The following is a 55481-nucleotide window of genomic DNA, read 5'->3' as shown; positions in this document are numbered from 1 at the left end:
TCAAAGGCGAGTGGTTGGCCCAGGAATTCAATCGATGCTTGCGCAGGCACGCCGGGCTGAGCAGCTGGCTCTGCGGAAGCGGCACCTTCGCCGGCGATCCCGGGATCACCGCCATCGCTGCTTGCCGGGCTGATCTGAGCCTCCACGCCCGCATTCACGTCAAGGTTGGGAACCGGCTCCGTGCTTGTACTCCCCTCGCAGGGGATGGCGGGCTCAAGGCCAGCAACATCCGCAAAGCTGAGCACCAGCTCTGTCGAAGGTTCCTCAACCTCCTGCGGCTCCGCCTCCAGGGTGATCTCCGCAAAGGAAAATCCCGGCGCCACCTGCACCGATGCAACGCTAGGTGTTGCTACTGATGCAGACGTCGAATCGGTTGTGGAGGCCGAATCCACCGCTGAGGCCACCACTGGAGCTGCCTCCTCGGAAGCCACTGCCCCTGCAGCCGGCGCAGAAGCAAAGGCACCAGCAGCAGGATCCACGGCCCCCTCTGGAGACCCTCCATCAATCACAGCAACGGCGGGGCCAGGAGCAGCAGCAGGAACGGCCGTGGCATGCAGGTGGTCGTGCCACCAACCTTTCAGTGAGGCATCGCCGGCAGTGAGCTCCTGCATCAGTGGCGAGAGAGCCTCGACGCCATGGCGGTGCACCCAGCGCAGCGACAGCCAGGCCACTGCTCCCTCATCCCTGCGGTCGAGGGCACCCTTCAGGACCAGGCGCTCGGAGAGCCGTTTCTGCTGGGGTCGGGGCAGCACGGGCGCAGGCAGGGAAGGGGACGGGGTCACAGCGGGGCTCAGCTGAGTTTGCGATCCAGCAGCGGCCGGATCAGAAGGAACAATCCGATGGCCAGCAGAGCCAGCACGCCCAGACAGGTGGCACCGTTGAGCTCCCCGTAAGGAGCGATCAGCACCACGTCGCCGAGGGAGGGGTGGCCGGCATAGGCCGCACGAATGGGTTCAATCGCGAAGGTAAGGGGATTCAGGGCGGCAAGCCAGCCCAGCCAGGTGGGCATGAAGGAAATCGGGGCCAGGGCCGTGCTGGCGAACAGCAGGGGCAGGTTGGCCACGAAGATCACCGCGATCAGCTCGATGTGGCCGGGCAGCGCGAAAGCCAGCCCCAGACTCATGGCCGTGACGGCGAACACCAGCAGCACCAGGGTGACCAGCACCAGCGCCAGCCCGGCGGTGCCGGGCCAGCCATAACCGAGCAAGGCTGCGGTGCCCATGATCGCCAGGCTCTGAACCAGGCTCAGGCTGGTGATGTAGAGCACCGAGGCCAGCACGATCGAGCTACGGGAGCGCAGCGGTGCCACCAGCAGCCGGTTGAGGAAGCCGAATTCCCGATCGAACATCACCGGCAGGCCGGCATTGAGAGCGGCGCTGAACGCCGTGAACACGATCACCCCCGCACCGAGAAAGCGTCCGTAGCTCATGCCATCGGGCAGCAGACCTTCCGGCGCCTTGGCGAAGAGGGCCCCAAACAGCACCAGCCAGATGAGCGGCTGCAGCACGCCGGCCACCAGCGTGGTGGGCCGTCGGGCCAGTTGGAGGAACAGCCTGCGGGTGAGCGCCAGGGTTTCCTGCGTCACGTCGGCCAGGGCGGAACGGTTGGCCGCCGGTAGGGCCGGCAGGGGCGGCTGGGTGGGGAGGGTGGAGGCGCTGGTCATGGCCGAAGGGTGTCGGAGGGTGGGACGAGGGGGTGGCGGGTCAGCGCATGGCCTGTTTGCGCTCGGCTTTGGCATCCCTGCTGCCGGCGACCGCCAGCTCTGCGTCCATCAGGGTGCGGCCGGTGGCCTGCAGATACACATCATCAAGACTGGCCTGGCTCTGGGCCAGCGAGAAGACGGGCAGTTCGGCGGCCTCCAGCTGGCGGCGCAACTGCTCGATCACGGCCTGGTGTTCCACCACCAGGTTCAGCGAGTGGCCCTGGGCCCGGTTCACCACCACCTGCCGCACGCCGGGACAGGCCTGAAGCAGCTCACTGACGTGGCCGGCTTCGTTCTCGTCGCTGAATTCACGCACGCGCAGGGTGACCCGGTCGCCGCCCAGGGCCTCCTTGAGCGAGCTGGGGCTGCCTTCGGCGATCACGCGGCCGCCGTCGATGATGGCGAGACGATCGGCGAGCGCATCCACTTCCTCCAGGTAGTGGCTGCTCAGCAGCACGGTGGTGCCGGCCTGACGCAGCTCACGCAGCACCTGCCAGATGGCAGCGCGGCTTTCGATGTCAAGGCCCACCGTGGGTTCGTCGAGCACGAGCAGCTCGGGGCTGTGCAGCAGGCCGCAGGCCAGATCGAGGCGTCGACGCATCCCGCCGGAGTAGGAGCCGCAGCGCCGGTCGATCCAGTCGCCCATGCCCATGCGCTCCACCAGTTCCTCGATGCGAGGAGCGAGCAGGCGGGCGGGCTGGTGGTAAAGCGCCCCCTGCAGCTGGAGCAGCTCCCGGCCGGTGAGGATCTTGTCAATCGCCACCTCCTGGGCCACGTAGCCCAGCAGTTCCCGCACCTGGCGCGGTTCCTTGAGCGCGTCGTGGCCCGCCACGATCACCCTGCCGCTGTCGGGGGCCAGCAGGGTGCACAGAATGCGCAGGGCGGTGGTCTTGCCGGCTCCGTTCGGACCGAGCAAGCCGTAGAGGCACCCCCGCGGCACACTCAGATCGAGCGACTGGAGGGCCTCCACCGGGCCATAGCGTTTGGTGAGTTGCTGCAGCTCAATCACCGCGTCTGGCACCGCTGAGCAGGCTTGCGCCCGTTGGAAAGGAGAACCAATCTAGAAAGGAGCCCCATCAAGCGGCTCTGGTGAGGATCAGCGGCTGCCTACAACATTCAGGAGCGGAAAGCCGCTCAGCTGGGGAAATCCCAGGGGTGCGAACCCGCTCAGGCCGTTGAACACAGGCAGCCCGTCCATACCGGTCGCCCAGCCGATCAGGTCACCGGCCTGATGAGAGAAGGCAGCCGCAGCCGGTAGCCGGCAGATCAGCAGCAGCAGGCAGATCCCGAACAAGTAAAGGATCGACCAACGGAACAGGCCCTTGGCCCGCACGGGGTCGTCGGGTGAGGCCGCCAGGGACCGGCCCATCTGCAACAGGCGGCTGTTGAAGGGCAGCAGCAGCAGGCCATAGAGCAGCCCTCCACTGGGCAGGGCCACGACGCCGAGGGCACTCACCAGCACCGTGGCGCGGGCGTAGTGCACGATCGCTTCAGCGGTGACCTGGGAGCCCTTGACCACCGGCAGCATCGGGATGCCCACCGAGCGGTAGTCCTCGCGCAGCAGCAGGGCCAGGGCCCAGAAATGCGCGGGGGTCCAGAGCATCACCAGGCTGAACAGCCACCAGCTGCTCAGGCCCAGGTGGCCGGTGGCGGCCGCGGCGCCCACCAGGGGAGGGATGGCCCCGGCCACGCCGCCGATCACGATGTTCTGGGAGGTGCGCGGCTTGAGCAGGGCTGTATAGAGCAGCACATAGCTGCAGAGACCCAGCAGGGAGAGCCCGGCGGCCAGGCAGTTCACGCCGCTCACCAGCAGGGCGGCCGCCACGCACGTGAGCGAGACAGCCACCGAGAAGGCAGTGGCGGGAGAGAGGCGGCCGGAGGGCAGGGCCCGGCCGCTGGTCCGGACCATGCGGCCATCGAGGTCCTGCTCCCAGAGGCAATTGAGAACGCCGGCAGCGGCAGCGGCCAGGGCACCACCGCCCAGCGTGCAGGCCAGGCGCGGGGCCGGCAGCGGCCAACCTTCCGACAGGGCCATGCCGCCGAGGGTTGTGGCCAGCAGCAGCGGGATCAGCCGCGGCTTGGCGATCTCCAGCCAGGCCGGCAGTTTGACCTTGGCGCGGGAGGGAACGGCCTCGCTGCGGGGGAGCGTGGGGGAGGCGCCGCTCCCTGCGGTGGCGCTAACCATGACAACTCTCCAGGGTGGAAGAACGAAGCGGTTGGACCGCCGCAGGCTGGGCTGGGGCCAGGCTCCAGTTGCGCACCGCCAGGGCAGTGAGCAGACCCAGCAGCAGGGCGGCCGTGATCTGGTGCCCGACCGTGATGAGCGGGACGGCCAGCGACAGACGCAGGGTGAGCACCCCGAGCATCACCTGCACAACGACAAGCAGAACCCCACCGAGGGCAAAGGGCCAGCTGCGCCGGCGGGTGGCAGGCGTGAGCAGGGTGACGCTGCAGCAAAGCACCACCACCAGTGCCACCGGCGCCGCCAGCTGGCGGTGGGTGGCCAGGAGGCTGCAGGCTTCGCCGCTGCTGAGGCAACGGCCTGAGGCCCACTGGGTGGCCATGAGCGCTCCGGAAATCGCCTGAGCAAACACCGCCAGAGCGGCCATCGCCGTGGCCGCACCTGCAGCGCGGACGAAGAGGAGAGCAGGAGGGGTGACGGCTGTGCCGACCGTGGTGGTGTTGGCCCCCGGGAAGGAGGGCTGGGGGATCAGGCCCTGGTGGACGCCGCTGAGCAGGGCCACCAGCACCAGGGCGGTGCCGAGATGGGCCGTCACCACATCGAATCGAAGCAACTGGGTGACGGTGAGGGCGCCCAGCAGGCCCTGAACGGCAACCAGCAGCAGCGCGGCGCCGCTGGCCCAGGGAAGCCACACCGGCAGCGCCAGGCGCCGCAACACGCTCCAGCCGGCGAGCACCAGCAGAGCCATCCCCACCAGAAAGGCATCAAGGCGGTGAAACCACTCCAGAAACACCTGGAGGTTCATGCGTCCGCCCGGCAGAAAGCTGCCATAACAAAGTGGCCAGTCAGGGCAGGCCAAACCGGCCTCCATCACCCTGGTGGCGCCTCCGATCGCCACCAGGGCCACCAGGGCCACCACCAGGTGAGAAGTGAGAAAGAGCAAACTTCGCCTCATGGCGATCAAGTTAGCCATCACTTCTGAAGCTTCGAGACCCGGTGTGGTGGAGTCGCAACAGTGGGGGTCTGTGTTGAATTCCTGACGCCTCATTGCGTTTGTTTCGCTGTTCTCACGTTGGCCAAGCGCCCCTGTGGCGGCTCCCCATAGGGTGGTGAAAGCCTGGCTTGCTCCGTGCCGATTCCTTCAACCATCGTCACCCTGGTGGTGGGGATGCTGCTTGTCCTCGTTGGCCTCTGGGTTGGTCAGAACGTCAACCTGCTGCCGGTTGCCGCCAGCTCCAACGCCCCCCTCTACGACCAGCTCTTCACCGTGCTGTTCGTGATTGGAACCATACTTTTCCTCGGTATTCTCGGACTACTTCTGTATAGCTTGATTCGTTTTCGCCGCAAGGACGGCGATCTCGGCGATGGGGTCGCGGTGGAAGGAAATCTCCAGCTTGAGATCTTCTGGACGGCCGTTCCCGCCGTGGTGGTCCTGTTTGTGGGCATCTACAGCTACGACATCTATGACCGCATGGGCGGGATGATTCCTCTCAGCGACCCCCACGCCATGCACAGCGGCATGGCGATGCAAACCGCCTCGCCTGCCTCCAGCGATCCGATGCCACCGGGCATGGTGATGGCGGCGAACCTGCCTTCTGCGGCAGAAGGCGTGGAGGCTCGCACCTGGGGCGGCATCGGTGGTTCGCCCGGCAGCAGCAGCGGCGCCTTGCCCGTTGACGTCACCGCCCTTCAGTTCGCCTTTCTATTCCACTATCCCCAGGGTGATTTCATCAGCGGAGAGCTGCATGTGAAAGAGGGGCAACAGGTGGAGTTACGCATGGAGGCCCGTGATGTGATCCATGCCTTCTGGGTCCCGGAATTCCGCCTCAAGCAGGACGTGATTCCAGGCCAACCCACGATCCTCACCTTCACGCCTACCCGCGCCGGCAGCTATCCGATCGTGTGCGCCGAGTTGTGCGGCCCTTATCACGGCGGCATGCGCTCCACCGTGGTGGTGCATGAGCCCGATGCCTTCGACGCCTGGCTGGATCAGAACCGTCCTGCCACCGTGGCCAGTGCCGTGCCGGGGCCATCAGCGACCGGTTGAGCGCTTGGCGCCACCCCGGTTCCGTCCCCACGCTTACGGCTCCTCCCTTTCCCTGCTGACGCTCACTCCCCCTCCTTTCTGGCTTCCCCTCAGCTCACCCGTCTTCCGCTTCCCCTCCACGCGCTCCCCCGTCCGATGACCCTGGCCCTGCCGCCCACCACCAGCTCAGCTCCGCCGAGCCTCCAGCCCGAGGGTTGGCTTCGGTATCTGAGTTTCAGCCTGGATCACAAGGTGATCGGTCTCCAGTACCTGGTCACAGGATTCCTCTTCTATTTCATCGGCGGCGCCTTGGCCGGCATGATCCGCATTGAGCTGGTCAGTCCGATGTCGGACTTTCTGCAGCGGGACACTTACAACGAGGTGCTCACCCTGCACGGCACGGTGATGATCTTCCTCTGGATCGTGCCTGTCGTGAACGGGGCCTTCGGCAATTACCTCATCCCCTTTTATGTGGGCGCCAGGGACATGGCCTTCCCTCGGCTCAACGCGGTGGCCTTCTGGTTGATCCCCCCCGCGGGCATCCTGCTGATCGCCAGCTACTTCATTGCCGGCGCCTCCCAATCAGGTTGGACGGCTTATCCACCCCTGAGCCTCACCACTCCGGCAGCCGGGCAGGTGGTGTGGATTCTGAGTGTGCTGTTGCTGGGGGGCAGCTCAATCTTCGGCGGCATCAACTTCATTGCCACCGTGCTGAAGATGCGCCGGCCAGGCCTGAAGATGATGCAGCTGCCGATGTACTGCTGGGCCATGCTCGGCACCAGCTTTCTGGTGGTGCTGGCCACGCCGGTGCTGGCCGGAACCTTGGTGCTCCTCAGCTTCGACATCCTCGCTCACACTGGCTTCTTCAATCCCGCCCTGGGCGGCAATGCGGTGGTGTACCAGCATCTCTTCTGGTTCTATTCACACCCGGCCGTTTACATCATGGTGCTGCCGGCTTTTGGCCTGGTCAGTGAGATTCTGCCGGTTCATGCCCGCAAGCCCCTGTTCGGCTACACCACCATGGTGTATTCGATCCTCGGCATCGTGTTTCTTGGGCTGATCGTGTGGGCTCACCACATGTTCACCAGTGCAACACCGCCCTGGATGCGCCTGTTCTTCACGATCGCCACGGCCTTCATCGCCGTGCCAACCGGCATCAAATTCTTCAACTGGCTGGCCACCCTGTGGGGCGGCAAGATCGCCCTCAACAGCGCCATGCTGTTCTCCTGTGCCTTCATCGTTCACTTCGTGTTCGGGGGCATCACCGGGGTGGCCCTGGCCCAGGTTCCCTTTGATATCCACGTCCACGACACCTACTTCGTGGTGGCCCACTTCCATTACATCGTCTATGGCGGCACGGTGTTCGTGGTGTTTGCCTCTCTTTACCACTGGTATCCGAAGTTCACTGGCCGCATGCTCAATGAAGATCTGGGCCGGCTGCATTTCCTGCTCACCTTCGTGGGCTTCAACCTCTGTTTTGCGCCCCAGCACTGGCTGGGCCTGAACGGCATGCCCCGCCGGGTCGCTGAATACGACCCCCAGTTCACCCTCGTGAATCAGATCAGCAGTGTGGGGGCTCTGCTGATGGCGATCAGCACCCTGCCCCTGCTGATCAACGTGATCTGGAGCGCCTTCCGTGGTCCCGTGGCCGGCGACAACCCCTGGAACGCACTCACCCCCGAGTGGCTCACCAGCTCGCCGCCGCCGGTGGAGAACTGGAAGGGTCCGGCCCCCCTTGTCACCCACCCCTACGGCTATGGCGTTCCCGAAGGGCAGATTGATCTCAAGGGAGCGTCCGGCAGGGAACTCTGGACCTCAGGCAGCTGATGGATGACCAGTTCACGCTTCTGCCGCACAGGACCGGCCCGCCATCCTCCGGCTCACGTTCATCCCGGTCACCGGTGGCTGTAGCCCTCACCGACCAGCTGCCTTTGATCCCCAGCCCGCCTCCGCTTCACTGATCTCCAGCTGCTCATCTCCGTTTTTCCCCTCCCATCCGTTCAGGCCACCGCCCCCACGCCTTTTCCCCGATGACCATCCTCTCCCCCAGCACCGATTCGCTGCCGGCCGTTGCTGGAGCTGCAGCACCGGTTCTTGAAGAGGGGCACGGCGATTACCGCATGTTCGGGCTGGCCACCTTCCTGCTGGCCGATGGCATGACCTTCGCCGGCTTCTTCGCCGCTTATCTCACCTTTCGGGCTGTCAATCCGCTGCCGGCCGGTGCGGTGTATGAGCTGGAGCTGATCCTGCCCACGATCAACACCGCCCTGCTGGTGCTGAGCAGCTTCACCTTCCACCGCGCGGCCTCCGAGCTGAAGCAGGAGCGTATGGGCCGCTGCCGCTGGTGGCTGCTGGTGACGGCGAGCCTGGGCTTCGCCTTTCTCGGCGGGCAGATGGTGGAGTATTTCTCCCTGCCTTTCGGCCTCACCGACAACCTCTACGCCAGCACCTTCTACGCGCTCACCGGGTTTCACGGCCTGCACGTGTGTCTGGGGGCCCTGATGATCATGATTGTTTGGTGGCAGGCGCGGCAGCCCGGCCGCTTCACCCCCAGCGAGCACTTCGGCCTGGCGGCTGCGGAGCTCTACTGGCATTTCGTCGACGTGATCTGGTTGATTCTCTTCGGAATTCTCTATCTGCTGTAATCGGCCCTTGCCGGATCACCAATCCAATCGGCAGAATTGTTGTCTGTCAGGCCCGTTCATCTTGAACTATCAAGTCACGCCGAGCCTCAGCTCCAACGGCAGACCCCCCATGCTGGTTGGCGATGCTCTGCTCGAGAAGGCCCGTTCGCTCAGCAGCCGCTCCGAAGACGAGATCGCCCGTGGCTGCGGCTATGTCTCCCCTGCCGGGCGTTTGCTGAAGAAGAGCTTCTACAAGGCCCTGGTGGATGCGAAGGGCTACAGAATGTCCAGTGATTCCGCTGCCCAGGCGGCCGCCAGAGGGCGACAGGCCGAGTTCCGCACCCGCGTGCATGGCAACGGCAACCTGCTGATCGGCAACGCCTACACCCGCCGCATGGGGCTCACCCCAGGGCAGGAATTCAGGATCCAGATCCATCAGGAAACCGGCTCCATCTGGCTGCTGCCACTGCAGGAGGAGGCCTCGGCCTGAGCCGGGCGCTTGGCTTCAGGATTCCTGACCGTCTGCAGGCCTGCCATCGGCAGGCTTTCCGTCTGCGGGATGGCCATCCGCAGGCTGGGCGTGAAAGCTGGTGCTGAAGCCGATCAGATCGATGCCGCTGAACAGGAAGCTCACTCCCACCAGCACACCGATCACCGACAGCTGATTCCAGAACTTCATCGTCAGGATCAGCACGCCGAGCAGCAGGGTGACGGCCCCATTGGCCAGGCCCCAACCCCAGCCGCGGGCAGCCCGGTGCGCCAGTGCCACCAGGATCGCCACCAGGCCTTCGATCACGAACACCACGCCGATCGCCAGCGCAAAGGCCGCCACCTGGGCGGCGGCACTGGGAAAACCGGCGCGGAACTGCAGGATCATCCAGGCGCCCGTCACCACGAACAGGGTGGACACCACCAGCCGCCAGAAGGTGTGCGAGCGGCTCAGGTGTGGCGACCGGGCCAGGTTGTCGATCCAGCTCACGATTCCCCCCACCAGGAAGGCCACCGCCACGATCGCGGTGACCCACAAGGAGGCCACCACTGGAAAGATCAGCGCCAGCACCCCCAGCACGATCATCAGCACCCCTTCCGCCAGCGTGAAGCTGCGCAGCGCGGCGATGCGGCGGGGGTCGAACCGGGGCGTCAGGCCCCCAGGCGCTTCAGCAGCGGCTGTGTCTTGAGGCGCCATGGCTCGCAAGGGCGTGCGGGGAGAACCGAGCCGCCGCCCTCGGCGCGGTCTCTTCAACCCTAGGCCGGGTTCCCAGGGCAGGCCGCGGCGGGGGAGCCCGATGAAGGCGGTGGCGGAGTCAGCCCCAGCCGTGCTGCGCCAGCCAGTCGCGCTCCAGCTGAGGGCTGTGGTCAGCCGTGGCGGCGGGGGACGCTGCGCCGGCCGCCAGCAGCCGCTCGGTGTACTTGGCGAGCAGGTCGGCTTCCAGGTTCACCCGGTCCCCCACCCGCCGAAGCTTCAAGGTGGTGACCTCCCAGGTGTGGGGAATCACCGCCATCCAGAAGCGTTCCCCCTGGGGGCTGCAGCCCGCCACGGTGAGGCTGATGCCATCGATGCCCACACTCGCCTTGTCGCAGACATAGCGGCCGTAGCTGGGATCCAGCCAGCGCAGCTCCAGTCGCCAGGACTCCCCCTGTCGGGCCACGCCCACCACCTCGCCCTGGCCGTCCACATGGCCGCTCACCAGGTGACCGCCGAGCCGGTCGCTCAGCCGCAGGGCCGGCTCCAGATTCACGGCCGCGCCCACCGCCGCCTTGGCCGCCAGGGTGCTGCGGCTCAGGGTCTCGTCGCTGACGTCGGCGCGAAAGCTGCGGCCGTCGGGGTGCAGCTCGGAGATCGTCAGGCACACCCCATCGACCGCGATGCTGTCGCCGAGGGCCAGGGGCTGCAGGTGCTCCACGCCTTCCACCAGCACCCCCCGGGGGTGACGCCTGAGCTGCCCCACGGCCCGGACCAGACCGGTGAACATTCGCGGTCTCGCAGGCCTGGCCATAATCGGATATCGGGCGTGCGTGGCACAACCATGGTGGAAATGTGTGTGGCCGGGATCGCCCTGGACGCGGCCAGCCGGAGTCCGATCGTGTTGCTCAGGGACCCGAACGGCCGGCGTCAGGTGCCGATCTGGATCGACCAATCCCAGGCCCAGAACATCCTGGCCGGCATGGGTGATCAGCAACCGCCCCGCCCGCTCAGCCATGACCTGATGGCCAACCTGATGGCGGTGGGAGGCGTGCAGCTGGAGCGGGTGATCATCCACACGATCGAAGACAACACCTTCCGGGCTGTGTTGAAGCTCACCGACAACGAAGGAGAGCCCAGTGAGCTGGATTGCCGGCCCAGTGATGCCATCGCCCTGGCACTGCGCACCGGCAGCGGCATCTGGATGCTGGAGGAGGTGGTGGCCGAAGCCTCGATCCCCGTGGATGCCGAAGCTGACGCCGAGGACCAGGAGGATTTCCGCCGCTTCCTGGATCAGGTGAGCCCGGCGGAGCTGATCCGCAACGTGCGCCGTGCCCAGCAGGAGGGCTATGGCGAAAGCGGCGGTGGCACCGACCCCCCTCCGACCGTTCCAGGCATGGGGCCGGCCGGCCCCGCAGGCAGCGGACCCAAGCCCAGCGGGCCTGACGGTGTTCCCGGCTGAAGCCTGCCGCCGCCCCTTCGGACGGGGCCCGGCCGTTTCGCTGTTCACCCTCGGCACCATGCGCGCGGTCGATTCGGCCGCCCAGATGGGCGCTGTGGTGGAAGCGGCTATGGCGGCGGGCATCAACCACCTGGAAACCGCGCCCGCCTACGGCCCGGCGGAGGCCCACCTGGGTGCCGCCCTGCGGCAGCTCGCCATCCCGAGGGAGCGGCTGCTGCTCACCAGCAAGCTGTTGCCGGGGGTGGATCTGGCCACCGGCCAGGCCCAGCTGCAGTCCTCCCTGCAGCGGCTGGGACTGGCCCGCCTCGACAACCTGGCGGTGCACGGCCTCAACCGGCCGGAGCATCTCGAGTGGGCCCTGCAGGGGGACGGGGCCGCCCTGCTCCGCTGGGCGCAGGCCGAAGGGCTGGTGGGGCAGGTGGGGTTCAGCAGCCACGGCAGCACAGATCTGATCGAGCGGGCCCTGGCCAGTGGCCGCTTCGGCTTCTGCAGCCTGCATCTGCATCTGTTCGATCAGGAGCGCCTGCCCCTGGCCCGCCAGGCCCTCGCCGCCGGCATTGGCGTGATGGCAATCTCCCCCGCCGACAAGGGGGGGCGGCTGTACGACCCACCCCCCGAACTGGTGGAGGATTGCGCGCCCTTCACGCCCTTGCAGCTCGCCTATCGCTTTCTGCTGGACGCAGGCGTGTCCACGCTCACCCTCGGCGCCGCCCGGCCGGAGGATCTCGCTTGGGCCGTGGCCCTGGCCGGCGCCGATGGGCCGCTCAGCGCAGTGGAGAAGCAGGCGCTGGCGCGGCTGGCGGAGGCGGGCCGGCGCCGCCTGGGGGCGGGGGCCTGCGGCCAGTGCCGCGCCTGCCTGCCCTGCCCGAGCGGGGTGCCGATTCCGGCGCTGCTGCGCCTGCGCAACCTGGCTCTCGGTCATGGCATGACCCCCTTCGCCAGCGAGCGCTACAACCTGATCGGCAGGGCCGGTCACTGGTGGGAGGCGCTGGATGCCTCCGCCTGCCAGCAGTGCGGCGCCTGCCTGCCCCGCTGCCCCCACGGCCTGCCGATCCCGGACCTGCTGGCGGCCACCCATCAACTCCTCGCCGCGCCACCACGGCGGCGGCTGTGGGGCTGAAGGGCAGGGGGGTGGGCCTGCCGGCTCAGGCGGCGGCGTCCCAGAGGCCCTGATACCGCTGCCGTTCGCTGCTGCTCAGCGGCGGCAGGCTGGTGCAACGCGCGAGCACGGCATCGTCGGGGTAGAGCAGGCGCGCCACGTGCTCCGGCCATGACGCCAGGGCGGCCTGCAGCAGCTGGCGCTTCACCGGCGGCACCCAGCCTGCCGCCAGCAGGCGATCGAGGGTGGGCCGCTCCATGCCGCGGGCGATCCAGGCCAGCGGTGCCGGTTCGCGGCTGCGGCGCGGCCGCAGCAGCAGGTTCCACCAGAGCGGTGAGCCGCTGGCCGGCAACAGGGCGGTGAGCCTGGCATCGCTGCGCAACAGCGGCAGCACCCGCTGGCTGGGCAATACGGCCGCCTCGGCATCGCCGCTCAGCAGCAGGTTCAGGCCGTTCTTTTCGTCGAAGGCGAGGGCCTGCTCCTTCAGGCGCTTGAGCTGGCCGGGCAACGCCGCCGCTGCCAGGCGATCAACGCCGGCGGCAGTGGCGCCGGGGCTGAGGGTGCGCAGCGCCAGCTCGATCACGACGCGGGGGCTGGAGGGAAGCACGAGCTGACGGCGCAGGCTCGGATCGAGCAGCAGGTTCCAGCCCTCTGCGCTGCGGCGGCTGAGGTCGGTGCGGTTGCGCAGCACCAGCACCCAGGTGCCGAAGGCCCACGGATAGGCGATCGGCGCCGCTGGCGCCGCTGCGGCGGAGTCTTCGGGCGCCGCCACAGGATTCCGGAACCCATCGCGCACCGCCGCGCTGAACGGAGCCAGCTGCTCGAACAGGGCAGTAGCGGTGCTGCTGGCGCTGAACGGCTGCAGGGCGTCGGCGTTCAGGGCGCCCAGCCAGCCATCGGAGAGCTGCAGCAGATCGGCATCGCTGTGCTGCGCGAGCATCGCCTCGGGGCCCTCCAGCGCCTTGCCTCGCCACGGGGAGGGAAGCTGCTTGCCCCAGGCGGCGGGCAGCTGGCCGCGGCTGTACAGGAGGGTGGGGGAAGAGGAGGCGCCACGGGCGCAACCCGCCAGCCAGCCGCTGCCGACCAGAACGCCGGCCTGCAGCAGGTGGCGGCGGCTGAAGCGGGCGGGAAGGGGAGGGCGTTCCTGCATGGTTGGACCCTAGAGGGAGGCGATCAGGCGCTCCTGGGCCCGGTCGCAGTCGGCAGCCAGGTCGCCGGGGCTGCGGCCGCTCCACTCCCACAGCAGCGCCAGGCCGCCGGCGCCCACCCCCTCCTTGACATAACCGCGCTCGTAGTCCTGCAGTGCCGGGCTGCGGCAGTTGCTGAAGCACAGCTCCGTGGCGAAGCTGGCCGGTGCCGCCACTTGCCAGCGGTCTGCCACGCGCTGCAGCAGCAGCGCCAGATCGCTGCTGCGTTCCCGCGCCACCCAGCTGGTGGTGCCCAGGGCCGCTGCCGCCACCAACCGGCCCCGCAGCGGCACATCGGCCAGGGCCAGGGCCAGGGCCAGCACCGCCGCCATCTGGCTGCCTCCCGCCAGCAGCACCGGCCAGTGCCCTTCGGCTGCCGCCAGCAGCACCCCCGCCGCCAGCGGTTGCATCGGATCCCCCACCGCCGCCACCACCTTTACGGGATCCAGGTCCGCAGCGCCGGCTCCGGCCAGGCCCGCTGCCCGCAGCCCCTGGTCCACCAGAGCAGCCTTGAGGTCGTGGGCGGGGCTGCGCAGGCTGCCGCTCACCAGCCCGCCGGCTGCCACGCCCAGACCGGTGAGCACCGCCTGGGCGGTGCTGGTGCCGCCCGGGACGCATTCGGCCAGCACCAGCGGCGGGAGCTGCGGAGCCGCCCGCCAACGCTCCTGCCAGCTCTGCGCCCAGCGGCGCCCCAGCGCCAGCAGTGCCCGCACCCGCTCTTCGCCCATGGCACGGCCGCTGCTGAGGCAGAGCGCTGGCTGCTGCCCCAGGCGGATGTGGGGCACCGCCGGTGCCACTGGACAGCCCAGGTCGACCACCAGGGGCGTGAGCTGCAGCCCCTGCACCACCACATGGGAGATCAACGCCGGACTGACGCCCGCCGGCAGGGGGGGCAGGGCATGGGGCCGGGCTGTGCCTGGGCCCAGCAGCAGCAGCTCAGCATCGGCGGCGGCCGTGCGGCGCCGGGAGTCCGGGGTGGCGCCGGCTGCGGAGATGCCCGGCACGGCGGCGGTGTCGGTGCCGGCCAGCAGCAGCAGCACCAAGGCGTCCTGCCAGCAGGTGGTCATCTGTATGTCCCAGCGGTTGGCCTGAGCGGCGTCGCCCGTCAGCTGCAGCACGATGGGCGTCCAGGTAAGCGTCTCAGTACAGGCCTGCAGGCCGCTGTCTCAGCCCGGGCCTGCTGGCACGCGCATGGGTCGCCCACCAGCTCAGAGAGGGTCAAGGGCCACCAGGGCCCGCAGGGCTTCGGGCGGTTCGGGGATCGGCGCCTGCAACCGGGGAAAGATCCAGTAGGCCACCGCGTGCAAGGCCAGCACGTAGATCAGGTTCTGAACCACCACCAACCCCAGGGCCAGGGCCTGCACCTGCAGCAGGTCGGGGCCACCACCCAGGTTCAGCAGGGCGCTGATGCGCTCCAGCAGCCCGGCGGCGGCGGCCGTGATCAACACCCACAGGTTTTCGCCCACCAGCACCGACAGCACGGTGACCCGCACCAGGAAGCCGCCCGCACCGATCACCAGCCCCACGCCCCAGGTGAGCCACCAGCTCCAGTTGCTGCGCCAACCCCAGCCGAGCCAGAGCGCCAGCGCTCCGTAGGGGAAGAGCACCAGCGGCCCGCGGATCGGGCCCATCAAAGCCACCAGCAGCAGGGAGGCCACCACCATCCCTTCCCAGCCGCAGCGCCAGCCCTGGCGGAGCAGCAGCAGGGCGATCGGCAGGGGGAGAGCCAGGCGGAACAGGGCGCCCCCCACCGGCAGGTAATAGAGGCCTGCCCAGAGCAGGGCGGTGGCGGCAGCCATGTAGGCGGTTTCCACCAGCTGAAGGGCCTGGCGCCGACTGAGGCGGTGGGGGGAAGGGGGCATGGCGGCGGCTCAGCGTGGCGCCGGCGCCGGCGTGGTCTTCGGCGCTGCCGCGCCGGTTTCCGGCGTTGGGATCCGCTCGATGGTCTCCACCTCAAAGCGCAGGCCGGCGGCCCGCAGTGCCTCGGTGACCGCTTCGGCAGGTGCGGAAGGATCGGCGCCGGGCAGCTTCAGAGTGATCCTGTAGGGCACAGCGGCGGCCGGTGCCTGTCCTTGTCTCCCAGCGGCTCGGTTACCGGCGCTGGGGCCGCCGGTGGGGCTGCGGGCGGCATCGCCTGCCTGCCCTGCGGCGCGGCCAGGGACCGCCGGCGTGGGGGAGAGTGACTGTGTTCCTGGCGTCGCGCCCGGGGCGGCGGTGGCCGGCGTGGCAGTGCCGGGGGAAGCCGTGGCCGCGGTGGTGGCGTTCGCGCCCGTGGCCGGTGTGGTGGGATTCGAGCCTGTGGGGGAAATGGCGGTGCCGGAAGAGGCACCCGGCCGGGCGGCACCGGAGGCGGGGGATGTGGTGGCGGCCGGTGGCGCCGGAGCATCGAACCCGGCTGCCAGCTGCTGGCCGAAGGGCGTGCCGGCACAGCCGGCCAGTGTGAGCAGCAGCGACGCCAGCAGGAGCAGGGGGCGGCGGGGGTAGTGGCCCATCAGCCGGAGGCGGCCTTGATGATCCGCACGGCGCTGGCGCGTGGACGTCCGGTCTTGGTGGTGGCCGGCGGCTTGGCTTTGGCGGTTCCGCCGGCAGCCTTGGCCTCCGCCGCGCCGCTCCTGCTGCTCGCTGCCGAAGTGCCGGTGGCCTTGCGGCTGCTGGTGGTCTTGGTGGCAGCTGGCTTGGTTCCGGTGGTCTTGGCAGCGGAGCGGGCGGCGGGCTTGCGGGTCTTGGCCTTGCCGCTGGCGGCCTTCGCGGCCAGGAGCTCAACGGCCTGCTCGATCGTGATTGTGTCCGCCGTGGCGCCCTCCGGCAGCGAGGCGTTCACCTTGCCCTGCTTCACGTAGAGGCCGTAGGGACCGTCGAACACCTGGATGGTTTCCTCGTCCCCCTCAGGGATGCCCAGGTCCTTCAGGGCCGTGCGGCCGCCCCGGCCCCGCTTGGGGGTGGCCAGCAGCTCGATGGCGCGCGCCAACCCCACCAGCAGCACGTCGTCTTCTGCCTTGAGCGAGCGGTAGTCCTTTTCTCCCTTCGCCTTGTCGTGCACCACGTAGGGACCGAAGCGGCCCAGGCCGGCCTGAATCCGCCCACCATCGGGGTGCTCGCCCAGCAGCCGCGGCAAACGCAGCAGGCCAAGGGCATCCTCGAGGCTGAGATCCTCCGGCTTGACGCCCTTGGGCAGGGAGGCCCGCTTCGGTTTGGGGTTCTCCTCGCTCACCTGCCCCCGTTGCAGGTAGGGGCCGTACTGGCCGAACAGCAGGTAGATCGCATCGCCGGTTTCGGGGTCTTCCCCCAGTGATTCAGGCCCCTCGGTTTTCTGGCGCAGGATCTGTTCGGCATGCTCGGCATCGAGCTCGGCCGGGGTGATCTCCTGGGGCAGGGTGGCCTTCACCAGCTCCTCGCTGCCGTCGTCCGCGACCCGCTTCGACTCCAGGTAGGCGCCGAAGCGCCCGATCCGCACCACGCAGGGGAGACCCTCCATCACGATCGTGCGTGAGGCAGTGGGGTCAATGTCGCCCTCGCGCTGCTGCACCTGGGCTTCGAGCCCCTTCTCCCCCTTGAAGAAGCTGTTCAGATAGGGGAGCCACTGGACCTTGCCGTGGGAAATCTCATCGAGTGTGTTCTCCATCCGCGCGGTGAAGCTGGTGTCCACCAGGTCGGGGAAGTGCTCCTCCAGCAAGGCGGTCACCGCGAAGGCGGTGAAGCTGGGGGTGAGCGCGTTGCCGGCGAGGGTGGCGTAGCCGCGGTCGGTGATCGTGCCGATGATGCTGGCGTAGGTGGACGGTCTGCCGATTCCTTCCTTCTCCAGCATCTTCACCAGTGCCGCTTCGCTGTAGCGGGCCGGCGGCTGGGTCTGGTGGCCGAGTGCCTCCACTGACTTGCAGACCGGTGCATCGCCCACCGCCAGGGCGGGCAGCAGCAGTTCCTGCCCCTCCAGCGCCGCGTCGGGATCGTCGCTGCCCTCCACATAGGCGCGGAAGAAACCGGCAAAATCGATGCGCTTGCCGCTGGCCCGGAAGCGGGCGTCCCCGGCGACGATCTCCACTGCCAGCATCGTGAGCCGTGCATCGGCCATCTGGCTGGCCACGGTGCGTTTCCAGATCAGCTCGTAAAGGGCGAGATCCTTGCCGTCGAGACCGGTGTCCTTGGGGGTGCGGAAGCGTTCACCGGAGGGGCGGATCGCCTCGTGGGCCTCCTGGGCGTTGCGGCTCTTGGTGCTGAACTGCCGCGGGGCGGGGCTTAGGAAGCTGTCGCCGTACTTCTCAGCCACACAGGCACGGGCGGCGCTGATCGCCTGCTCGGAGAGGTGCACCGAGTCGGTGCGCATGTAGGTGATGAAGCCGCGCTCATAGAGCGCCTGGGCCGTGCGCATGGTTTCGCGGGCCGAGAGCCGCAGCTTGCGGTTGGCTTCCTGCTGCAGGGTGCTCGTGGTGAAGGGCGGCACGGGCTTGCGCACCGTGGGTTTCTCCTCCACCTGCTCCACCCGCCAGGGCAGGGCCAGCACGCTTTCGCGCAGGGCGCGCGCTTCGCTCTCCGCCAGCAGCTTCACTGTGCTGCCGGGCTTGAGCCCCCCGGTGCTTTCGTCGAAGTCGCTGCCCTGGGCGATGCGCTCGCCGGCCAGGTGGGTGAGCTTGGCTTCGAACCGGCCGCCCGGCTGCTCCAGCTCGGCCTTGAGGTCCCAGTAGCTGCCGCTGCGGAAGGCCCGCCGGGCACGCTCCCGCTGCACCAGCAGCCGCACCGCCACCGATTGCACCCTGCCGGCAGAAAGCCCCCAGGCCACTTTTTTCCACAGCAGCGGTGAGAGGGTGTAGCCCACCAGCCGGTCGAGGATCCGTCGCGTTTCCTGGGCGTGCACCAACTCCATGTCGAGTTCGCGCGTCTGGTCGAGGGCGCGGTGGATGGCGTCCTTGGTGATCTCGTGGAACACCATCCGCTTGACCGGCACCTTGGGGCTGAGCAGCTCCAGCAGGTGCCAGCTGATGCTTTCGCCTTCCCGGTCTTCATCCGTGGCCAGGAGCAGCTGGTCGGCGCCCTTCAGCGCGTCCTTCAGCTCCTTCACCACCTTCTTTTTGTCTTTCGGCACCACGTAGAGCGGCGCGAAATCCTCGCTGGTATTGACGCCCAGGTTCGCCCACTTCTCGCCCTTGTAGGCGGCGGGAATCTCGCTGGCGTTGTTGGGCAGGTCACGGACGTGCCCCATCGACGCCTCCACCCGGAACTCCTTCGGCAGGAAGGCGCGGATGGTGCGGGCCTTGGTGGGGCTCTCGACGATGACCAGGGTGTGCGCCACAGGCAGGCGATGAACCGGTTCCCTCTTTATCGCATCGGCGGCCCGCCCCGCCTGAGAAAGATCGGCGCCGCCGCTACAGTCCGCTCGACAAGGCGATCGTTTGAAGCCGACATGGATCTGTTTGGCGCCCTTCCCGCCCTGACGGAGCTGCCCCACCTGGCCGTCGCCTCCCTGGCCACAGCGCCCGCGATCGGCCTGGGAATCACCGCCGCCCAGCTCAATTCCGGCGCCATTGCGCCCGAGGCTGCCATCCTCATCGCCCTGCTGATCTGCCTGCTGGTTGATCTGGCCGGCGAGGAAGCGGCGATCCGCTGGGTGCCGCCGATCTGTTACGCCGGCCTGGGCACGGCTCTGGTGCTCCTGGCTCTGCAGTGGAACGCGCCGCTGGAGCCTTCGTTCCTTGGCTCGTTCCTGGCGGACGATCTGGCGGTGGCTTTCCGCGCCGTGGTGGCAGCCTCCACCTTGCTCTCTCTGATGATCAGCTGGCGCTACGTGGAGCGTTCTGGCAGCCCGGTTGGCGAATACGCCGCGATCCTGCTGGCGGCCACGCTCGGCGCCATGTTCCTGTGCGGCTCCACCGATCTGGTCAGCATCTTCGTGTCGCTGGAAACCCTTTCGGTGTCCAGCTACCTCCTGTCGGGCTACATGAAGCGGGATGCCCGCTCCGGCGAGGCAGCGCTCAAATATCTGCTGGTGGGTTCCGCCGCCGCTGCGGTCTTTCTCTACGGCGCCTCCCTCCTCTACGGCCTCACTGGCGGCTCCACCGGCCTTGACGCTGTCGGACTCGCCCTTCAGACCAGTGCCACGCCGGTTACGGCATTGGCCCTGGTGTTCGTGCTGGCCACCGTGGCCTTCAAGATCGCTGCGGTGCCCTTCCACCAGTGGACCCCGGACGTCTACGAGGGGTCGCCCACCCCGGTGGTGGCGTTCCTTTCCGTGGGCTCCAAGGCCGCCGGCTTCGCCCTGGCCCTGCGCTTGCTGGTGGGCTGCTTCGACACCTTCGACACGCAGTGGAAGCTGCTGTTCACCGTGCTGGCGGTGCTGAGCATGACCCTGGGCAACGTGGTGGCCCTGGCCCAGACCACCATGAAGCGGATGCTGGCCTACAGCTCGATCGGCCAGGCCGGCTTCGTGATGATCGGCCTGGTGTGCGGCACCGAAGACGGCTATGCCGCCATGGTGCTCTACATGGCGGCCTACCTGTTCATGAACCTGGGCGCCTTCGCCTGCATCATCCTGTTCTCGCTGCGCACCGGCAGCGACCGCATTTCCGATTACGCCGGCCTTTATCAGAAAGATCCACTGATCACGCTCGGTCTCAGTCTCTGCCTGCTGTCGCTGGGGGGAATCCCGCCGATGCTCGGCTTCTTCGGCAAGATCTATCTGTTCTTTGCCGGCTGGGCCGACCACCAGTATCTGCTGGTGGTGGTTGGCTTGATCACGTCCGTGGTGTCGATCTACTACTACATCTCGGTGATCAAGATGATGGTGGTGAAGGAGCCGCAGGAAGCTTCCGATGTGGTGAAGGCCTACCCGGCGATCACCTGGAATCTGGCTGGCATGGGCACCCTGCGCACCGCCCTGGTGGCCTGCGTGCTGATCACGGCGGTGGGCGGTGTGCTCTCCAATCCGCTATTCAGCTGGGCGAATGAGGCCGTCACCGGCACCCCGATGCTGCAGCAGTCGATTGCCTCTTCAGCCGCCCGTGAAGCCACCGCCATCGCCGTGGCCCCCGTTCCTCCCACGCCTGCCCTGCTGGGATGACGCTCACGGCCCCTCCGGAGCTCTTACGGCCCCGGGCCCATGAGCCTGTGGCCGTCCTTGATCGCGTAAGCAAGGTGTACGGCTCAGGCGACACCGAGGTGCGTGCCCTTGATGAACTCAGCCTCACGGTGATGGAGGGCGACTATCTCGCCGTGATGGGAGCTTCCGGTTCAGGCAAAAGCACGGCGATGAACATCATCGGCTGCCTTGATCGTCCCACGTTTGGCCATTACCGGCTCAGCGGATCGGCGGTGGAGGATCTCGACGACGACGAGCTGGCCGATCTTCGCAACCGCAAGCTGGGTTTCGTGTTCCAGCAGTTTCATCTGCTGGCCCACATGAGCGCAATCGACAACGTGATGTTGCCGATGATCTACGCCGGCATCCCCGCCGAGCAGCGCCGGAACCTGGGCATTGAAGCCCTCGAACGTGTCGGGCTCGGCCATCGCCTGCAGAACAAACCGAACCAGCTCTCCGGCGGCCAGCAGCAGCGTGTGGCGATCGCGCGGGCGATCATCAACCGGCCGGCCCTGCTGCTGGCCGACGAACCCACAGGGGCGCTGGATTCCCAGACCACCCAGGAGGTGCTGGAGATCTTTGATCAGCTGCACCAGGAAGGGATGACCGTGGTGATGGTCACCCATGAAGACGACGTGGCTGCGCGGGCCGATCGCATCGTGCACTTCCGCGATGGCCGCCTGGATGACGCCTTCGCCTAACGCTCAGCCCGGCCCTGCGGCGCTGGAAGCGGCTGGTGCACTGGGACGTTCGAGCGTTTCCAGCAACTGGCCCATCAGCAGGGCAATCGCATCGCTGCCGCCCAGCAGCTGACGGCCCGGGTCGAATTCTCCCGGCTCCACCGCCACCCAGCCGCCATTGGCCGGCTGGCGCAACTCGAAGTGAAGATGAGGGCCGGTGCTCAGCCCGGTGCTGCCGACCCGGCCGATCACTTCGCCCTGGGCCACCCACTCCCCTTCTTTGACGAACAGCTCGGAGAGGTGGCCGTAGAGGGTGCGGCGCAGGGGACGCTCATGCTCCACCTCCACCGCCAGGCCGTAGCCGCCTGCCAGGCCACTGCTCACCACTCGCCCGGCCAGGGCCGCCACCACTGGGGTGCCCTCCGGCGCCGCCAGATCCCGGCCCGCATGCATCAGCCAGCTACCGATCACCGGGTGCATCCGCCAGCCGAATTCGCTAGTGGTGACAGCCGAGCCGATCAGCGGAAACAGCAGGCTGCGGTTGCCGTTGCCCAGGAGCGGCGCAGGCCTGGGGGTGATGCGGAACACGCTGGCAAGGCTGAAGTTGCCCCCCTGGCCGGCCAGCAGTGCCGACACGGGCACGGTGATCGGAGGCAGCGGCATGGATCCGGGCCCGCCGCTGGCATAGGTGCCATCGGGGAGCAGGCCGCCGGAGCCGGTGACAGAATCACTTCCAGGCCAGCTCACCACCACGCCGCGGCATTCGGAGGGGGAGAGGGCGCCCTCGCTGCAAGCCTGGCGATGGGCCGGCATGTTTTCAGGTCGCACCACGGCGCCGAGGCGTGCCCGCCGCCGTTCGGCCGGTGTCACCACTCCCTCACGCTCGAAGCGATCCAGCACCTGGTCAAAGGAGAGGGCTGGGGTCTGGGAACGCTGCAGGCTGGGTCGTAGCGGCTGGGGGGAGGTGTCGCTGGAGCCTGCCTGGGGTACCAGGGGTGGGGCTGGCGGGGTGAGCGCCTGGGGCACCGCCGGCGGGGGGGGTGCGGGAAGGGGCGCAGCAGGAGCTGTGGGAGCTGGTGCGATGGCGGCTGGGGCACCGGCCGCGGCATCGCGCAGCTCGGCGAGGGCGAGCGGCGCTCCGATCACAGAGGCCAGTCCGATCGCGAGCACGGGCAGATGACGAAGGCGGTTCACACCAGGTGGCAAAATGCGACTTCAGCTTAGGCAACCTGGGGCGACAGTTCTGCGAAGCGGCGGCGCACGATGGTGCACTCCGCGCCACGTCGCAGTTCCAGGCCGCCGTCGCGGGCCAGCCCGGCCACCATCCAGGTCTCTCCCTGCCACAGCAAGGGTTGACCGCGGCCATGCAGTCGCCTGTCGGCTTCTTGCCACACCCGCTCCGGTTCAACGGCCGCCGCCACAGCCCAGTCAAGCGCCAGCAGCACCCGGGCTGCCAGGCGGATGGCATCGGCTCCCTGCCGTCGAGCCTGGCCGCTGAGCGCCAGCGCCTGGCGCACGTTGATCGCCCCAGCCGGTACAGGGTTCTCCCCGTTGAGGCCGATGCCCACCCGGGCCGCCTGGATGCGGCCGCCGCGCAGGCGCAGCCGGGGCAGCAGTCCCGCCACCTTGCAGTTGTGCAGCAGCAGATCGTTCGGCCATTTCAGCGTGGGCGCCAGCCCTAGCGCCTCCAGCTGCAGCGCCAGACCCACGGCCGCCGCCATGGCGAGGGAAGCTCCCTGAGGCGGCCACGGCAGCGCCGCACTCAACCAGACCCCACCGTGGGGCGAGACCCACGGGCGACCCTGCTGGCCATGGCCGAAGCGCTGCCGCTGCGCCAGCAGTGCCAGTGGCCCGGAGCCCCACCCTGCCTTTCGTTGATCGAGCAGCCGTTCCGTGCTCCCGCATACCGGCACCATCGCCAGCCTCCAGGGCAGAGATGGCGCGAGGTACCCCTCCTGCAGCTGCAGCTCGCGTCGGGCAGCGGCGATGCGGCCGATCATGGGCCGGTGCGGCCAGCCAGCGACCACCTCACCCGGAGAAGGAACGCAGCCAGTTCCCGATTCGCCCCGCGCCGGCCTCCAGCTCCGCCGCCGGATGCACCAGCGCCAGCCGCACCCACCCCTCGCCGCCGTCGCCGAAGCCGTTGCCCGGGGTGAGCGCCACACCGCTGCCCTTCAGCAGGGCCGCGCAGAAGGCTTCCGAGCCCATGGCGCGGGCCACGGGCGGCAGCTCCAGCCAGAGGTAGAGGGCCATGGAGGGCCGCTGCACCGGCCAGCCCTGGGCCTCGAGCGCCCCCATCATGCGGTCGCGGCGCTCCCGGTAGGTGGCACGCAGTTGCTGCGGCCACTGCGGCGCCTGCTCCAGGGCGGCGATCGCCCCGGCCTGCAACGCCAGCGACTGGTTGAAGTCGACCACTCCTTTCACCTGGCGCAGGGCGGTGATCAACGGGGCGGCACCGATCGCGAAGGCGAGCCGGAAGCCGCCCAGGCACCAGCTCTTGGAGAGCGAGAAGAATTCGATCCCGCACTGGCGCCAGTGCGGACTGCGCAGCAAGGCGGGCGCTTCGCCCTCTAAGGCCAGGTCCACGTAGGGGTTGTCGTGGGCGAACACGAAGCCGTGCTGCACGGCTCGTGCGGCCGCTTCCTCCAGCCAGGCCTGTTCGCCCGTGGTGGCGGTGGGGTTGTGCGGATAGCCAAGCACCATCAGCTTGAGCTGCTCCCACTGGCTGGAGGGCACCTGCTCGAACGGCGGCCGCCAGCCCTGCTCGGCCTGCAGGGGCAGCAGCAGGGAGCGCGCACCTGCCAGCTCGAGGCCGCCGCGGTGGGAGGGGTAGAAGGGATCCAGCAGCAGGGCACGGTCGCCCGGGTCAAGCACGGCCAGGGGCAGGTGGGCGGTGCCTTCCTGCGAGCCCACCAGCAGCAGCACTTCGCTGTCAGGATCGACGGCCACATCGAAGCGGCGCCGGGCCCAGGCGGCGGCCGCCTCCCGGAACGGACGCGTTGAAGCGTGCAGGCAGTAAGAGGAGCTGCCCGGCTCGGTGAGTGCCGCCGCCATGGCCGCCAGCGCCTGCGGCGGCGGCGGCAGATCGGTGGAGCCGAGCGAGAGATCCAGCAGCGGCGCGGGGCTGCTGCTGGGATCGGCAGCGCTCAGGGCGCTGCAGTATTGGCGGTAGTCGGATTTGCGTTGATCGTTGCGGGCGAAGACTCCGCTGCCCAGGCGGGCGACCCGCTCAGAGATGGGCATCAAGGAAGGCGTTGAGCTGTGGACGGGCCATCGCCCCTTCATGGCGGGCCACTTCTTCGCCGCCCTTGAACAGGATCAGGGTGGGTAGCCCCTGGATCTTCAGGGCATCGCGCACGCTGGGGTTGCCATCGGCCTCCAGCTTGCCCACCTCCAGGCGCCCGGCGTAATCGCTGGCGGCCGCCTCCATCAGCGGCGCCATCAGGCGGCAGGGGCCACACCAACTGGCCCAGACGTCGACCAGTACCGCGCCGGGCCGCTCAAGCACGTCGGAGGCGAAGTTCGCGTCGGTGAACTGGGCAACGGCCACGGGAGGGAACGAGCAGGGATCGGGAGAGTCCAAGTCTAGGAATCCCCTGGCGTGGATCCTGCCGCACCGCCGGAGCTCAGAGCTTGTCGATTGAGCGCTTGAGCTCTTCGAGCTCGGCATCCACTTCCGCGGCCTTCACGGGTTCCAGCAGGGGGGTGGGACTGTCGGCGGCCAGCAGGGGGGTGGCGGCAGGGCCGCCTTCCAGCCGGTTCTTGAGAGCGGCCAGCTCGTCGTCCACCTCGCTGCCCTCCAGGGAGGCGAACTGGCTTTCCAGGTCGGCGCCGGCCAGCTCGGCCGCGGCCTGGCTGCGGGCCTCCTGCTGCAGCACCTTCTCCTCCATCTGCTCGAAGGCGGCCATGGCGGAGTTGGTGCCCAAGCCGCTGACGGCGCTCTGCAACTGCTCCTGGGCCTGCGCCGCCTGGGAGCGGGCCTTGAGCATGTCCTTCTTGGTCTTGGCCTCGGCGATCTTGCCTTCCAGTGCCAGCAGACTCTTCTTCAGCGCGTCGACCTGGCCTGCCTGGCTGGAGAGCTGGTTGTTGAGCGCGGTGGCGGTGTCCTGATAGGTCTTGCGGCGGCTGAGCGCTTCGCGCGCCAGATCCTCCTCGCCTTTCTTGAGCGCCAGCTCGGCCCGCTCGTACCAGGTTTTGCTCTGGGCTTCCGCCTGCTGCGCCTGATTCTGGATGCGCTTCTGACTGGCGATCGCGGTGGCCACGGCCGTGCGCAGCTTCACCAGGTCGGACTGCATGTCCGCGACCGACTGATCCAGGATCTTGCCCGGATCCTCCGCCTTGCTGACCAGATCGTTGAGGTTGGCCCGCAGCAGGCGGCTGAGCCGATCGAAGAAGCCCATGGATCATGGAGGGGGCACGTCCGAGGGTAGCGGTGGCGGGCGGCCCTGGCTCCGCCGGTTGCCCGCACCTAACCTGGCCCCATGGCGATCGCCCCCCGCGACCAGACCCGTCGCTTCGGCTCCCTGCAGGTGCTGGTGGCGCCGCAGCGGCGGCCTGCCACCGCGGTGGGCACCTGTCTCACCGCCCTCTCTGCCCAGTGGCGCCGCAACGGCAGCCTGGCGGCGCTGTGGCAGGCCTGGCCGAAGGTGGCGGGTGCTCAGCTGGCGCCCCATTGCCGCCCCCTGTCGCTGCAGGCCGGGGTGCTGTGGGTGGGGGCGAACCACCCGCAGTGGCTGCAGGCGCTCCGCTTCAACCGCCATCAGCTGCTGGGAGCGCTGCGGGGCGCGGGCTTCCAGATCCGTGATCTGCGCTTTCAGCACCACCACCCAGCCGCCGCCGCCAGCGCTGGCAGCGAGAGTGAGGCAGAGGTCTGGGCTGCCCACCCCAGCCGCATCGATGTCCAAGGCCTCACCGATTGCCCCCGCTGCGGCGCACCCGCTCCAGCTGGTGAACTGAAGCGCTGGGGGCATTGCAGCTTCTGCGTGCGCCAGGACGGCGCTCAATAGCGCTCCGGCCTTGGATCCCGCCAGCTAGGACGGCCTGCCCCCCTGTTCACCAGCGCCGCGGCGGCGCTCTCCAACCGCGCGCGGTCCACGCGCCAGAGGCGGTAGATGCCGGCGCGATCGAGCTCTTCCCCCTGAACGGCGCGCCAGTAGGGCAGCTGGCTCGTGTTGTGATCGATCACCACGAGCACGGTGGGGGCCTCCGCGCGGGTACTGGGCTGCTGCCCCTCGCGCTGCTCGTGGCGCAGGCGATCGCTGAGGTTCACCATGCCATCGACGGAAATCCCCTCGTAGATCACCACTCGACCGGTGTAGTAGTGCAGCGAAGGCTTGAGTACCCCCACCATCGCCAGGGCCTCGCTGGGGCGGATCTCCCGCTGCACGCTGGCGGCCATTTCTCGCACCGGTCGCTGCCGCACGCCATCACCGAGTTGCCATAGCGGCAGCAGGGCGAAGAGATGGAATGCCACCAAGGGAAGCTGCAGCCCCAGCAGCCAGCCGGGCACCACCCGCCACAGGGAGAGCAGGCCTACCAGGGCCGCCAGGGTCCAGAACAGGGCTGCCCTCTCGACGAACCCGCTGGCGGTGAGCTCCGCCGTCAGGGTGGGCATCTCTGGATCCTTGATCAGGGGTATCCAGGTGTTGGACACCCAAAGCGCCACCGCCACCGTGGTGGTGAGCAGCACGGTGGCGGCCTGGGCGAGCAGGAACCAGCGGCCGGCCCCAGCGCCACGCCCTTCGCCGTCCCGCCTGCCGCTTTCGCCGTCCTGGGCCGCCAGGGAGATCAGCAGGCCCGCCGCCGGGGTGGCAGGCAGCCAGTAGCTCGGCAGTTTTGTGGCTGCCATGGTGAAGAACACCAGCACAGCCAGCAACCACCAGGCGGCAAAGCTGCGCAAGGAGTGCTGGGGCGCCCTCGGGGTTCTGGCCAGGCCACGCTTCAGGCCGAGCAGCAGCAGCGGTGTGAAGGGCAGGCTGGCGATCACCAGCACCGGCAGGAAAAACCACCAGGGCTGGAGGTGGTCGTTCACCACCGAACTGAAGCGCTGCAGGTTGTGGTAGCCGAAGAAGCTGTCCCAGAAGGGCTGCCCCTCCACCACCAGCATCGCGGCATACCAGGGCACGGCCACCAGCGCTGTGATCACCAGGCCGCGCCCGGCCTTCAGCCGTGCCCAGAGGGCCGGCAGACTGCCCTGATGCCACCCGAAGCCGACGAGGGTGAGGCCGGCGAGCACCACAGCCACCGGCCCCTTGGCCAGCACCGCCAGGCCCAGCACCAGCCAGCCTGGCCACCAGGGGCGGCCGGGGTCGGCCCAGGCCTGCCACAGCAGCAGCAGGCTGACGGCCAGACAGCCGCTGAGCAGGGCATCGCTGACGCCGATGCGCCCCCACAGCAGCACCAACGGAGAAAGCGCAAAGGCCAGGGCCGCCACCACGGCGCTGCGGGCAGGCCGCCGGGGCAGCCGTTCTCCCCCCGGGCCCAGGCTGGGCTGGGGCCAGCGCAGCAGGGTGGCGCAGAGGGCCAGCATCACGCCGATGCTGGAGAGGGCTGACGGCAGGCCGGCGGCCCAGCTGCCGAGCGGGTCGAAGCGGGCGTGATCCGGCAGGGCGTACACCAGCCCCATCAGCCAATAGATCAACGGCGGCTTGTCGTAGCGGGGCAGTCCGTTCACCCGCGGGGTCAGCCAGTCGCCGGTCTCGGCCATCGCCCGGGCGGCGCCAGCGAACAGCGGTGGCGTTTCGTCCACCAGCCCAGCCTCGCCGAGTTGCAGAACGAAGATCCCCAGCCCGAGCACTGCCGTGACAAGGAGCGCAAGCCGCCAGCCCTTGCCTCGACGAACCGCGGCCGGCGGGTTGGCAGGGGGCACGAGCAGCGGAACGATCGTGGGAAACCTACGTCCCGGCGTCCGGCGTCCGGCCTGCCGTTTGACCTTGTAGTGAATGACCGGCGGGGGAGCCTGGCTCCAGACCGGCCAGCAGCCAGGCCTCCACGCGCCCTGCGAATGCCTCCCGCGAGGCATGGCGCTCCACCCAGTGCCTGCAGGCCAGCCGGTCGAGGCCTTCGGCGGCAAGCACGGCCGCCTGCATCGCCTCCAGGTCGTCGGGAGGAACGAGCAGGCCGTTGATGCCGGGCTCCACCAGCTCGCCGGGGCCGCCACGGCGGTAGGCCACCACAGGCACACCGCAGGCCATCGCCTCCACCACCACGTTGCCGAAGGCTTCGTTCCATTTCGGCGTGTTCAGGAACACGCGGCAGCCGCCGAGCTCCGCCTGCAGCTCCCCGGTGGGCAGAAAGCCGCGCCAGTGCACGGTGCCGGCCGGCACCGCCGCCTCCACCGCTTCCCGGTAGGCGGCGTCTTCCACCACCCCCCACACCAGCAAGCGCCGGCCCAGCCCGGCGGCCACCCGCGCCGCGTCGATCAACCCCTTCTCCGGAGCGATGCGACCGGCCCAGCCCAGGGGGGCTTCCGGGTCGGGCTCGGCGCGGAAGCGATAAGCCGTCAGATCGAAACCGTTGCCCAGCACCAGCGGCGGGCCGGGCAGGTCGAAATCCGCCGCCTGGGAGCGCGTGTGGAAGGCCAGCCGCCCCGGGCAGCGACGCGCCACATCGGCGATCACCGCATCCATCACCCGCGCCACCGAGCCCATGCTCACCAGATGGAACAGCGGCGTGGCGCAGTGGGGCGTGAGCCAGAGAGGCAGCCAGTCGTAGGCCAGGTTGAGCACCGCATCGAAGCTGCCCTGCTCCTGCAGCACCCGGTCCCACAGGGCCGGCAGCAGGCCGTCGGCAGGGATCTGCACGGCACTGTCGTGGCTCTGGTGCTGCCAGCTGGGCTGGTCGTGGCCGGGGCAGGTCCAGAGCTGCACCACCCCGCTGCCGGGGGGCAGCCGGGAACCTTCACCGGCTAGCACCGTGAGCCGGTGGCCGCGCCCGCCCAGTCCTGCCACCAGCGCCGCCAGGGTGAGCTCCACGCCCCCACCCCGGCCACTGCCGAGCGTGCCCACCGGCGTGCTCACCAGCAACAGCCGCAAACCCGTGCTCATGGGGCCGGCTCCGGTGTGGCGCTGGCGGGCACCCACAGTTGGCGGCGCCGGTTGATCAGCAGCACCGACACCATTGCCAGGGCGGCCCCCAGCCACTGCAGCGGGCGCAGGTGCTCATCCAGCAGCAGCAGACCGCAGAGCAGGGCGAACACCGGGGTGAGGAAGGTGAGGGCAGAAAAGCCGGTGAGATCGCCGCTGCTGGCGAACCAGAAAAACAGGCCGTAGGCCAGGGCGCTGCCCAGGAGGCTGGCGTAGGCCATCCAGCCCCATTCCTGCAGGGTCCAGGTCGGCCAGAAGGGCGGCAGCGCCGGATCAAGGGCGGGCCCCAGTGCAGCACCGATCAGCAGCGGCACCCCGCCGATCACCATGTGCCAGCCGGTGATGGCCACCGGATCGCTGCGCCGCATCGCAAAGCGGCAGAGCACCGTGCCCACCGCCATCGCCACGGCGGCGCCCAGCATCCAGAGCTCGCCGTGGCTCCAGGCCCGCACCCCGAAGCTGATGGGACCCTCCAGCCACCAGTGCTGGAGCAGCGGCGCCGGCAAGCCCAGGCAGAGGATGCCGGCCAGCCCCAGCAACAGGCCGAGCCAGCCCACCGGGTTGATCGCTTCGCCGAACAGGGCACGGGCCAGCAGCGCCACCAGCAGCGGCTGCGAATCGATCAGCACCGAGCCCAGCCCGGCGCCGGTTCCCTCCAGCCCGCGCGCCAGCAGTCCCTGAAACAGCGTGCCGTCCACAAGCGCGAAGGCCAGCAGCCAGAGCCGGTCGGCGGGATCCACCCCGAGCGGGCGCCGCAGCGCTACGGCGGCCAGCAGCACGGCCACGCCAGCGGGCAGCAGACGCATCCAGGCCAGCGTGAGCGGCCCGCTGTGGGCGAGCAGCGGCTTCATCGCCGCCATCGCCGTTCCCCACAGCGCGAAGGGAAGCAGCATCGGCAGCCAACGGAAAACGGGAGTCATCGGAGCGGCCGCCAACAACCTTTTTAAGATCCAGCCACTACGTGCCGCAGCGCATGCCCTGGCCCTGGCGCCGAAAGTCCCGCAAAACCCTGGCCCGCGTCGTGATCGAGGGACCGATCGCCGGGGGCACGCGCGAGCGGGTGCTCAAGGCGTTGCGCCAGGTGGAGGAACGGGAATGCCCGGCCCTGCTGCTGCGCATCGACACCCCTGGTGGCACCGTCGGCGACAGCCAGGAGATCCACGCCGCCCTGCTCCGCCTGCGGGACAAGGGTTGCCGAGTGGTGGCCAGCTTCGGCAATATCTCCGCTTCCGGCGGGGTGTATGTGGGGGTGGCGGCGGAGCGCATTGTGTCCAATCCGGGCACGATCACTGGCTCGATCGGCGTGATCCTGCGGGGCAACAACCTTTCCCGCCTGCTTGAGCGGGTGGGCATCAGCTTCGAGACGGTCAAGAGCGGCCCCTACAAGGACATCCTTTCCCCCGACCGCGCCCTCACCACCGAGGAGCGCAGCCTGCTGCAGGGCTTGATTGATTCCAGCTACGACCAGTTCGTGGCGGCGGTCGCCACCGGTCGGTGCCTCAGTGAGGAAGTGGTGCGTGGCTTCGCCGATGGGCGGGTGTTCACGGGCGCTCAGGCGCTTGAGCTGGGCCTGGTGGATGAACTGGGCGACGAGGACACCGCCCGCCGGCTGGCGGCCCGGTTGGCAGGCCTCGATGAACAGGAGGTGCGTCCCACTACCTTCGGCAAGCCCGCCAAGCGGGTGCTGTCGTTCCTGCCAGGCCGCAACCTCTTCGCCGGCCTCCACCAGGCGCTCAGCCTGGAACTGGCCTGGAGCGGCCAGCCGCTCTGGCTCTGGCGGCCATGAACCAGCCACTTGCGCTGCGGGCGCTGCGGGCCGCAATCACCGTCGAGGCCAACACCAGCGCGGCCATCGCCGAGGCAGTGGCCGAGCTGCTCGACGCCCTGATTGCCCGCAATGGCCTGGAGGGCCCGCAGGTGCTCTCGGTCACCTTCTCGGTCACCCCCGACCTGAACGCCTGCTTCCCTGCGGCGATCGCCCGCCGCTACCCCGGCTGGGACGCGGTGGCTTTGCTGGACTGCCAGCAGATGGCGGTGACCGGCGACCTTCCTCGCTGCATCCGGCTGCTGGCCCACGCCTGGATGGAGGCCTCCCGCCCTCCGGCCCATCCGTACCTGCGCGAGGCAGCCCGGTTGCGTCCGGACAGATCCGGTCATAACTGACAGCTCGGCCGCTGCACCCGCCTGGGCTGAACCGCCGGAACAGGGGAGGGAGAATGCACTCACAGCCTTTCGGCCCCCACCCCCGTCCCAATGACCCTTCCGTTGCTCGGCCCGCTCCGCTCCCGTCCGGCGCGTCCGGTGAGCCCGTTGCGGCGGCGATTCTCCCGGGCCGGCGCTGCGCTGGCTCTAGCCCTGGCCGGCACGGCCCTGGCGGCCACCATCGGCGATGTGCCCGCAGCCCGCTCCCAGGGCACGCCGGGCCTGCTGGAATTCCGCTGGGACAACAACCGGGATTACCGCAAGCTCTACTTCTTCATGACCGAGACGGCACGGCTGAAGCGCTCGGAGTATTACCTGATCCTGAGGCCCAAAGACCGCAACACGGCCATTCTCAAGCTCACCGTGGCCGTGCCTGCCACCTTCGACACCAAGATCAATCCCAAGGACCTCAAGCTCTGCGTGATGCAGGAAGGCGGTGTGATGTCGCGCACCCGCTGCAAGGAGCAGATCCCCGCCACCATCGAGGTGAACGCCAATGGCAAGGCGATCGAGATCTTCCCTGACCGCCCCATCCCCGACGACATCACCATCGGGGTGTACATGAACCTGTTCAATCCCTTCAACACGGGCATGTATCAGTTCAATGCCCTGGCACAGGCGCCAGGGGATGTGCCATTTGCCGGCTACCTGGGCAGCTGGCTGATCCAGATCGACCCCACCAACAACTGAGCCCGGGCCCACGGGCACCTGCCTGATAAGTTGGCCAATCGACCACAAGCAAGACCCAGAGCGGCACCATGACGAAGCGCACCCTCGAAGGAACCAGCCGCAAACGCAAGCGCGTCTCCGGATTCCGGGTGCGCATGCGCTCCCACACCGGCCGCCGCGTGATCCGCACCCGCCGCCGCCGCGGCCGCGCCCGCCTGGCCGTCTGATCCGATTCCCTTCGCCAGGCCGTTCAGGCCCTTCTCCATGGCCTTGCCCGCCGCGCTGAGGCTGCGGAGCCGCCGGGCCTTCGACCGCCTCTACCGCAACGGCCGCAGGGTGCATGGATCGCTCCTGGTGTTGCGCGTCACTGAGGCGGACCCCGCCCTGCTGCGCACCGGTGGCCCACACTCGCCCAGCCGCTGGCGTTGTGCCGTGGTGGTGAGCAGCAAGGTCAGCAAGCTGGCGGTGCGGCGCAATCAGCTGCGGCGCCAGCTGCACACCTGGCTCCACCAGCGCTGTGCCGGCCCCCAGCCCTCCGGCCGTGCCCTCTGGCTGCTGCTCAGCCTCAAGCCGGGCAGTGCGGACGCGGACACCGAGGCCTTGCTGGGAGAATGTGCGGAGCTGTTTCGCAAGGCAGGTCTGAGCCCATGAGCGGTACCCCGGCCGATGGTCTCCCCGTGATCCCCACCATTCCCGAACCCGTCTTTTATGAGGGTGGTCCGGCCAAGGGCGATCTGATCTTCAACCTCCTGCTCGGTCTCACCTTGATCGGCATCCCCTTCGCCGTGGGGGCCATCGTGCGTGCGCTCTGGCTGCGCTTCCGCATCACCAGCCGGCGCATCTCCGTGAGCGGTGGCTGGCTGGGCCGCGACCGCAGCCAGGTGGTGTACAGCCAGATCCGCGAGCTGCGCTCGGTGCCCCGTGGCTTCGGCGCCTGGGGCGACATGGTGCTGGTGCTCAACGATGGCGCCAAGCTTGAAATGCGCTCCGTGCCCCGCTTCCGCGAAACAGAGGCCTACATCCTCGAGCGCATGGCAGCCAAGACCAGCGCCGCAGCAGGAACGAAGGGATTCGGCGATGCCCAGCTGGCCACGGCCTGACGCCCCCAACTCCCTCCCGGTGCGCTCGCACCGCCCCATTGGTCGGGCACACTGGGCCGATCAGATCCTTCCCCCCGTCCCCACCCCGCTGTGATCGGCTACATCTCCGACAACCTGCTGCTCCCCATCCTCGATTTCTTCTACGGATTGGTGCCGAGCTACGGGCTGGCCATCATCGCGCTCACCGTGGTGATCCGGCTGGCGCTCTTCCCGCTGAGCGCCGGCTCCATCCGCAGTGCCCGCCGCATGCGCATCGCCCAGCCGGTGATGCAGAAGCGTCAGGCGGAGATCAAATCGCGCTACGCCAGCAACCCCCAGAAGCAGCAGGAAGAGCTGGGCAAGTTGATGAAGGAGTTCGGCAGCCCGCTGGCCGGCTGCCTGCCGCTGGTGGTTCAGATGCCGATCCTGTTCGCCCTGTTCGCCACCCTGCGGGGGTCCCCCTTCGCCGATGTGCCCTACACCCTGAACCTCAAGGTGCTCCCCGCCGACCAGATCGCTGCGGTGGAAGCGAAGCCGTTCAACAGCGCCAGCCATTCGATCTTCATCACCGAAACCAGCCACGTGCCGGTGGTCGCCAGCCTTGAGCAAGGCACCAAGCTCGGCGTCGGCGACACGGCCCAGATCGAGCTGCACACCCGTGACGGCAAGCCGTTCACCTCCGTCCTCGCCGATGTGGAAAACGGTTCGGCCTTCCTGCCCACCTGGTCGGTCACCAAAGGCGATGGCGTGGTGGCGGTCAGCGACGACGGCAGGATCACGGCCATCGGCACCGGTGACGCCACGGTGGAGGCCAAGGTGCCCGGCCTGGCAGCCCGCAGCGGCTTCCTGTTCATCAAGGCGCTCGGTCAGGTGGGCTTCTACACCGATGGGGCGATCAACTGGGACATCGCCATCCTGGTGGGAGCGTTCGGCGCCAGCCTGTTCGTCTCCCAGATCCTTTCGGGCATGGGCATGCCGCCGAACCCGCAGCAGTCCACCGCCAACAAGATCACGCCCGTGATGATCACCGGCATGTTCCTGTTCTTCCCGTTGCCCGCCGGCGTCCTGCTTTACATGGTGGTGGCGAACATCTTCCAGGGCCTGCAGACCTTCCTGCTCACCCGCGAAGCCCTTCCGGACAACCTCCAGGAGATTCTTGACCAGCAGCTTGCTCAGCAGACCGTGTCGGTGGCCTCCAGCGGCGCAGCCTCCCTCGACCGGCTGCCGTTTGAGCCCAAGAGCAAGAAGTGACGCAGCGCGGCCCCTCCCACCCTCCGCAGGCGGTGCCGCTGCAGCCGATCCCCCTGCAGCAGCTGCGGCTGATGCCCCAGGGGTGTCACTGGGAGGTCGACCAGCATCTGCCGGCCCTCACCACCCTCACGCCGGTGCGGGGCACGATCACTGCCCTGCATGGCGGCAGCGTGCTGGAGGTGAGCGGTGAGGCCCACACGATCATCACCCTCTGCTGCGACCGCTGCCTGCGCCACTACAACCAGCCGATCGCCTTCAAGGAGCGTGAACCGCTCTGGATCGGCGAGGCTGAACCGAGCGAGCCAGATGACGACCCGCTCGATGGCCCCTGCGAGCGCCTCGATCCCCAGGGCAGTTTCGATCCCGCCCATTGGCTGTTCGAGCAGCTCAGCCTGCAATGGCCCCTGCGCAACCATTGCGGCCCCGACTGCCCCGGGCCTGCCAGCTGGGGCACCCACGACGCGGCCCCGATCCCCGATCCCGCTTCCCAGGATGGTGCTGCGATCGACCCGCGCTGGGCGCGGTTGCGTGAGCTCCGCTGATCCGCTCCCATGCCCCACGTCGCCGCTCCCTTCCCGTTCAGCGCCCCTGAAGCCGGCCGATGACGGCGCCCTGGATCGACCAGCTGGATCTGCTGATCCGTTCGCGCACGCCGATCCTCTGGATCCGCAGCCCTGAAGAGGAGCGCATCCAGGCGCTGCTCACCACCGCGGCCGAGCGGCTGGGCCAGCGGCTGCTGCTGCGCTGGGATTTCGTGCAGGGGCTGGAGGGCCTGCCCAACCGGCGGGGGGAGGCAGCCCGCAACCCGATGGCGGCGCTCGACAGCATCGAATCCCTGCCTCCGGATCAACCAGCGATCCTGCTGCTGCTGGATTTCAACCGCTACTGCGAGGACCCGGGCATCTCGCGCCGCCTGCGCAATCTGGCTACCAGCCTGCGCCGCCAGCCCCGCACCCTGGTGATCACGGCCCCCGACTGGCAGGTGCCGCGCGAACTGGAGGAGTGCATCACCGTGCTCGAGCTGCCCCTTCCCAGTCCCAGCGAGATCAGCCAGCTGCTCACCAACATCGGTCAGGCCAGCGGCCGGCCGCCGGAGCCTGCCCTGCTGGAGCAACTGGCCCACTGCTGCAGCGGCCTCACCGAGCAACGCATCCGTCAGGTGGCCGCCCGGGCCCTGGCCCGCCGGGGGCAGCTCGGCGAAGCCGATCTCACCGAAGTGCTGGAGGAGAAGCGGCAGGCGATCGCCCGCAGCGAGCTGCTGGAGTATTGCCCAACCGAAGCGACCCCCTCCGACATCGGCGGCCTCGACGCCCTCAAGCACTGGTTGAAGCAGCGCAAGCTGGCCTTCAGCGACGAGGCCGAGCGCTATGGCCTGCCGCTACCCCGCGGCGTGCTGCTGGTCGGTCCACAGGGCACGGGAAAATCGCTCACGGCCAAGGCGATCGCCCACAGCTGGGCGATGCCGCTGCTGCGCCTCGATGTGGGACGCCTGTTCGCCGGCCTGGTAGGAGCCAGCGAGGCCCGCACCCGGGACATGATCCGCCGCGCCGAGGCCATGGCCCCCTGCGTGCTCTGGATCGACGAGATCGACAAGGGCTTCGGTGGCGACAGCCGCAGCGACGGCGGCACCAGTCAGAGGGTGCTGGCCAGCCTGCTCACCTGGATGGCGGAGAAAACCTCCGCCGTGTTCGTGGTGGCCACCGCCAACGGGGTGGACAGCCTGCCCCCCGAGCTGATGCGCAAAGGACGCTTCGACGAGATCTTCCTGCTCGATCTGCCTGATGTGGCTGAGCGGCTGGCGATTCTCGATCTGCAGCTGCGCCGGCGGCGCCCCGACCACCGCATCCCCCTGGATGTGCTCGTGGACCGCACCGCTGGCTTCTCCGGCGCAGAACTGGAGCAGGTGGTGGTGGAGGCCATGCACCTCGCCTTCGGCGACCACAGGGAGTTCGGTGAGCCTGATCTGATTGCCGCCGCCAGTGATCTGGTGCCCCTGTCGCGCACGGCGCGGGAACAGTTGGAGGCGCTCAAACACTGGGCCGAGAGTGGCCGGGCCCGCCCGGCCTCCAGATTGCGCGGCGTAACGAAAACAGACGCCGAGTAACGAACCCCGACGCCGGGTAACGAAACCCGGGGAATGGCGAAGTCTCCGCAATATCCATCCCTACGGTTCCGTGCAGTTGTACAGAACACCGTGGATCGTCCCGCCGTCGCCACCCAGATCGCCGTGGCTTGTCTTGGTGCCGGTGTGGTGACCACCTTCGCCGTGGCCCAGGGTCAGAACCCCCTCACCGCCCTCGGCATCACCCTGTTTTCCGCTCTCGCCGCTGTGATGGTGGGCCAGGTTCTCTGAACCCACACAGGCCAGGGTTGACGGTCGCTGTGGCTGGTTAGGGTCGCCTGGATGATCCATCCAGTGCGGTTCGTTTGGTCATGGATGCTTCGAAGCCTTCGCTGAACGTTGAGGCCACGGCGACTCACGTTCAGCCTTCGCTCACACACCCAGAGCCTTCGCCCACACAGGTTCTGCCATCTGTCACCCCTCCGGACCCTGCCGCCACGACGTTGACCGTGGCGGTGTTTGATGCGAAGCCCTACGACCGGCTCCATCTCCCAGCGGCCACAGGCGCAGATGTGCAGCTTCGCTTTCTTGCCTTTCGCCTCACTGCGGATACTGCCGCCGCTGCTGAAGGGGCCAAGGCTGTCTGTGTCTTCGTCAACGATGTGGTCGACCGGGCCTGTATCCAGCAGCTGGTGGCGAGGGGCATCACACTGGTGGCCCTGCGTTGCACCGGCTTCAACAATATCGATCTGGATTCAGCCAGGGAACTGGGGCTCACGGTGACCCATGTTCCGGCCTATTCCCCCTATGCGGTGGCTGAACATGCGGTGGCGTTGCTGCTGAGCCTGAACCGCAAGGTGCACCGGGCTTATAACCGGGTGCGGGAGATGAATTTCTCGCTGCAGGGCCTCGTGGGGAGCGATCTGCATCGCAAGACGGTGGGAATCGTGGGTACGGGCAAGATCGGCAAGATCGTGGCGCGCATTCTTCACGGCTTCGGCATGGTGGTGGTGGCCTACGACCCCTATCCCGACCCCGCCTGGGCGGCGCGGGAGGGCATCACCTATCTCGATCCGATCACATTGGCCTCGATGAGTGATGTGATCTCCCTGCACGTTCCGCTCACGCCGGAAACCCATCACATCATTCGGCGCGAAACCATTGAGCGCATGAAGCCGGGCGTGATTCTCGTCAATGTGAGCCGTGGCGGCCTGATTGACACCTCCGCGCTGATCGAGGCGCTCAAGTCGGGCCGGCTCGGCGGAGTGGCACTCGATGTCTATGAAGAAGAGGAGGGGGTGTTCTTCGAGGATCTCTCCAGCCATGTGCTTCAAGACGATCTGCTCGCCAGGCTGCTCACCTTCCCCAATGTGCTGATCACCGCCCACCAGGCCTTCCTCACCCACGAGGCGCTCGGTGATATCGCCCACGTGACCGGTGTCAACCTGCGGGCACTGGCGGCGGCGCACCCCTTCCTGAAGGGCTCCGTGCTCACCTGACGACGGCATCGTTTCCCCCATGGATCCACACACCCCTGCCCAGCTGCGGCAGCTCATGCCAGCGCTGGCGAACAAGAGCTACTTCAACTACGGCGGGCAGGGCCCGCTGCCGACGCCCTCGCTCGCGGCGATCACCGCCAGCTGGCAGCGGCTGCAGGAGCTGGGCCCGTTCACGACAGACGTCTGGCCCTGGCTGTCAGCCCAACTGAGCAGCCTGCGCGGGGTGCTGGCGGCCGGTTGCGGCGTTCCTCCCGATCGGTTGGCGCTCACCGAGAACGTGTCGAGCGGCTGCGTGCTGCCGCTCTGGGGGCTCCCCTGGCAGCCCGGCGACACCTTGCTGATCAGTGATTGCGAGCACCCCGGCATCGTGGCGGCCTGCCGCGAGCTGGCGCGCCGCGAAGGCCTCAGCCTCGACACCCTGGCGGTGAAGGAGACCCGCGGCGATTCCCCCGCTGCTGTGGATGACGCTGTGCTGGCGGCGCTCGAAGCCGCACTGACGCCGCGCACGCGCCTGGTGGTGCTCTCCCACTTGCTCTGGAACACCGGCCTGGTGATGCCGATCGCGGCCGTGGCCGCGCGGCTGCGGGAGCATGGGCGCCAGCCATGGTTGCTGGTGGATGCGGCCCAGTCGGTGGGAAGCCTGCCCGTGGCTGAAGCCGCCAGCCAGGCCGACATCTACGCCTTCACCGGCCACAAGTGGTGCTGCGGCCCTGAAGGGCTGGGTGGGGTGGCGCTGTCGGCGCGGCTGCTGGTGGAGTCGCAGCCCACGCTGGGAGGCTGGCGCAGCCTGGCGAACGAATCCCAGGGGGGCAGTGCCTGGCACACCGACAGCCGCCGCTTCGAGGTGGCCACCTCCTGCACGCCGCTGCTGGCAGGGTTGCACACCTCGCTGGCGTTGCTGGAGTCGCTGGGCTCGTGCGAGCAGCGGCTTTCGCTGATCCAGGAGCGCAGCGGCCAGCTGTGGCAGGGGCTGCAGGCGATTGATGGGATCACGCCGCTGCTGAGTGCAGCGCCACCCGCTGGCCTGGTGAGTTTCACCGTGGCCGGTCAGACCCCCCAGGCGGTGGTGGAGGCGCTGGGGAAGCAGGGACTCTGGCTGCGCAGCCTCGACGACCCGTGCTGTCTGCGTGCCTGCACCCATGTGACCACCAGCGCAGCCGAAGTGGAACGGCTGCTCGATGCCCTGTGTCAGCTGGTGTGAGGCGCCGGCGGTGACCCAGGAGGGCTCCGCCGACGGTGACGTGAGCCAGGAGCGTTCAGCCGACCGTGTCGGAGGCCATCAGGGTGCGGTGAACCCAGCCCGCCAGCAGGGCGCCGGCAATCGGTGCCACCCAGAACAGCCACAGCTGAGCCATGGCATCGCCGCCGACCCACACCGCCACGGCGGTGCTGCGGGCGGGGTTCACGGAGGTGTTGGTGACGGGGATGCTGATCAGGTGAATGAGGGTGAGGCTGAGACCGATCGGCACCCCGGCAAAGCCGCCGGGAGCCAGGCGATCGGTGGCGCCCATGATCACCAGCAGGAACACGAACGTGAGGATCACCTCGATCACCAGCGCGGCCAGGAAGCCGTAGCCGCCGGGGGAGTGGGCTCCCCAGCCGTTGGTGGCCAGCGGATTGCCACCAGTGAGGGCGAAGCCCTCCCTGCCGCTGGCCACGAGCAGGATCACACCGCCGGCGATCACGCCGCCGAGCACCTGGGCGATCACGTAGGGCAGCAGCTGGGAGCCGGGAAACTTGCCGCTGGCCCACAGCCCGAAGCTGACGGCCGGGTTGATGTGACAGCCGGAGATGTGCCCGAAGGTGTAGACCATGGTCAGCAGGGTCAGACCGAAGGCGAGCGAGACGCCGAGGAAGCCCAGGCCCAGAGGGTTGGCGGCGGGGTTGTCGTAGGGGAACACCGCTGCCAGCACGGCGCTGCCGCAGCCTCCGAGCACCAGCCAGAAGGTGCCGATCAGTTCAGCGAAGAACTTCTTCGCCAGTGGAACACTGGAGGCCATGCGGGTTAAGCGGCGGTATCGCGATTGATCTTCTCACCGCCTGGTGCTGGTTTTCGGCCGTTTGTGTGTTCAGACGCACAGTTTTCAGGGGGGCGGTCAGTGTGCCTGCCGGCCCCTGCAAGGGTCGTTTCCTCCTCAGACGGTTCTGAGCTGCAGCGCCTTCTGCGCTTCTTCCCGGTCGTCGAAGTGGATCTTGGTGGTGCCAAGAATCTGATAGTCCTCATGGCCCTTGCCGGCGATCAGCACCAGATCGCCGGGCGCGGCGCTGGCGATGCCGAGGGCGATGGCGGTGGCCCGGTCTCCCTCCACCACCAGGTCGGTGCCGGCGGGAATGCCGGCCACCACGTCGTCGAGGATGCGCTGGGGGTCTTCCGTGCGCGGATTGTCGGAGGTGACCACCACCCGATCCGCCAGCCGTGCGGCGATCGCCGCCATCTGGGGCCGCTTGCCGCGGTCACGGTCACCGCCGCAGCCGAACACGCAGATCAGCCGGCCGGAGCAGAAGGGCCGGCAGGCGGCCAGGGCGTTCTCCAGCCCATCGGGGGTGTGGGCGTAGTCCACCAGCACCGCCGGCAGGTCAGTGCCGGCACCACCAGCCAGCACCACCCGCTCCATGCGGCCGGGCACCCCGCGGAAGCTGTCGATCGCCGCCAGCAGCGGGGCCAGCTCCAGCCCCTGCTGCAGCAGGGCGCCCACCGCCTCCAGCAGGTTCATCAGGTTGAAGCGCCCCACCAGCGGCGAGCAGAACGGCCCTGAGCCCAGCGGGCTCACCAGGGTGCCGCTGACGCCATCGGCCCCGACCACCAGATCACGCACACCCAGCTCCGCCACGCCCGCCCCCGCCGGCGCTTCGGCCGGTGTCGCCAGGGAGCAGCGCCAGAGTCGCGCGCCGAGGGTGTCCGTCAGGCGCTCCGCCAGCTGCGCGCCCCACGGGTCGTCGATGTTCACCACGGCGCCCCCTGCCAGCCGCTCGGAGGCGAACAGCAGCGCCTTGGCCTCGAAGTAGGCCTGCATCGACGGGTGGTAGTCGAGGTGGTCCTGGGTGAGGTTGGTGAACACGGCACCGGCGAAGCGGCAGCCCGCCACCCGCGCTTGATCAAGGGCATGGGAGCTCACCTCCATCGCCCCGACCCGGGCGCCTGCGGCCACCGCCTCGGCCAGTTGCCGCTGCAGCTCGTCGGCGAAGGCGGTGGTGTGCGAGGCGGTGGCGCTGTGTCCGGGCCAGCGGTTGCTGAGCGTGCCGAACAGGGCGACCGGCTGGCCGCAGGCGGCTGCCAGATGTTCGATCAGATGGGTGGTGGTGGTTTTGCCGTTGGTGCCGGTGACGCCAATCAGGGCCAGCTGCTGGCTGGGCTCCCCCCAGAAGGCCGCGGCCAGCCGTCCGGCAATTTCCGCCAGCGGTCCCTGCACCACCAGCACTGGGTCGGTGGCGGAGGGCGGGCACTGGGCGGCGGCCGCCGCGCCGATCACCGCAGCCACCGCGCCATTGCTCAGCGCCTTGGGCCAGAACACGCCGCCGTCCACCTGACCACCGGGCACCCCCACGAACAGGGTGCCGGCGCCCACTTGGCGGGAATCGCAGCTCACGCCGGTGACGGTCTCATCCCCCAGGGTGCGGGGCACCTCCAGACCGCTCTGGTGCAGGAGGGAATGGAGAGGCTGGGTCATGGGGGTGGGGGCAGCCGCCGCCGTGGGATCGGGGTTCGCAGGGTTTTAGGCGGATTCGGGGGCATCCGATAGCGCTGCCAGACACTTCCTCAGCCAGCGGTCGAGGGCGGCCCCGCTGAGCCGCGGCGATGCCCGCGGCAATTCCTGCAGCTGATCGGCGCGCCGTACAGCCAGCACCGGAATCTCCAGCCCGTAACGGGCCTCGAGCGCGGGGTCGCTCGCCACATCCACCAGCACCAGGTCGGGACGGGGTTCAAGCGCCCGCAGCCGTTGCTCCAGCCCGTCGCAGAGGCAACAGCCGTCGCGCCGGTAGAGCGTCAGAGGGGGCAGGCCGGCCGTGGCGGTCATCAGCAAGGGAGGGTGTGGGGGGAGAGCTTCAATCGGGAACCGGATCGCAGCCGCACGGGGTGAAGGGGTGACAGCGCAGCAGGCGGCGGGCCGTGAGCCAACCACCCCGCCAGGGGCCATGGCGTTGAATGGCCTCCAGGCCATAGGCGCTGCAGCTGGGGATGAAGCGGCAGCGGGGCCCCAGCAGGGGAGACAGCCACTGCCGGTAGGCCTGGATCAGGCCCATAAGCACCCTCGCGACCAGGGCGGAGAGGGCGTTGGCCCGGAAAGATAGAGTGATGGGCTGGCGTTCCACTGCCGGGAGCTGCCGAGGGAAACCTCCAGCATGCTCCCAGGTCAACGGCGGCGCCGGTCCATCCCTTTGAACAGCTTTCCCCGATGTCCCGATACCGCGGCCCTCGCCTGAGGATCACGCGGCGCTTGGGAGACCTCCCCGGTCTCACCCGTAAGTCCGCCAAGCGGGCTTATCCCCCCGGTCAGCACGGCCAAGCCCGTCGCAAGCGCTCCGAATACGCCATCCGCCTGGAAGAGAAGCAGAAGCTTCGCTTCAACTACGGCATCTCCGAGCGCCAGCTCGTGCGCTACGTGAAGAAAGCGCGCGCCCAGGAAGGTTCCACCGGAACCAACCTGCTCAAACTGCTCGAGAACCGTCTCGACAACGTCTGCTTCCGTCTCGGCTTCGGCCCCACCGTGCCCGGCGCCCGCCAGCTGGTGAACCACGGCCACATCACCGTGAATGGCCGTGTCGTTGACATCCCCAGCTATCAGTGCCGTGCCGGTGATGTGATCATCGTGCGTCAGCGCAAGGCCAGCAAGCAGCTGGCTGAAGGCAACCTGGAGTTCCCAGGCCTCTCCAACATCCCCCCCAACCTCGAGCTCGACAAAGCCAAGCTCTCGGCCAAGGTCAACGGCCGCATTGAGCGTGAATGGGTGGCGCTGGAGATCAACGAACTGCTGGTGGTGGAGTACTACTCCCGCAAGGTGTGACCCTCGGGATCCTCCCCATCCAGCTTTGGTTCACCACACCCCGCCCTCGGCGGGGTTTTTTCATGGTCGAGCTCTGGCTTGCACTCTCACAGTTCCGCCAGGGCTGACTGAGCCGTCGCAGACGACGGCCAAGCCTCAGCCGGCGCGGCCAGCCGCCCTCAGCCGCTGATCAGCTGCTCCAAGGCGGCGGTCACATCCGGCTGGCGCATCAGCGCTTCCCCCACCAGCACCGCATCGGCGCCGGCGCTCTGCACCCGGTCGAGGTCGTCGCGGCTGAACAGCCCCGATTCGCTCACCAGCAGTGCTCCCCGCTGCCGCACCTGATCGCCGAAACGGACCATCAGTTGCTCGGTGGTGGCGAGATCGGTGTGGAAGCTGGTGAGGTCGCGGTTGTTGATGCCGATCAGGGTGTGAGCCGCCGTGATTGGCTCCGACCAGATGGGCAGGCGCAGCATCCGCTCCAGCTCGTCGGCGTCATGCACCTCCACCAGCACGGCCAGCCCCAGGGCACGGGCCACCTTCATCAGGTAAACCACGTCCTGGTCGGTGAGAATCGCCGCGATCAGCAGGGCCGCATCGGCGCCGGCGGCGCGTGCCTGGTGCAGCTGGTAGGGGGAAAGGATGAAGTCCTTGCAGAGCAGGGGCAGATCCACCACCTGGCGCACCTCAACCAGCACCTCGAAGCCGCCCTGGAAAAACCTCTTGTCGGTGAGCACCGACAGGCAGCTGGCGCCACCGGCCGCATAGCCCCTGGCAATGGCCACCGGATCGAAATCGGCGCGGATCACGCCTTTGCTGGGGCTGGCTTTCTTGATCTCGGCGATCACCGCGGGCTTGCGGCAGCTCGCCCGCAGCGCGGCGACGAAATCACGGGTGGGGGGCAGGTCGCGCAGTTGGCGCTGCAGCGTTTCCAGCGGCACCCGCTCCCTGGCGGCGGCCACCTCGCGATCTTTCTCCCAGACGATCCGCTCGAGGATGTGCTGGGGCTCCTGCTCGGGATGGGGAATGCCGAACTGAAGATTGGCCACCTTCACCGGCGGATTGGGTGGACGGCGACGAATCTCCAAAGCCTCAGGGCAACATGAGCCGATCGTAAGGGCGGGCACCGAGACGGCCCGTGAGTGGGCCAGGCCTCATCAGGCCACGGCCATGGCCGCCTGCTTGTAGGCCACCTCCACCACTTCACTGAGGGTGGGGTGGGTGTGCACTTCCGTGGCGAGGTCCCCCACCCGCTGGCGGCGGGCCACGGCGTTGGCGACCTCCTGAATCAGGTCGGCGGCGTGCAATCCATAGATGTGGGCGCCCAGCACCTCGCCGGTGTCCTTGCGGAACAGCAGCTTCATCAGCCCATCGCTTTCCAGTTCCGCCAGCGCCTTGGAGTTGGCCTTGAAGTAACTGCGCACGCTGCCTAGCTCAAACCCCTCGGCCGCCGCCAGCGCCTTGGCGTCGGCTTCGCTCAGGCCCACCGAGCTGATCTCGGGATGGGTGAAGGTGGCTGCCGGGATCGAGCGGTAGTCGATCGCACGCGCATGGCCAAGGATGTTGTCCACTGCCACGGTGCCCTGGGCGGCGGCGGTGTGGGCCAGCATCATCTTTCCGGTCACGTCGCCCACGGCCCAGAGATGGGGCACGGGCGTCTCGCCCGCCAGCACCTGGAGCTGGTCGTTCACGGGAATGAAGCCGCGGTTGGTTTCCACGCCCACGCTGGCCAGGTGTAGATCCTTGCTCACCGGCACCCGCCCGGTGGCCACCAGCACCGCATCCACTTCCAGCACCTCCACCAGCTCCTTGGTGGCCATGGCGGCCAGTTCGATCCGTACCGGCGCCCCCGGGGTCACCTTGCGGGCCAGCAGACCGGCCCGGGTGTCGATGTCCCGGCCGTCGATCAGGTGGCGAGCGGCGATCTTGGCGATGTCGGGATCAAAGGTGGGCATCACCCGATCGAGCGCCTCGATCATCGTGACCTCGCAACCCAGTGCCGTGTACACATCGGCGAATTCCAGGCCGATGTAGCCGCTGCCCACGATGGCGATCCAGCGGGGCAGCCACTCCAGGCTGATCGCTTCGTCGCTGGTGAACACCGTGCGTCCGTCGGTTTCGATTCCGGGCGGCACGAAGGGATCCGAGCCGGTAGCCACGATCACATCGCGGGCGGTGAACACCTGTTCCACCCCGTTGCTCTGGCGCACCGCCACCCGCTGATGCCCGTCGAGGCGCCCCTTGCCCCGCAGGATCACGGCCCCCGACCGCTCCAGGGTCTTGGTGAGATTGGTGCGGATCGTGGCCACCAGCTGATTGGCGTGATCGGCGATCTTCTGCCGCTCGAAGCGCACCGGCGCGGCGTGGATGCCGAAACCTTGCAGGTGCTTGGCATCAGCCAGCTCCCGCACCCGGCCACTGGCGGCCAGCAGCGCCTTGGAGGGCACGCAGCCGCGGTTCACGCAGGTGCCGCCCATGTCACGCGATTCGATGATCGCCGTGCGCAGGCCATGGTCGGCCGCATGCTTGGCCGCATCGAAGCCGCCGTAGCCGGCGCCGATCACGATCACGTCGTAGTCGAAGGAAGAGGCGCTGCTGTCGCTCACCGGGGCGTGTCTCAGGGAGTGACCGGCATTCTCTCCTGTTGCTGGCGCCAGCGTTCCAGCAACAGGGGCCCGGCCGCCACGGCCACGTTGAGGGATTCCACGGCGGCGCTGTGGGGAATCGTGACCCGGTGGCTGCAACAGCTGAGCAGGTCGGCGCTCAGCCCTGCACCTTCGTTGCCCAGCAACAGCACGGTTGGCAGCGTCCAGTCGAGCTGCCAATAGGGAATCGCGGCAGTGTTGGCCCCAGAGGCGCTGGCCTCAGAGGCGGTGGGTGCGCTGCGGGCCATCACGGTGGTGGCCACCACCTGGGCCCCTTGCGCGCGGGCCTGCTGCAGGCGCAGGGCGAGGCCTTCGAGGCGCTCAAGCGGCAGGGTGAGGGCCGCGCCGGCGGAGGCGCGCACCACTTTCGGTTGCCAGGGGTCGGCGCCACCGGCCAACCACAGCGCCTCGACCCCGGCCGCCAGGGCCGTGCGCATCAAGGTGCCCAGGTTGCCCGGATCCTGCAATTGCTCCAGGGCCAGCACGAACCCCGGCCTGGCGGGTGCGGCGGGACGGGGCAGGGCCAGGCTCAGCACCACCCCATCGGGATGCTGGGTGGTGGCCGCGGCCGCCAGCACCGCCTCATCCACCGGCTGCAGCACGGCCGCCATCGACGGATGCTGGTGCAGCAGGGCCTGATGGGCCTCGATCCAGGCGGGTGTGGCGAGCAGTTCGCCCGCGGCCAGGCCAAGTCGGGCGGCTTCCTCGATCAGGTGGGTGCCTTCCAGCAGCACGCGTCCCTGGTCGCGCCGTCCACGGGATTCATGCAAGGCTCGGAAGCGCCCCACCACTGGATTGCGCCGGCTGGTGATCAGCGGACGAAAGAACGTTGCTGGCTCCCGCGACTCTGAAGGCTGGCCAGTGGCCTCATAGTGGCTCTGCTCGGCAGATTGGCCAGATTGTCTTGGCTCTGCAAATTGTAGTGGCTCACCAGGTTGGCTGGGGTCGCCGGATTTCCGGAGTTCTTGGGCTGGCCAGGGGCCGCCGGCCTGCGGGAGTTCAGAAGACCTGATGTTTTCTGACATGCATGGAATCCTTCATCACCAGTTCGGTGGCATGAAGATCCATTCCTTTGACCGCCGCCACTTCGCCGCGGATGCCCTCCTCGCGGAGGTTTTCAACGAGCTTCTGCAGCACAATGTCCTCGACGGTGGTTTCGTCGAAACCGCCAGGGGTGAGGCGTTCAAGAAAGCGCCCGATCTTCCCCGCCACGACCTCGGAGGAATTGCTGATCTTGAGGACGATCATGGAAACGGGAGCGCGACGGAGGAGAACCCGGATTGGAGGTTCCTACAGGACAGAGGGAGTGGGCTGAAAAATGATGCGGATGGGGAGACTTGAACTCCCACGACATTGCTGCCACTAGTACCTGAAACTAGCGCGTCTACCAATTCCGCCACATCCGCTGGCGTGCCGCCGCAGCGACCAAGCAACCCTAGATCATCGCCTTCACGGCCGGCCACCGGCTACCGCGTCACGCCACGGGGTACTCCGGAAGACAGTTCAGGGGGCGGACGGCTAGACGGTGCGCCTCTGAATTGTCAAGATGCCGGCACCATCGGCTATGTAATCAGCCATGACCGTGACCGCCGCCGTGGCTCCCCAGCTGATGGTCAATCCCCGCCTGGAGATCCTTGGGGGACACCGTCTGGCCGGCGAGCTGCGCGTGAGCGGCGCCAAGAACTCGGCGCTGGTGCTGATGGCGGCCTGCCTGATGAGCACCCAGCCCCTGCGCCTGCGGAACATCCCTCCGCTCACCGACATCGCGGCGATGGGCGAGATCCTCGGTGCCTTCGGCGTGAAGGTGAAGCGCGGTCCCGACTGGATCGAGCTTGATGGGGCCCATCTCACCCACTCCACCGCCCCCTACGAACTGGTCAACAGCCTGCGGGCCAGCTTCTTCTGCATCGGCCCGCTGCTGGCTCGCCTGGGTGTGGCGAAGATTCCCCTTCCTGGTGGCTGCCAGATCGGTTCCCGTCCGGTCATTGAGCATGTGCGGGGCCTCAAGGCGCTCGGCGCCCAGGTCACCATTGATCACGGTGTGGTCTCGGCCGTGGTGCCCGGCCGCAGCCATCGGCTCCACGGTGGCCACATCCACCTGGAATGCCCCAGCGTCGGCGCCACCGAAACGTTGATGATGGCCGCGGCTCTGGCCGAAGGCGAAACGGTGATCCACAACGCCGCTCTCGAGCCGGAAGTGGTGGACCTGGCCGGCCTGCTGATCGCCATGGGGGGCAAGGTGCGCGGCGCTGGCACCCCCACGATCACGATTGTTGGCGTCGAGCGGCTCCATGGCGCCGATTACGCCGTGATTCCCGATCGCATCGAGGCCGGCACCTTTCTGCTGGCAGCGGCGATCACCCGTTCCGTGCTGCGCGTCGCCCCGCTGATCCCCGACCACCTCGGTGCCGTGATCAGCAAGCTCGAAGAAGCCGGCTGCTCGCTGGAAGCGGATGGGATCGGCATGACCATCCGCGCCGACCGGATTCAGGCCCTCGACCTGCGCACCCAGCCGTTCCCAGGTTTCCCCACCGACCTGCAGGCCCCATTCATGAGCCTGCTGGCCACGGCCTCGGGCACGAGCATGGTCGTCGAGACGATCTTTGAAAACCGCCTGCAGCATGTGGCTGAGCTGCAGCGCATGGGGGCTTCGATCCGCATGCAGGGCAATACGGCGTTCGTGGAGGGGGTGGCCCGGCTCAGCGGCGCTCCCGTGCAGGGAACCGATCTGCGCGCCTCGGCGGCGATGGTGCTGGCGGGTCTGGCCGCCGATGGCACCACCAGCGTGCAGGGCCTGGAGTTCCTCGACCGCGGCTACGCCGATCTGGAAGGGAAGCTCAACAGCGTCGGCGCGGTGATCCGCCGCGTGAATGGCTGAGCGGAGCTTCGGGCGGTTGCCCGTTGCTCGGGCGAGGGGCTGATTCCCGCCTCCCCCTACAGTCGTTGAGCGGGAGCGTGCCGGAATTGGTAGACGGACTCGACTCAAAATCGAGCGCCTTCGGGCATGTGGGTTCGAGTCCCACCGCTCCCATCCCTCCAGCCTCAGCCCCATGTCCGTAGAGATCGCCGCGCCACCGCGGCCCGCTCCCACGCTGGTGCTGGTTCCCGACCCGGTGATGGACACCTACGCCCGCTTCCCCCTGGAGTTGGCGAAGGGCAAGGGCGTCTGGGTGCAGGACACTGCCGGCCGCCGCTACCTCGACTGTGTCGCCGGCATCGCCACCTGCACCCTCGGTCACAGCGACCGTGTGATGCGCAAGGCGCTGTCACGGCAACTGGGCCGCCTGCAGCATGTGTCGAACCTCTACCGGATTCCCGAGCAGGAGGAGCTGGCCGCCTGGATCACCAGCCGCAGCTGCACCGATCGGGTGTTCTTCTGCAATTCCGGCGCCGAGGCCAATGAGGCGGCCATCAAGCTGGCCCGCAAACATGGCCACACCGTGCGGGGCATCGAGCGGCCGATCATCCTCACGGCCCAGGCCAGCTTCCACGGCCGCACCCTGGCGGCGGTGAGCGCCACCGGCCAGCCGAAGTACCACCACGGCTTCGAGCCCATGGTGGAAGGCTTTCGCTTCTTCCCCTACAACGACATCGCCGCGTTCGAGGCGCTGCTGACGGCCTGCGAGGCCGACGGCCCCCGCGTTGCCGCCGTGCTGATCGAGCCGCTGCAGGGCGAAGGGGGGGTGAACCCTGGGGATCCCGCCTTCTTCCGTCGCCTGCGGGAGCTCTGCGACCGGCACAGCATCCTGCTGATCTTCGATGAGGTGCAGATCGGCCTAGGCCGCAGTGGTGCGCTGTGGGGCTACGAGCAACTCGGCGTCGAGCCCGATGCGATCACCCTCGCCAAGGGCCTCGGCGGTGGCATCCCGATCGGAGCCCTGGCCGTGAAGCGCTCGGTGGATCACTTCCGCCCGGGCGACCACGCCAGCACCTTCGGCGGCAATCCCTTTGCCTGCCGCGCCGCCCTCACGGTGGTGCAGGAGCTGGAGCGGCGCGCCCTGGTGCCGCATGTGGCGGCCATGGGCATGCTGCTGCAGTCGCTGTTGCGGGATCTGGTGGACCAGCGCCCCCACCAACTCGAGGGGGTGCGCGGCTGGGGGCTGCTGCAGGGTCTGGTGCTCAAGGCCGACAGCGAGCTCACGGCGCCGGCGATTGCCCTGCGGGCGATCGAAGCCGGCCTGCTGGTGGTGCCCGCCGGCCCGCGTGTCGTGCGCTTCGTGCCGCCGCTGGTGATCCGGCCCAAGCACCTGCGTCTGGCGGTCAGCCGCCTCGCGCAAACGCTGGATGCGTTGGCCGGCGCCTAAAGCTGTCGAGCGCCACGGTTTCTCATCGGTTCCCACCCATCGACGACTTCGCCGACCTGATCGAACCGTTCAGCCGTCGCGGGGTGGACCTGGGCCTGGAGCGTCTGCGGGCGGCGCTGGCGGAGCTGGGCCATCCCGAACGCCGCTTCGCCGCCGTGCAGGTGGCTGGCACCAACGGCAAGGGCTCGATCTGTGTGCTCCTCCATGCGGCGCTTCAGGCCGCCGGCCATCGCTGCGGGCTCTACACCTCGCCCCATCTGGTGAGCTGGTGCGAGCGGATCCAGCTGGGGGCCGGTCCCATCGCTCCCGCCCACCTGCGCCATCTGCTGACGGCCCTGCAGCCGCTGGCGTGCCGTCACGATCTCACCCCGTTCGAGCTGGTGACGGCGGCGGCTTTCGTGGCCTTCGCCGACGCCGGGCTGGAGATTGTGGTGCTGGAGGTGGGGTTGGGGGGGCGGCTGGATGCCACCACGGTCCACCCTGATCGCCGCGTGCTCGGATTCGCCAGCATCGGCCTCGACCACGCTGAATTCCTCGGTGACAGCGAGGCGGCGATCGCCAGTGAAAAAGCCGGCGTGCTGCATGGGGCCGCCGCGGCCGTGTCTGGCCCCCAGCGGCCCGATGTGGCGGCCGTGCTGGCGCAGCGGGCGCAGCTGCAGGGCTGCCAACTTCACTGGGTGAGCCCGCTGGAGCAACAGGGGCAGGAGCTGATGGCGGGCCGGTTGCGCTGGCGCCATGGCCTGCCGGGCGACATGCAGCGCACCAATGCGGCGGTGGCGCTGGAGATGCTTCAGGTGCTGCGCCGCCAGGGCTGGCACCTCCCCGATGAGGCGATCAGCGCGGGGTTTGCCGCCGCCCGCTGGCCAGGCCGCCGGCAGTGGGCGCGCTGGGGCCAGCTGCCCCTGCTGCTGGACGGGGCGCACAACCTGCCGGCGGCCCAGGCGCTGCGGGCCGAACTTGACGGTGGCGGCAGGGGCGAGCCGGCGCCGCCCCAGCTCTGGGTGCTGGGCATGCTGGCCAACAAGCAGGGCCCGGAGATGGTGCACGCCCTGCTGGCCCCCGCGGATCGTTGCTGGCTGGTGCCCGTTCCCGGCCACGCCTGCTGGAGCGCCGCCGAGCTCCGCAGCGCCTGCCCCGAGCGGGCCAGCGCCCTGCTGGCTGCCGCCAGCCTGGAAGAGGGACTGGCGGCGGCGTCCACCGTCTGGGAGACCGTTGCCGGGGCCCCGCCGGTGGTGGTGGCGGGCTCGCTCTACCTGCTGGGCAGCCTGCTGGCGGCTGGCACGCTGGACCTGGCCCCCGGGGCAGGGGAGAGTGAGGACGGCATGTCCGGGCTGGAGCGATGACAGTGAGGCATCAAGAGGGAATGACGCATAGAGAGGTTGTGGTGCGTAAAGAGGCAGTGGAAGCGGCCACGCTGCCGGGCTGGCGCTGGCTGGCGGTGCGCCCAGCCCTGGCCGTGAACACGCGCTTGGCCGCACTGGCCGTGCTGGTAGCGGCGCTGCTGCTGGGTGCAGGCCTGGGGCCGCTGCCGGCTCTGGCGCTCGACACTTCCGCCGGGGTGGGCCTCCAGGAGCGCGCTCTGTTTCAGGACCGGGTCGATTACACGCTCACCAACCAGAGCGGCGTGGATTTCAGCGGTCAGCAGCTCGCCAACACGTCGTTTGCCGGCGCGCTGGGGCGGGATGCCGATTTCTCTGGAGCCGATCTGCACGGCTCGATCCTCACGCAGGGAGTGTTTTCGCGCTCCGATTTCCGTGGCGCCGATCTCTCCGACGCGCTGATGGACCGGGCTGACTTCAGTGAAACCGATCTGCGCGGTGCCCTGCTGCGCGGGGTGATCGCCGCCGGCAGCAGCTTCAGCGGCGCGCAGGTGGAGAACGCCGACTTCACCGATGCCCTGCTGGACCGCGCCGATCAGCGCGCTCTCTGTCAGAGGGCAAGCGGCACCCACCCGCTCACCGGCATCAGCACCCGGGCCAGCCTGGAGTGCGGCTGAGCGCAGGCATCCCCGCCCTGTTTGGCCGGGGATGGCCGGGCGTCCGTGTGTCTGAATGTGGGCGGGTTGATCAGCCGCGGTTGGATCAGCCGCAGCTGGTCCAGCCGCGCAGTTTGCCGGGGTTGAGCAGCCCCGCTGGGTCGTAAGCCATCTTTGCGGCCACCTGGTCGGCATCGATCACCCCCAGCCCGCCGTCTTCCACCGTGAGGCTGTGGGGGTTGAAGAGCAGGGCGCCCAGGTCCCTGGCCTGCTCCATCAAGGCCTGCAGCGCCGCCCGATCCCGCCAGCGCACCAGAGGAATCGCCGCCAGACGTTGCTGGCCCTGCTGACGCACGCCCTCCAGGTGCCAGAGCAGGTCGTCGCCCCAGCGCTGCTTCAAGGCGGCGAGCGTCGGCCCTTCCGGCTGGGGCAACAGCATCTGCAGATAGGTCCAGCCCTTGTCCTGCGCCCGCAGATGCAGGGTGGTGTGGTTCCAGGTGAGTTCGCGCAGGGGCAACCCGCGGCTTTCCCCCTCCGCTGCTTGCCACACCAGGGCTCCGCCCAGTTGATCCAGCAGCGGCATCAGGGCCGGCAGGGCATGGGGGGCGGCCAGCAGCAGCAGCCGGTGGCCGCGGGCCGCCGGGCAGCCGCCGGGCAGGGGGAGTTGGCGGGCGATGGGTGCCTCCAGCAGGCAGAGTTCCTGCAGCACCAGGGCAGCGCAGGGCAGCAGCCTGGCGGCCTCCAACGCCCTATCCCAGTCTGCAAAGTCGACCACCAGCTGCTGCCAGGTCTCGGCGGCGGCGGTGGGCACGGTCACCGCCGTGAGGATGCCGTTGGTGCCGTAGGCGTGATTGAGCGGCCGGCTGCCGGTGGCATCGAGTGTCAGCAGGCGCGGCTCGGGCTCCACCGTCACGATCTCCAGGCCCAGCAGGTTGCCGGGATCCCGCAGGAAGCCCCAGCGCAGGGAACCGATGCCTCCGGATCCCCCGGCGATGAAGCCCCCCAGCGTGGCGCTGCGGGAGGTGCTGGGGGTGAGCCGCAGGGCGCGGCCCCGGGCCGCCAGTTGACGGTCGAGGTCGCCCAGCAGGCAGCCCGCCTCTGCGGTGAGCACGCCGCTGGCCGCATCGAACTGCCGCAGCTGTCGCAGGCCGCTGAGATCGAGCACCACGCCACCGGCGAGCGGCACGCACTGGCCGTAATTGCCGGTGCCGGCGCCCCGCACGGTGAGCGGCACCTGCTGATGGGCGCAGGCCGCCGCCACCTGCTGCACGTGCCCCAGCTGTGTGGCCTTCACCACCAGCTGGGCGTGGTGACCGCTGAGCAGCGGCGTGAGTACCGGCGAATAGGTGAAGAAGTCGTGGGAGAGTTTCTCAAGCTCGCTGCCTGGCCCCACCAGCTCCGCAGCGGGGCCGCTGCCCGGGGGGCCGGCGGCGGCACGGAGTTGCCGGGCCACCGCTTCGATCCGCTCTGCGCTCACGGGAGCGGGCAGGCCGGCGGGCAGGGCCACAGGGAGCAGCGCGACCGGTGCGCTGGCAGGGGAGGGGGTCACGGGGAACGGGGCGGTGGTTTCAAGCTGGCAGGCTTTCAGGCTCTCAGGCTGGCAGCGCTTCGAGCAGTTGCTGCAGTGGCGACGGCGACGGGGACGGCAACCAGCGACCCGCGCGCAGCACTCGCCGCGGTACAGGCCGGGCCAGCAGGTCGCTCCAGCCGGAGGCGCCCAGCAGCAGCAGATCAGCGGGTGCCCCTGGTCGCACCACCCCGTCCCAGGCCAATCCCATCAGGCGGCTGGAGGCGGTGGTGAAGGGCATCAGGCCCTGGCGCTGCCATGGGGCCAGGTGAGCGGCCGGCATGGAGAAGCGCAGCAGATCCAGGGGATCGAAGTCTCCGCCCGGATACCAGGGATCCTGCACGTTGTCTCCCCCCACCGCCACCGTCACCCCGGCGCGCTGCAGCTGGCGGATCGGTGCCAGCGGGCGTTGGGCGGGGGTCTGGCCGTCGCGGTGCCCCAGCAACCAGAGGTTGGTGGTCGGCAGCGCCACCACCGCCAGCCCCGCCTCGGCCATGGCGTCGGCGAGGGGCAGCAGGCGGCGCACCGGTAGCTGGGACATGCTGCAGCTGTGGCTGCAGCACACGGGCACACCGATACGGAGCTCGATCACGAGGCGGGCGGCCAGGGCCACGCCAGCGCCAGCGCCATCGGCGCTTTCGTCGATGTGGAGGTCCACGCCGCAACCCAGGCCATCGGCCAGGCGCAGCAGAGCCCGCAGTCCTTCGCCATCGGCGCCGTCGGGGGGGAACGGGGCGCCCAGCACGCCGCCTAGCAGCACCCCGCCGGCCGCGGCTGCACTCTCCCCCCGCCGACCCAGCAACTGACGCGCCAGTTGCTCGCCTGCCGCGGTGGCCCAGTGCCGCACCGGCACCAGCGCCACCAGTTGCAGCGGCAGCCGCTCCGCCCACGCCTGCTGCAGATCGAGCAGGGCCTCCCAGCTCATCTCGGCGCCGGGGCCGAGACTGTCGACATGGCTTCGCATGGCCCGCAGGCCGTAGCGCCAGCCCTGGTCCAGGGCACGCTCCGCGCGCGCGTGCACCTGTTCCACACTGCGTTCGTGATGCTCGCGCTGGTTGGCGGCCAGGGCGCCCGCCATCGTTCCCGTCCGGTTGGGATGGCGCTCCCAGCTGAAGGCCTTGTCGAGGTGGGCGTGGGGCTCCAGCAGGGGGGTGAGGGCGAGTGGCAGCCGTGCCTCGGCCTGTGCTGGATAGGGCTTGATCGCGGTGAAACGCCCTTCGGCATGCTCCAGCTCGACGGCTACCAGGCCATCGGCATCAGCTGCCGGCAGGTGGACGGCGCCTGGATCCAGAAGGCAGCGCGGCAGCCGCAGGGGCGGCAGGGGTGTGGCGCTCACGGTCTGGCGTCGCTGGTGGCGCCTGCGTCGTTCTCCTCTCTGCCGTCCTTCGAGGTGGAGAGGATCACGAAGTGCCCGGCGCCGGCCAGGGTGATGACCCGGTAGCGGGGAATGCGCAGGAAGGGCAACACCTCCTGGCCCCCGATCTCCGTCTGGTACAGGCTGAAGACGCCGAAGTTGTGCCGCGTCGTGCCCTGCCGGGCCAGGGCGCCAAGCACCTGCGACTGGCTGCGGATCAGCTCCGGGCAGTTCTGCACCACCAGCCGCAACGGCATCGGCAGCCCATCGGCGCCGCAGACCTCCTCCACCGCCAGTTCCACCAGCTGATCGCCGGCGAAGCTTTCGAAGTCGTTCGGTGGAGGGTTGGTGAACAGGAGGGCCAGTGCGGTGCCTCCGAGGCCAGCCGCTCCGGCCAGCAGCGGCCAGAGGCGCGAGGCGGATGGGGGCGCGGCGGGCAAGGGGCAGCAGGCGGGGCTACTTGATACATTGGCAAAGACCACGGCGGGCGTAGCCAAGTGGTTAAGGCAGCGGCTTGTGGCGCCGCCATTCGGGGGTTCAAGTCCCCTCGCTCGCCCTCAAAGCCGCCACCAGTCGATCGGCTGCTGCGCGGCTCCT

The 55481-nt window shown here is 68.8% G+C and carries 58 protein-coding genes and 3 tRNA genes (2 of these 61 cut by a window edge); 28 read left to right on the top strand and 33 right to left on the bottom strand.

Annotated elements, in window-relative coordinates:
• The 5 genes from KBZ19_RS03595 to KBZ19_RS03575 form a co-directional block, all read right to left on the bottom strand.
• On the bottom strand, nt 1-752 hold the beginning of the coding sequence (locus KBZ19_RS03595; protein ID WP_255099789.1) for a hypothetical protein. The gene continues 1189 nt to the left of window position 1, outside the view; 752 of the gene's 1941 nt are visible here — the first part of the coding sequence; its start codon is at nt 750-752; its stop codon lies beyond the left edge, outside the window.
• A 38-nt stretch (nt 753-790) separates the two neighbouring features.
• Nucleotides 791-1663, bottom strand: a complete 873-nt coding sequence (locus tag KBZ19_RS03590) for an ABC transporter permease (RefSeq protein ID WP_255099787.1) — start codon at nt 1661-1663, stop codon at nt 791-793.
• 40 nt (nt 1664-1703) lie between these two features.
• Nucleotides 1704-2723: an ABC transporter ATP-binding protein gene (locus tag KBZ19_RS03585; protein WP_255099786.1), complete on the bottom strand. Its 1020-nt coding sequence runs from the start codon at nt 2721-2723 to the stop codon at nt 1704-1706.
• Between the two features lie 75 nt (nt 2724-2798).
• On the bottom strand, nt 2799-3887 hold the full coding sequence (locus KBZ19_RS03580) for a heme o synthase (RefSeq protein WP_255099785.1): 1089 nt from the start codon (nt 3885-3887) through the stop codon (nt 2799-2801).
• Nucleotides 3880-4839 carry a heme A synthase gene (locus KBZ19_RS03575; RefSeq protein ID WP_094510303.1) on the bottom strand — a complete coding sequence of 320 codons (960 nt, stop codon included), beginning with the start codon at nt 4837-4839 and terminating at the stop codon, nt 3880-3882. Before KBZ19_RS03575 ends, KBZ19_RS03580 begins: the two co-directional genes overlap by 8 nt.
• A gap of 174 nt (nt 4840-5013) precedes the next feature.
• On the opposite strand from KBZ19_RS03575, the gene KBZ19_RS03570 reads away from it, so the two are divergent.
• The 4 genes from KBZ19_RS03570 (at nt 5014) to KBZ19_RS03555 (ending at nt 9024) form a co-directional block, all read left to right on the top strand.
• On the top strand, nt 5014-5931 hold the full coding sequence (locus KBZ19_RS03570) for a cytochrome c oxidase subunit II (RefSeq protein ID WP_094510304.1): 918 nt from the start codon (nt 5014-5016) through the stop codon (nt 5929-5931).
• A gap of 135 nt (nt 5932-6066) precedes the next feature.
• Nucleotides 6067-7737 (top strand): cytochrome c oxidase subunit I, encoded by a 1671-nt coding sequence (gene ctaD, locus KBZ19_RS03565; RefSeq protein WP_094510305.1) that lies wholly within the window; start codon nt 6067-6069, stop codon nt 7735-7737.
• 203 nt (nt 7738-7940) lie between these two features.
• Nucleotides 7941-8555, top strand: coding sequence for a cytochrome c oxidase subunit 3 (locus KBZ19_RS03560; RefSeq protein ID WP_399220083.1), 615 nt, complete (start codon nt 7941-7943; stop codon nt 8553-8555).
• A 109-nt stretch (nt 8556-8664) separates the two neighbouring features.
• Entirely contained in the window at nt 8665-9024 is a 360-nt protein-coding gene (locus tag KBZ19_RS03555; protein WP_255099782.1) for an AbrB family transcriptional regulator, read from the top strand.
• A gap of 15 nt (nt 9025-9039) precedes the next feature.
• On the opposite strand, the gene KBZ19_RS03550 is transcribed toward KBZ19_RS03555, so the two are convergent.
• Both KBZ19_RS03550 and KBZ19_RS03545 read right to left on the bottom strand, forming a co-directional pair.
• The gene (locus KBZ19_RS03550) at nt 9040-9720 is read right to left on the bottom strand and encodes a DUF308 domain-containing protein (RefSeq protein WP_094510308.1); all 681 of its coding nucleotides are present in this window, start codon (nt 9718-9720) and stop codon (nt 9040-9042) included.
• A 118-nt stretch (nt 9721-9838) separates the two neighbouring features.
• Nucleotides 9839-10507: a riboflavin synthase gene (locus tag KBZ19_RS03545; protein WP_255099780.1), complete on the bottom strand. Its 669-nt coding sequence runs from the start codon at nt 10505-10507 to the stop codon at nt 9839-9841.
• Between the two features lie 54 nt (nt 10508-10561).
• Between KBZ19_RS03545 and KBZ19_RS03540 the strand changes: the two genes are divergently transcribed.
• Both KBZ19_RS03540 and KBZ19_RS03535 read left to right on the top strand, forming a co-directional pair.
• A complete protein-coding gene (locus KBZ19_RS03540) occupies nt 10562-11179 on the top strand; it encodes a bifunctional nuclease family protein (protein ID WP_094510310.1) in 618 nt (205 codons plus the stop codon).
• Between the two features lie 58 nt (nt 11180-11237).
• The gene (locus KBZ19_RS03535; RefSeq protein ID WP_255100041.1) at nt 11238-12299 is read left to right on the top strand and encodes an aldo/keto reductase; all 1062 of its coding nucleotides are present in this window, start codon (nt 11238-11240) and stop codon (nt 12297-12299) included.
• A gap of 25 nt (nt 12300-12324) precedes the next feature.
• Here the strand turns inward: KBZ19_RS03535 and KBZ19_RS03530 are convergent, their stop codons facing one another.
• The 5 genes from KBZ19_RS03530 to topA all read right to left on the bottom strand — a co-directional run bounded on the left by KBZ19_RS03530 (nt 12325) and on the right by topA (nt 18749).
• Entirely contained in the window at nt 12325-13428 is a 1104-nt protein-coding gene (locus KBZ19_RS03530) for a hypothetical protein (RefSeq protein ID WP_255099779.1), read from the bottom strand.
• A gap of 9 nt (nt 13429-13437) precedes the next feature.
• Nucleotides 13438-14583, bottom strand: a complete 1146-nt coding sequence (cobT, locus tag KBZ19_RS03525) for a nicotinate mononucleotide-dependent phosphoribosyltransferase CobT (RefSeq protein WP_255099778.1) — start codon at nt 14581-14583, stop codon at nt 13438-13440.
• A gap of 90 nt (nt 14584-14673) precedes the next feature.
• The gene (locus KBZ19_RS03520; RefSeq protein WP_255099777.1) at nt 14674-15327 is read right to left on the bottom strand and encodes a DUF2232 domain-containing protein; all 654 of its coding nucleotides are present in this window, start codon (nt 15325-15327) and stop codon (nt 14674-14676) included.
• Nucleotides 15328-15336: 9 nt separating this feature from the next.
• Entirely contained in the window at nt 15337-15957 is a 621-nt protein-coding gene (locus KBZ19_RS03515) for a hypothetical protein (RefSeq protein WP_255099775.1), read from the bottom strand.
• The gene (topA, locus tag KBZ19_RS03510; RefSeq protein ID WP_255099774.1) at nt 15957-18749 is read right to left on the bottom strand and encodes a type I DNA topoisomerase; all 2793 of its coding nucleotides are present in this window, start codon (nt 18747-18749) and stop codon (nt 15957-15959) included. The genes KBZ19_RS03515 and topA overlap by 1 nt, the downstream gene beginning before the upstream one ends.
• A 111-nt stretch (nt 18750-18860) precedes the next feature.
• On the opposite strand from topA, the gene KBZ19_RS03505 reads away from it, so the two are divergent.
• A complete protein-coding gene (locus tag KBZ19_RS03505; protein WP_255099773.1) occupies nt 18861-20513 on the top strand; it encodes an NAD(P)H-quinone oxidoreductase subunit N in 1653 nt (550 codons plus the stop codon).
• Nucleotides 20510-21232 carry an ABC transporter ATP-binding protein gene (locus KBZ19_RS03500; protein WP_255099772.1) on the top strand — a complete coding sequence of 241 codons (723 nt, stop codon included), beginning with the start codon at nt 20510-20512 and terminating at the stop codon, nt 21230-21232. Before KBZ19_RS03505 ends, KBZ19_RS03500 begins: the two co-directional genes overlap by 4 nt.
• A 3-nt stretch (nt 21233-21235) precedes the next feature.
• Here KBZ19_RS03500 and KBZ19_RS03495 read toward each other — a convergent pair whose 3' ends face one another.
• The 5 genes from KBZ19_RS03495 to KBZ19_RS03475 all read right to left on the bottom strand — a co-directional run bounded on the left by KBZ19_RS03495 (nt 21236) and on the right by KBZ19_RS03475 (nt 25611).
• Entirely contained in the window at nt 21236-22381 is a 1146-nt protein-coding gene (locus tag KBZ19_RS03495; RefSeq protein WP_255099771.1) for a M23 family metallopeptidase, read from the bottom strand.
• A gap of 50 nt (nt 22382-22431) precedes the next feature.
• Nucleotides 22432-23211 (bottom strand): biotin--[acetyl-CoA-carboxylase] ligase, encoded by a 780-nt coding sequence (locus KBZ19_RS03490; protein ID WP_255099770.1) that lies wholly within the window; start codon nt 23209-23211, stop codon nt 22432-22434.
• 28 nt (nt 23212-23239) lie between these two features.
• Nucleotides 23240-24454, bottom strand: a complete 1215-nt coding sequence (locus KBZ19_RS03485) for an aminotransferase class I/II-fold pyridoxal phosphate-dependent enzyme (RefSeq protein WP_255099768.1) — start codon at nt 24452-24454, stop codon at nt 23240-23242.
• Entirely contained in the window at nt 24441-24761 is a 321-nt protein-coding gene (trxA, locus tag KBZ19_RS03480) for a thioredoxin (RefSeq protein ID WP_255099767.1), read from the bottom strand. The genes KBZ19_RS03485 and trxA overlap by 14 nt, the downstream gene beginning before the upstream one ends.
• A gap of 76 nt (nt 24762-24837) precedes the next feature.
• Nucleotides 24838-25611 (bottom strand): PspA/IM30 family protein, encoded by a 774-nt coding sequence (locus KBZ19_RS03475; RefSeq protein ID WP_094510320.1) that lies wholly within the window; start codon nt 25609-25611, stop codon nt 24838-24840.
• Between the two features lie 81 nt (nt 25612-25692).
• On the opposite strand from KBZ19_RS03475, the gene KBZ19_RS03470 reads away from it, so the two are divergent.
• Nucleotides 25693-26217 (top strand): DUF721 domain-containing protein, encoded by a 525-nt coding sequence (locus KBZ19_RS03470; RefSeq protein ID WP_094510321.1) that lies wholly within the window; start codon nt 25693-25695, stop codon nt 26215-26217.
• Here the strand turns inward: KBZ19_RS03470 and KBZ19_RS03465 are convergent.
• From KBZ19_RS03465 to KBZ19_RS03455, 3 genes are read right to left on the bottom strand one after another with little or no spacing between them, the layout of a single operon-like run.
• Complete coding sequence (locus KBZ19_RS03465) at nt 26211-28079, bottom strand: ArnT family glycosyltransferase (protein ID WP_399220082.1); 1869 nt, start codon at nt 28077-28079, stop codon at nt 26211-26213. The two genes, KBZ19_RS03470 and KBZ19_RS03465, sit on opposite strands and share 7 nt — an antisense overlap.
• Nucleotides 28080-28104: 25 nt before the next feature.
• Nucleotides 28105-29256 carry a glycosyltransferase gene (locus KBZ19_RS03460; protein WP_255099764.1) on the bottom strand — a complete coding sequence of 384 codons (1152 nt, stop codon included), beginning with the start codon at nt 29254-29256 and terminating at the stop codon, nt 28105-28107.
• The gene (locus KBZ19_RS03455; protein ID WP_094510322.1) at nt 29253-30215 is read right to left on the bottom strand and encodes a DMT family transporter; all 963 of its coding nucleotides are present in this window, start codon (nt 30213-30215) and stop codon (nt 29253-29255) included. The genes KBZ19_RS03460 and KBZ19_RS03455 overlap by 4 nt, the downstream gene beginning before the upstream one ends.
• A gap of 53 nt (nt 30216-30268) precedes the next feature.
• Here KBZ19_RS03455 and sppA point away from each other — a divergent pair, with 53 nt between their 5' ends.
• The 12 genes from sppA to KBZ19_RS03395 all read left to right on the top strand — a co-directional run bounded on the left by sppA (nt 30269) and on the right by KBZ19_RS03395 (nt 39258).
• Nucleotides 30269-31081, top strand: a complete 813-nt coding sequence (gene sppA / locus KBZ19_RS03450) for a signal peptide peptidase SppA (RefSeq protein ID WP_094510323.1) — start codon at nt 30269-30271, stop codon at nt 31079-31081.
• Nucleotides 31078-31458 carry a chorismate mutase gene (gene aroH, locus KBZ19_RS03445; protein ID WP_094510324.1) on the top strand — a complete coding sequence of 127 codons (381 nt, stop codon included), beginning with the start codon at nt 31078-31080 and terminating at the stop codon, nt 31456-31458. Before sppA ends, aroH begins: the two co-directional genes overlap by 4 nt.
• Nucleotides 31459-31548: 90 nt before the next feature.
• Nucleotides 31549-32187 (top strand): DUF2808 domain-containing protein, encoded by a 639-nt coding sequence (locus KBZ19_RS03440; RefSeq protein WP_315855840.1) that lies wholly within the window; start codon nt 31549-31551, stop codon nt 32185-32187.
• A gap of 68 nt (nt 32188-32255) precedes the next feature.
• Entirely contained in the window at nt 32256-32393 is a 138-nt protein-coding gene (gene rpmH / locus KBZ19_RS03435) for a 50S ribosomal protein L34 (RefSeq protein ID WP_006170261.1), read from the top strand.
• A gap of 37 nt (nt 32394-32430) precedes the next feature.
• Nucleotides 32431-32817 carry a ribonuclease P protein component gene (rnpA, locus tag KBZ19_RS03430; protein ID WP_255099762.1) on the top strand — a complete coding sequence of 129 codons (387 nt, stop codon included), beginning with the start codon at nt 32431-32433 and terminating at the stop codon, nt 32815-32817.
• Complete coding sequence (locus KBZ19_RS03425) at nt 32814-33266, top strand: PH domain-containing protein (protein ID WP_094510327.1); 453 nt, start codon at nt 32814-32816, stop codon at nt 33264-33266. The genes rnpA and KBZ19_RS03425 overlap by 4 nt, the downstream gene beginning before the upstream one ends.
• A 90-nt stretch (nt 33267-33356) precedes the next feature.
• Nucleotides 33357-34496 (top strand): membrane protein insertase YidC, encoded by a 1140-nt coding sequence (gene yidC / locus KBZ19_RS03420; RefSeq protein WP_255099761.1) that lies wholly within the window; start codon nt 33357-33359, stop codon nt 34494-34496.
• Complete coding sequence (locus KBZ19_RS03415; RefSeq protein ID WP_255099760.1) at nt 34493-35038, top strand: DUF177 domain-containing protein; 546 nt, start codon at nt 34493-34495, stop codon at nt 35036-35038. Before yidC ends, KBZ19_RS03415 begins: the two co-directional genes overlap by 4 nt.
• A 59-nt stretch (nt 35039-35097) precedes the next feature.
• Nucleotides 35098-36600, top strand: a complete 1503-nt coding sequence (locus KBZ19_RS03410; RefSeq protein ID WP_255099758.1) for an AAA family ATPase — start codon at nt 35098-35100, stop codon at nt 36598-36600.
• Between the two features lie 90 nt (nt 36601-36690).
• A complete protein-coding gene (locus KBZ19_RS03405; RefSeq protein ID WP_198948196.1) occupies nt 36691-36849 on the top strand; it encodes a hypothetical protein in 159 nt (52 codons plus the stop codon).
• A gap of 212 nt (nt 36850-37061) precedes the next feature.
• A complete protein-coding gene (locus tag KBZ19_RS03400) occupies nt 37062-38057 on the top strand; it encodes a 2-hydroxyacid dehydrogenase (RefSeq protein ID WP_261346073.1) in 996 nt (331 codons plus the stop codon).
• Nucleotides 38058-38076: 19 nt separating this feature from the next.
• The gene (locus KBZ19_RS03395; protein ID WP_255099756.1) at nt 38077-39258 is read left to right on the top strand and encodes an aminotransferase class V-fold PLP-dependent enzyme; all 1182 of its coding nucleotides are present in this window, start codon (nt 38077-38079) and stop codon (nt 39256-39258) included.
• Nucleotides 39259-39313: 55 nt separating this feature from the next.
• On the opposite strand, the gene aqpZ is transcribed toward KBZ19_RS03395, so the two are convergent.
• The 4 genes from aqpZ to yidD form a co-directional block, all read right to left on the bottom strand.
• A complete protein-coding gene (aqpZ, locus tag KBZ19_RS03390) occupies nt 39314-40057 on the bottom strand; it encodes an aquaporin Z (protein ID WP_255099755.1) in 744 nt (247 codons plus the stop codon).
• Nucleotides 40058-40192: 135 nt separating this feature from the next.
• Nucleotides 40193-41725, bottom strand: coding sequence for a UDP-N-acetylmuramoyl-L-alanyl-D-glutamate--2,6-diaminopimelate ligase (locus KBZ19_RS03385; RefSeq protein ID WP_255099754.1), 1533 nt, complete (start codon nt 41723-41725; stop codon nt 40193-40195).
• Between the two features lie 45 nt (nt 41726-41770).
• A complete protein-coding gene (locus KBZ19_RS03380) occupies nt 41771-42073 on the bottom strand; it encodes a glutaredoxin family protein (protein ID WP_094510459.1) in 303 nt (100 codons plus the stop codon).
• 28 nt (nt 42074-42101) lie between these two features.
• Nucleotides 42102-42353 (bottom strand): membrane protein insertion efficiency factor YidD, encoded by a 252-nt coding sequence (gene yidD, locus KBZ19_RS03375; protein ID WP_369802974.1) that lies wholly within the window; start codon nt 42351-42353, stop codon nt 42102-42104.
• Between the two features lie 98 nt (nt 42354-42451).
• On the opposite strand from yidD, the gene rpsD reads away from it, so the two are divergent.
• Entirely contained in the window at nt 42452-43060 is a 609-nt protein-coding gene (gene rpsD, locus KBZ19_RS03370; protein WP_094510334.1) for a 30S ribosomal protein S4, read from the top strand.
• 158 nt (nt 43061-43218) lie between these two features.
• Here the strand turns inward: rpsD and trpC are convergent, their stop codons facing one another.
• From trpC to KBZ19_RS03345, 5 genes are all read right to left on the bottom strand, one after another.
• Entirely contained in the window at nt 43219-44127 is a 909-nt protein-coding gene (gene trpC / locus KBZ19_RS03365) for an indole-3-glycerol phosphate synthase TrpC (RefSeq protein ID WP_255099753.1), read from the bottom strand.
• Nucleotides 44128-44196: 69 nt separating this feature from the next.
• Nucleotides 44197-45645 carry a dihydrolipoyl dehydrogenase gene (lpdA, locus tag KBZ19_RS03360; protein WP_255099752.1) on the bottom strand — a complete coding sequence of 483 codons (1449 nt, stop codon included), beginning with the start codon at nt 45643-45645 and terminating at the stop codon, nt 44197-44199.
• An 11-nt stretch (nt 45646-45656) separates the two neighbouring features.
• Nucleotides 45657-46454, bottom strand: coding sequence for an RNA methyltransferase (locus KBZ19_RS03355; protein ID WP_255099751.1), 798 nt, complete (start codon nt 46452-46454; stop codon nt 45657-45659).
• Between the two features lie 229 nt (nt 46455-46683).
• Nucleotides 46684-46932 carry a hypothetical protein gene (locus KBZ19_RS03350; protein ID WP_094510338.1) on the bottom strand — a complete coding sequence of 83 codons (249 nt, stop codon included), beginning with the start codon at nt 46930-46932 and terminating at the stop codon, nt 46684-46686.
• 74 nt (nt 46933-47006) lie between these two features.
• Nucleotides 47007-47090, bottom strand: a tRNA-Leu gene (locus KBZ19_RS03345).
• Nucleotides 47091-47260: 170 nt separating this feature from the next.
• Here KBZ19_RS03345 and murA point away from each other — a divergent pair.
• The 5 genes from murA (at nt 47261) to KBZ19_RS03320 (ending at nt 51984) form a co-directional block, all read left to right on the top strand.
• The gene (gene murA / locus KBZ19_RS03340) at nt 47261-48562 is read left to right on the top strand and encodes a UDP-N-acetylglucosamine 1-carboxyvinyltransferase (protein WP_255099750.1); all 1302 of its coding nucleotides are present in this window, start codon (nt 47261-47263) and stop codon (nt 48560-48562) included.
• Between the two features lie 71 nt (nt 48563-48633).
• Nucleotides 48634-48715, top strand: a tRNA-Leu gene (locus KBZ19_RS03335).
• Between the two features lie 85 nt (nt 48716-48800).
• A complete protein-coding gene (locus KBZ19_RS03330) occupies nt 48801-49988 on the top strand; it encodes an aspartate aminotransferase family protein (protein WP_255100038.1) in 1188 nt (395 codons plus the stop codon).
• A gap of 83 nt (nt 49989-50071) precedes the next feature.
• The gene (locus tag KBZ19_RS03325; protein ID WP_255099749.1) at nt 50072-51331 is read left to right on the top strand and encodes a folylpolyglutamate synthase/dihydrofolate synthase family protein; all 1260 of its coding nucleotides are present in this window, start codon (nt 50072-50074) and stop codon (nt 51329-51331) included.
• Nucleotides 51332-51456: 125 nt separating this feature from the next.
• On the top strand, nt 51457-51984 hold the full coding sequence (locus tag KBZ19_RS03320; RefSeq protein WP_369802975.1) for a pentapeptide repeat-containing protein: 528 nt from the start codon (nt 51457-51459) through the stop codon (nt 51982-51984).
• Nucleotides 51985-52069: 85 nt separating this feature from the next.
• Here the strand turns inward: KBZ19_RS03320 and KBZ19_RS03315 are convergent, their stop codons facing one another.
• The 3 genes from KBZ19_RS03315 to KBZ19_RS03305 are packed head-to-tail and all read right to left on the bottom strand — an operon-like array spanning nt 52070 to nt 55381.
• Complete coding sequence (locus tag KBZ19_RS03315) at nt 52070-53512, bottom strand: FAD-binding oxidoreductase (RefSeq protein WP_255099748.1); 1443 nt, start codon at nt 53510-53512, stop codon at nt 52070-52072.
• Nucleotides 53513-53555: 43 nt separating this feature from the next.
• The gene (locus KBZ19_RS03310; RefSeq protein ID WP_255099747.1) at nt 53556-54866 is read right to left on the bottom strand and encodes an amidohydrolase family protein; all 1311 of its coding nucleotides are present in this window, start codon (nt 54864-54866) and stop codon (nt 53556-53558) included.
• Nucleotides 54863-55381 (bottom strand): DUF4359 domain-containing protein, encoded by a 519-nt coding sequence (locus KBZ19_RS03305; protein ID WP_255099746.1) that lies wholly within the window; start codon nt 55379-55381, stop codon nt 54863-54865. The genes KBZ19_RS03310 and KBZ19_RS03305 overlap by 4 nt, the downstream gene beginning before the upstream one ends.
• Here KBZ19_RS03305 and KBZ19_RS03300 point away from each other — a divergent pair.
• Nucleotides 55368-55440 (top strand) — tRNA-His (locus KBZ19_RS03300). The genes KBZ19_RS03305 and KBZ19_RS03300 overlap by 14 nt on opposite strands.
• Here KBZ19_RS03300 and KBZ19_RS03295 read toward each other — a convergent pair.
• A protein-coding gene (locus KBZ19_RS03295) for a DUF1611 domain-containing protein (protein WP_094510343.1) crosses the window boundary here: on the bottom strand, nt 55422-55481 show its 3' portion. Its footprint extends 1044 nt past the window's final position; the window shows 60 of its 1104 coding nt (coding positions 1045-1104); its start codon lies beyond the right edge, outside the window; it ends in the stop codon at nt 55422-55424. The genes KBZ19_RS03300 and KBZ19_RS03295 overlap by 19 nt on opposite strands.

The sequence above is a fragment of the Synechococcus sp. L2F genome, from assembly GCF_024345695.1.
Classification (GTDB): Bacteria; Cyanobacteriota; Cyanobacteriia; order PCC-6307; family Cyanobiaceae; genus MW101C3.
Note: the sequence above shows the minus strand (reverse complement) of the source record. Positions and strands in the feature narration are given on the sequence as shown.

Coding starts and splice junctions, on each gene's coding strand:
- KBZ19_RS03590 (WP_255099787.1), bottom strand. CDS start 1,663: ATGACCAGCGCCTCCACCCTCCCCACCCAGCCGCCCCTGCCGGCCCTA.
- KBZ19_RS03580 (WP_255099785.1), bottom strand. CDS start 3,887: ATGGTTAGCGCCACCGCAGGGAGCGGCGCCTCCCCCACGCTCCCCCGC.
- KBZ19_RS03575 (WP_094510303.1), bottom strand. CDS start 4,839: ATGAGGCGAAGTTTGCTCTTTCTCACTTCTCACCTGGTGGTGGCCCTG.
- ctaD (WP_094510305.1), top strand. CDS start 6,067: ATGACCCTGGCCCTGCCGCCCACCACCAGCTCAGCTCCGCCGAGCCTC.
- KBZ19_RS03560 (WP_399220083.1), top strand. CDS start 7,941: ATGACCATCCTCTCCCCCAGCACCGATTCGCTGCCGGCCGTTGCTGGA.
- KBZ19_RS03555 (WP_255099782.1), top strand. CDS start 8,665: ATGCTGGTTGGCGATGCTCTGCTCGAGAAGGCCCGTTCGCTCAGCAGC.
- KBZ19_RS03550 (WP_094510308.1), bottom strand. CDS start 9,720: ATGGCGCCTCAAGACACAGCCGCTGCTGAAGCGCCTGGGGGCCTGACG.
- KBZ19_RS03545 (WP_255099780.1), bottom strand. CDS start 10,507: ATGTTCACCGGTCTGGTCCGGGCCGTGGGGCAGCTCAGGCGTCACCCC.
- KBZ19_RS03540 (WP_094510310.1), top strand. CDS start 10,562: ATGGTGGAAATGTGTGTGGCCGGGATCGCCCTGGACGCGGCCAGCCGG.
- KBZ19_RS03535 (WP_255100041.1), top strand. CDS start 11,238: ATGCGCGCGGTCGATTCGGCCGCCCAGATGGGCGCTGTGGTGGAAGCG.
- KBZ19_RS03530 (WP_255099779.1), bottom strand. CDS start 13,428: ATGCAGGAACGCCCTCCCCTTCCCGCCCGCTTCAGCCGCCGCCACCTG.
- KBZ19_RS03520 (WP_255099777.1), bottom strand. CDS start 15,327: ATGCCCCCTTCCCCCCACCGCCTCAGTCGGCGCCAGGCCCTTCAGCTG.
- KBZ19_RS03515 (WP_255099775.1), bottom strand. CDS start 15,957: ATGGGCCACTACCCCCGCCGCCCCCTGCTCCTGCTGGCGTCGCTGCTG.
- KBZ19_RS03505 (WP_255099773.1), top strand. CDS start 18,861: ATGGATCTGTTTGGCGCCCTTCCCGCCCTGACGGAGCTGCCCCACCTG.
- KBZ19_RS03500 (WP_255099772.1), top strand. CDS start 20,510: ATGACGCTCACGGCCCCTCCGGAGCTCTTACGGCCCCGGGCCCATGAG.
- KBZ19_RS03490 (WP_255099770.1), bottom strand. CDS start 23,211: ATGATCGGCCGCATCGCCGCTGCCCGACGCGAGCTGCAGCTGCAGGAG.
- KBZ19_RS03485 (WP_255099768.1), bottom strand. CDS start 24,454: ATGCCCATCTCTGAGCGGGTCGCCCGCCTGGGCAGCGGAGTCTTCGCC.
- KBZ19_RS03475 (WP_094510320.1), bottom strand. CDS start 25,611: ATGGGCTTCTTCGATCGGCTCAGCCGCCTGCTGCGGGCCAACCTCAAC.
- KBZ19_RS03470 (WP_094510321.1), top strand. CDS start 25,693: ATGGCGATCGCCCCCCGCGACCAGACCCGTCGCTTCGGCTCCCTGCAG.
- KBZ19_RS03460 (WP_255099764.1), bottom strand. CDS start 29,256: ATGAGCACGGGTTTGCGGCTGTTGCTGGTGAGCACGCCGGTGGGCACG.
- KBZ19_RS03455 (WP_094510322.1), bottom strand. CDS start 30,215: ATGACTCCCGTTTTCCGTTGGCTGCCGATGCTGCTTCCCTTCGCGCTG.
- sppA (WP_094510323.1), top strand. CDS start 30,269: ATGCCCTGGCCCTGGCGCCGAAAGTCCCGCAAAACCCTGGCCCGCGTC.
- aroH (WP_094510324.1), top strand. CDS start 31,078: ATGAACCAGCCACTTGCGCTGCGGGCGCTGCGGGCCGCAATCACCGTC.
- KBZ19_RS03440 (WP_315855840.1), top strand. CDS start 31,549: ATGACCCTTCCGTTGCTCGGCCCGCTCCGCTCCCGTCCGGCGCGTCCG.
- rpmH (WP_006170261.1), top strand. CDS start 32,256: ATGACGAAGCGCACCCTCGAAGGAACCAGCCGCAAACGCAAGCGCGTC.
- rnpA (WP_255099762.1), top strand. CDS start 32,431: ATGGCCTTGCCCGCCGCGCTGAGGCTGCGGAGCCGCCGGGCCTTCGAC.
- KBZ19_RS03425 (WP_094510327.1), top strand. CDS start 32,814: ATGAGCGGTACCCCGGCCGATGGTCTCCCCGTGATCCCCACCATTCCC.
- KBZ19_RS03410 (WP_255099758.1), top strand. CDS start 35,098: ATGACGGCGCCCTGGATCGACCAGCTGGATCTGCTGATCCGTTCGCGC.
- KBZ19_RS03395 (WP_255099756.1), top strand. CDS start 38,077: ATGGATCCACACACCCCTGCCCAGCTGCGGCAGCTCATGCCAGCGCTG.
- aqpZ (WP_255099755.1), bottom strand. CDS start 40,057: ATGGCCTCCAGTGTTCCACTGGCGAAGAAGTTCTTCGCTGAACTGATC.
- KBZ19_RS03385 (WP_255099754.1), bottom strand. CDS start 41,725: ATGACCCAGCCTCTCCATTCCCTCCTGCACCAGAGCGGTCTGGAGGTG.
- KBZ19_RS03380 (WP_094510459.1), bottom strand. CDS start 42,073: ATGACCGCCACGGCCGGCCTGCCCCCTCTGACGCTCTACCGGCGCGAC.
- rpsD (WP_094510334.1), top strand. CDS start 42,452: ATGTCCCGATACCGCGGCCCTCGCCTGAGGATCACGCGGCGCTTGGGA.
- KBZ19_RS03350 (WP_094510338.1), bottom strand. CDS start 46,932: ATGATCGTCCTCAAGATCAGCAATTCCTCCGAGGTCGTGGCGGGGAAG.
- murA (WP_255099750.1), top strand. CDS start 47,261: ATGACCGTGACCGCCGCCGTGGCTCCCCAGCTGATGGTCAATCCCCGC.
- KBZ19_RS03330 (WP_255100038.1), top strand. CDS start 48,801: ATGGACACCTACGCCCGCTTCCCCCTGGAGTTGGCGAAGGGCAAGGGC.